Origin of the sequence: Epibacterium ulvae, from assembly GCF_900102795.1 — a bacterium.
Taxonomy (GTDB): domain Bacteria; phylum Pseudomonadota; class Alphaproteobacteria; order Rhodobacterales; family Rhodobacteraceae; genus Epibacterium; species Epibacterium ulvae.
On record NZ_FMWG01000001.1, the window covers coordinates 396,538 to 454,208 of the forward strand.

A 57,671-nucleotide genomic window follows, 5' to 3' on the forward strand; every position below is an offset into this window, starting at 1 on the left:
AACACCACGTAAACCAAAGGCCCCAAGCGGGGCAGCAGCGGCCTCGGCTGGGGCGTTGTCGGCGCTGGGTAATCTGGGTTATGGCCCCTCTGACGCTGCGGCTGCTGTGGCTGAGGCGGCAGGCAACAACCCGGAGGCGGGCGAGCCTGAACTGATCCGCGCAGCGCTGCGGCTTTTGGCTCCGAAAGGTTAGGTGGTGATGTCTGTAAGTGATATCCGGGGTGTTGCAAGATGATCGATGCAGATCCGACCTTGCGCCCAGACCCTTTGCCGGAAGATCAAGGCGGCGAAGATCGCGCCTTGCGCCCTCAGGGGCTTGGTGAATTCATCGGACAAGCCGAAGCGCGGGCCAACTTACGTGTGTTCATTGAAAGTGCGCGTCGGCGCGGCGAAGCCATGGATCACACGTTGTTTTATGGTCCACCCGGTTTGGGCAAGACGACATTGGCGCAGATTGTGGCGCGTGAGTTGGGGGTGAATTTCCGCATGACGTCTGGGCCGGTGCTGGCCAAGGCCGGGGATTTGGCGGCAATTCTGACCAACCTTGAAGCGCGGGATGTTCTCTTCATCGATGAAATCCATCGCCTGAACCCTGTTGTGGAAGAGGTGCTGTATCCGGCGATGGAGGATTTCGAACTTGATCTGGTGATTGGTGAAGGGCCCGCGGCACGCACGGTGCGTATCGAATTGCAGCCCTTTACGCTGGTGGGGGCAACCACACGGATGGGGCTGTTGACGACGCCGTTGCGGGATCGGTTTGGCATTCCAACGCGCTTACAGTTTTACACTGAGGATGAGTTGTTTGAAATTGTCAGCCGCAATGCGCGCAAACTTGGCACACCAGCAGATGACGCAGGCGCACGAGAGATCGCGCGGCGCGCGCGCGGCACGCCAAGGATCGCTGGACGGCTTTTGCGCCGCGTGGTGGACTTTGCGCTTGTCGAGGGCGATGGCCGGATTACTCAATCACTGGCGGACGGGGCCTTAACACGGTTGAGTGTTGATAATCTTGGCCTGGATGGTGCGGATCGGCGCTATTTGACGTTGATCGCTGAGAATTACGGCGGTGGCCCGGTGGGGATTGAGACGATGTCAGCGGCGTTGAGCGAAAGCCGTGATGCGTTGGAAGAGGTGATAGAGCCTTACTTGTTGCAGCAAGGATTGATCCAGCGGACCCCGCGGGGGCGCATGCTGGCCTCAAAGGCCTGGCGGCATTTGGGGTTGGCTCCGCCTAAGACGCAGAATGATTTGTTTTCATAACTTTTGAGGTATTTATGTCTGAACTGAAAGAGCTGTCGGATCTTTCGCAACAGGTTTCAGATTTGTATGCCGCGCGGTTTGGAATTGAGCGCGATGCGACCTGGCATTTGGCAAAGTTGACGGAAGAACTGGGCGAGCTGCAAGCGGCCTATCTGAAGATGGCTGGACAGGGGCGGACGACGTCTTGCCCAGCTGATCTGCGGCGCGCGATGGAAGATGAGGTGGCTGATATGTTTGCGCAGTTGCTGCTTTTTGCAGATTGGCAGGAGATCGATTTGAAAGAGGCGCTAAGGCGGAAATGGGCGCCATATCTTAAATAAAGGACGGTGGTACTCCCGCCCGTCGTTGATCATTTGAACAATGACCATCTCCCGTTGGGCGTGGCACTGCTGGCGCAGTGCTAGAGGAGGATAAAGCGCAACCGCGCCGCGCAAGCGGCGCTTGGCCCAACGCTGATGTGTCGCCCGGCGACAGCCGGGCGGCCAGAAGGGGCGGGAGCCCCGCCTTGCATGGAGACCGACAGACGCTTAGACACGCTGGTGAATGCCCTGAGGAATACACTCGGGACGCTAGCAAGACAGGAGCTATCGGCGTGACCTCACTTTATACACCCGAGCAAATCGAGCAGCTGTTTACTCATGTCGATGGGCGGTATGGCTTTGCACGTTGGGGGCGGCCGATTGCACCGATTGTTTTTGGGGTGGAAGACGACACGCTGCGCACGGTCAAAGGTGCGGTTGAGGCTGTGGCAACATTTGCAGGCCACCAGATGGCTGAGACGGATCCAGAACTGGGTGCGAACTTGATGTTCTTTTTCTTCCGGGAGTGGTCGGAGCTTCTGGATGTTCCAGATTTGGATCGTATGATCCCAGGCCTTGCCGATCTGGTGGGCCGTTTGTCTGAGGCGGATGCGAGCCAGTACCGGGCGTTCCGTTTTGACGACCAAGGGGGGATCCAGGCGGCTTTTGTCTTTTTACGCATGTCTGGAGAGTTGGCAAAGATACCGGCTGAAAGCTTGGCGCTGGCGCAGGCGGTTCAGGTTTTTCTCTTGTGGGGCGATCAGGCCTTTGCGCAGGCGTCGCCGCTTGCGGTCTTGCCAGAGAGTGGCGCAACCATTGTGCGCCCTGAAATTGCTGGTGTGATGGCTGCAGCTTACGATCGTATGATGCCGGTTGCTGCCACGGATGCGAGCCATGCTTTGCGCCTTTATGCGCGCTTGCAGGCATCCAATTTGACGCCAGCGCCACATGAGAGCTGATCGCCCGTGCGATGTTTTCTTGCGCTTCCAGTTGATATTGATACCGAAGAGGCACTGTCGACCTTACAGGACGAGCTGCAGGTCGGGCGTTTGGTGGATGCGCAAGGGTTTCACATTACCCTGGCCTTTCTGGATGAGCAGGCAGACAGCACCTTAGCCAGACTGCATGAAGAATTGTGCCTTCTTGATTTGTCATCTGTAGCACCTCAGATCGTGGGGCTTCAGGTGGACAGTGCTGCAACACCTCATCTGTTGTGGGCCAGTCTTGCAGAGACGGCGGATCTGCGCAGGATACAGCGCGCGGTGGCTGGGGCAGTGAAATCTGTTGATATTACGCTTCCACGGCGCAGGTTTCGACCGCATATCACCTTGTCCCGCTTTGGCCGACGTCTTCCTGCAGAGACCCATGCAAAGATTGCGCGGTTTTTGGGAAGATTCGCGACGTTTCAGCATGATCTTGCGCCGATTGACCGTCTGGTTCTGTACCGGTCAGATTTGACGCCCGATGGCGCGATCTATACGGAATTGGCGGATTATGCTTTGCAATCTCGACCTGACGAAGGCGTTTTGACATGACACACCATTTTCCAGTTCGCGTATATTACGAAGACACTGATATGGGCGGGATCGTCTATCATGCTAATTATCTGCGTTTTATCGAAAGGGCGCGCAGTGATTGGGTACGCAGTTTGGGCGTGGACCAAAATGCCATGCGGGAGATGGGGCTTGTTTATGTGGTGCGCCGGGTGGAGGCGGATTTTCTTGCCCCAGCGCAATTTGATGACGAACTTGAGGTGCAAACAGAGGTAGCTGAGGTCAGCTCTGCGCGTTTGACGCTGATTCAGGTGGTGCAAAAAGGCGGGCAGGATCTGTTTCGGGCTCGTGTGACGGTTGTCTGCATGAGTCTTGAAGGCAGCCGCCCACAGCGTTTACCGGCAGAGATTCGCGCATTGTTGTAACAATTGGCGTGTGCGGGGCGCTTTGCGACGCTGTGACCTTGGCAAGGCCCCAGACTCTGCTGTAGCGTTTTCTGAACGAAGGTCAAAAAATTGGCCCCAATCGATAGAGCAGGTCTATGGAACATTCTTTAGCACTAGCGCAGGAGATTGATTTCTCCATGTGGGGGCTTTTTGCGCGAGCCACCGTGACGGTGAAACTGGTTATGCTGATGCTTGTGGCGTCATCTGTCTGGTCCTGGGGGATCATAATTCAGAAACTGATCACCTATCGCAAAGCAAAATCTGAGGCTGCCACTTTTGATCGGTCCTTTTGGTCTGGTGAACCACTGGACGGTCTTTATGAACAACTGGGCGCGCAGCCGACTGGCCAGTCTGAGCGGATTTTTGCGGCTGGCATGACGGAATGGCGGCGCAGCCATCGTCAGGACGGCGGGCTGATAGCAGGTGCACAGGCCCGTATTGATCGATCTATGGATGTTGCCATTGCCAAGGAAAGCGAAGATCTGCAATCGGGGTTGTCAGTGCTCGCGACCGTCGGATCAAGCGCGCCCTTTATTGGCCTCTTTGGCACCGTCTGGGGCATCATGACAGCCTTTATCGAAATTGCAGAGCAGCAGAATACCAATCTTGCAGTGGTTGCACCGGGGATTGCTGAGGCGTTGATGGCTACAGGGCTTGGTCTGCTTGCAGCGATCCCTGCGGTGATTTTTTACAACAAGCTTAGTGCTGACAGTGACCGGATCATCGGAGGCTATGAGGCTTTTGCAGATGAGTTCGCGACCATTCTGAGCCGCCAGCTGGATAGTTAGGAGAGGCCATTATGGGCGCAGCGCTGCAAGGCAAAGAAGACGATGGACGCCGCCGGGGGCGCAAACGCCGCCGCGCCCGCGCGATGTCTGAAATCAACGTGACGCCTTTTGTGGATGTGATGTTGGTGCTGTTGATCATCTTTATGGTGGCGGCCCCTTTGTCTGTGGTCGGCGTACCCGTCGAGCTACCAAAAACCGCAGCGGGCGCTTTGCCGGGGGATGACGAAGAACCATTGACTGTGACGCTCACTGCGGCCGGAGAGGTGCAGATCCAGACCACGCCTGTTGCGCGCGATCAGCTTGTCGCGCGCTTGCAAGGCATTGCCGCTGAGCGCAGCTCTGATCAGGTGTTTTTGCGTGCGGATGGTGCAATTGCTTATCAGGATGTCATGCAGATCATGGGCGCTTTGAACGCAGGTGGGTTTGCCAATGTCGGGCTTGTTACAGATACAGGCGGCCCGGCGCTGGACGGATCCGTCAGCGTGGATCAGTAGCGGAGCGGTTGGGTGCAAACCGGAACCAAAATCTCTGTTGCAGGACACACGCTTTTAGCGGGATGGGTGGTTTTTGGCGCCTGGTTCCCGTCTGAGCCTTTGCCTGCTCAAGTGCAGGAGGTGAGCCTGATCAGCGCAGCGGAATTCGCGCGTTTGTCACAACAGGTCGCCGCGCCTGAACTGGCTGAACAGCCGGGGCCCACGCCTGAAAATGCGCCTGAACCAGAGGTTGCACCGCCGCCGCCGGAACCCGATTTTCAGCCAGAGCCAGAGCCAGAGCCAGAGCCAGAGCCAGAGCCAGAGCCAGAGCCAGAGCCGATTGTGGTACCGCCTGAGGTGGTCCGCCCGCCTGAGCGTCCGACGGTATTGCCGCAGGTGACAGAACCCGAAACTCAGCAAAAAACCGAACGCGTTGCGCCTGTGCCCGTTGCACCACCGGATCCTGAGGCCGTGGCAGGTGAAATTGAACAGCCAGCGATTGCACCTGATGAGACGGGCGATGCACCGGCCGAAGCACAAGAGGCAACAGCGCCGGAGGCAGCAAGTGATCGTATTGTGACCGAGGAAAACGAAGGCGAGGCGCAGGTTGCATCGACCGAAGTTACGCGATCGTTGCGTCCGCGCAGCCGTCCTGCACGCGCACCCGAACCTGCCCCTGAAGCTGAGCCCGCGCCGGAACCAGTTGAAACGGTAGAAGCCCCTGAGCCGGACACACAGCCAGCTGAATCTGCAGCCGTCGAGGATGCCCTTGCCGAAGCTTTGGCAGGAGGCGCTGATGTGGAAGCAGAAGTGCCGTCCGGGCCACCTTTGACGCTGGGCGAAAAAGACGCATTGCGTGTTGCCGTGTCGAGTTGCTGGAACGTGGGATCACTTTCCAGCGAGGCCTTGCGGACAACGGTAGAGGTTGCGGTCTCGCTGGCCCAAGATGGCAAACCAGACATTGGCAGTATTCGCATGATTGGCAGCACCGGTGGATCCGCCGCAGCCGCGAAACAAGCCTATGAAGCAGCCCGTCGCGCAATTATCCGCTGCGGAGCAAGAGGATTTCAGTTGCCGACCGAGAAATACGGCCAGTGGCGCGATATAGAAATGGTGTTCAACCCAGAAAGGATGCGAATCAGATGAGGCAAGTTCTGGCAGGTTTAATGGCTGGCCTTATGGTTCTGGGAACAGGATCTGTGGTTATGGCGCAATCAGGTCCGCTGCGGATCGAAATCACCGATGGGGTGATCGAGCCCTTACCGATTGCCGTGCCTAATTTTGTCCCTGATAGTCCTGCAGCAACTGAATTGGCAGTGAATATTGCCCGCGTTGTTGCAGAAGATCTGACCGGAACCGGGCTGTTTCGTGAAATCCCATCTTCAGCCTATATCTCTCAGGTGACGAATTTTGACGCCCCGGTTCAATACGCCGACTGGAAAGCGATCAACGCGCAGGCCCTGGTGACCGGGGCTGTTGGGGTCAATGGCAATCGGTTGACCGTGCGCTTTCTGGGGCACGATATTTTTGCCCAAGGTGATCTGGGCGAGGGGTTGCAGTTTTCCGGCACCACCGAGGGCTGGCGCCGAATGGCCCATAAGGTGGCGGATGCAATCTACAGCCGCATCACCGGGGAAAGCGGCTATTTTGACAGCCGCGTTGTTTATGTCAGCGAAAGCGGTGACAAGGCAAACCGGCGCAAGCGTCTGGCTGTGATGGATTATGATGGCGCGAATGTGCAATATCTCACGGATAGCGCGTCAATTGTACTGGCACCACGGTTTTCACCAACGGGTGATCGGGTGCTTTATACCAGCTATGAAACCGGGTTTCCCCAGATCCATGTTTTGGACATAGGTCAGGTGCAACGGCGCATTTTATCTTCAGATGATGGGATCATGAGCTTTGCGCCACGTTTTGCGCCGGATGGACGCACAGTGGTTTATTCGCAATCCCAAGGCGGCAATACGGATCTGTTCCGCATGGATATTTCTACGGGGCAACGGAACCGTTTGACCAGTGCGCCTTCCATTGAAACCGCCCCTTCTTTTTCACCTGATGGCAGCCAAATCGTTTTTGAGAGTGACAGATCCGGGTCACAACAGCTGTATGTGATGTCAGTCAATGGCGGCGAAGCCCGCCGGATTAGTTTTGGCAAGGAGGGGCGTTATGGCACCCCAGTCTGGTCACCTCGTGGCGATTTGATTGCCTTTACCAAGCAAAACAAAGGTCGCTTTCATATCGGTGTGATGCGCACAGATGGCAGCGAAGAGCGCCTGTTGACCTCGTCCTTTTTGGATGAGGGGCCGACCTGGTCTCCAAATGGGCGGGTGATCATGTTTGCGCGCCAATCTCAAGGCGCGGCGGGGCGGTCGACGCTGTATTCCGTGGATATCACGGGGCGCAATCTGAAACCCGTGCGCACACCGGACGGCGCATCAGATCCGGCGTGGTCTCCGTTGCAATAGGTGGTGACCACTTGGCTGAGACAGGAATACCTCAATAGCGCCCCGTTGTGGGCTGTGTTAATAAAGACGAAACAAGGCAGGATGAGGCAGGGATCATGATGGTCAAGACAAAGGCAATTTTTCTTATTGCGGCGCTCGGCTTGAGCGCATGTTCAAACGCAATTGGCTGGCGCGGTGATGATACTGCTGCGGGCGCTGGCGCAGGTGCGGGCCTTGGTGCAAATGGCGCTGGGCTTGGTGCGGGTGTTGCAGACCCACGTAGCCCAGCTTATTTCCAGCAGACTGTCGGCGATCGTGTGCTTTTTGCGGTGAATGATAAAACCTTGAATACCGAGGCGCGCACGACTTTGGCTGCGCAGGCGGTATGGCTGAGTGCAAACCCAGAATATGCTATCACAATTGAAGGTCATGCGGATGAGCAGGGCACCCGTGAATACAACTTGGCGCTTGGCGCGGAACGGGCAAATGCGGCACGTGACTATCTGATTTCAAATGGCGTTGCCGGAAATCGCATCAAAGTTGTGAGCTTTGGCAAAGAACGTCCCCTTGAAATTTGCTCGGATGAAAGCTGTTATGCGAAAAACCGTCGCGCGGTCTCGGTTATCGCAGGCGGCTTCACCAGCTGAGGAGTGCTGTCATGAGGATCTTTCGACTGTCTGCTGTGGTGCGTGCGGCGATGTTTTCATTGGCTGTGAGCCTGCCTGCATCTGCCCAAGATGCTGAAACACTTGCAGATATCCGTCAGGAATTGACGGTTTTGAACGTCGAGATCCAACGGCTCAAGCGAGAATTGTCAACCACTGGATCGCCTTCGGGGAACTTATCCGGCAGCAGTGTTCTGGACCGGGTGATTGCCATTGAAGGCCAATTGCAAGCTTTGACTGCCAAAACAGAGCAGCTTGATTTTCGGATCAATCAGATTGTCACAGATGGCACCAATCGCATTGGTGATCTGGAGTTCCGTCTGGTTGAACTGGAAGGCGGCGATATCTCGGCCCTTGGAGAAACATCAACCCTTGGCGGGGTCGATGAGGCTGCGGAGCAATCTGTGGCTGCCGCGGCAGCTCCTGCTGAAACCTCCGGTGAAACAGCACTTGAAGGGCTTGAACTGGCTGTTGGAGAGCGCGCGGATTTTGAAAGTGCGGAACAAGCCATGACAGATGGGGCCTTTTCCGAAGCGGCTGAAAAGCTGTCACTTTTTAATCAGACCTATCCGGGCAGTCCCTTGGCTGTACGTGCAGATCTGATGCGGGGACGCGCACTGGATGGGCTTGGCGATACGCGTGAAGCAGCCCGTGCTTATCTGGCGGCATTCAGTGGCAATTCCACAGGGCCGCAGGCGCCAGAGGCGCTGTTTGAACTGGGGGCCGCGCTTGGCCGTCTGGAGCAGCAAGAACAGGCCTGTATCACCTTGGCAGAGGTTGGGGTGCGCTTTCCGGGGCATTCTTTTGCTTCAACCGCGGCGTCTGAAAAGGCAAAGCTTGGGTGCCCTTGAGCACCGATCAAACAATCGGCGCGATCGACTTACAAAACCGCCTGATTTCGTGTTTGCGCACCTGTGACGCGTTGCAAGAGGCTGCGAATATCGGACTTGCGGTATCAGGTGGTGGCGATTCCATGGCGCTGATGCAGGCCGCTGCAAAGGCTTTTGCGGGATCGCGGCACAGGTTGTTTGTTGCGACAGTTGATCACCGATTGCGTGCAGGGGCTGCAGATGAGGCGGCTTTTGTCGGGCGCAGTGCTGCTGCTTTGGGGCTACCCCATGATACGCTGGTTTGGGAAGATTCGTCTGGACCGGGTAATCTGCAGGATCGCGCACGCCGCGCCCGTTACACTTTGCTGGCTGACTGGGCCAAGGCTAAAGACATCAGCTGTCTTGTGTTGGGACACACGGCAGACGATCAGGCTGAAACCGTTTTGATGCGACTGCGCCGGGAAGCGGGTGTAGATGGATTGTCGGGCATGGGTGAAACCCGCATGGAACAGGGCGTCATGTTGGTGCGCCCGTTTTTAACTTTGCGACGGTCTGAGTTGCGCCGTTTTCTGCAAAATCTGGATGTGGATTGGGTGGATGATCCGTCAAATGAGGATCTGGCGTTTGAGCGGATCCGTATGCGACGGGCGACAGCGCAGCTGGCAGAGCTGGGCGTGAGTGTTGAGAACCTTGCTCAAGTTGCGGAAAATATGTCACGCGTGCGTTCAGCGTTGCAATGGAGCACAGCTCGAGCGGCGCATGAGTGCGTATCGGTGCGGGCCGGTGCGGTCGTTTTTGAACAGAACAGCTATCAGAGATTACCTGATGAAATTGCGAATCGGTTGCTGAAAGGCGCACTAAAATGGCTGACAAGGCAGCCTTATGCGCCGCGACGGGCGGCAATGGATCGCGCTGTCGCAACTGCGCGTACTCATGGTACAACAACTTTGTGTGGGTGCCAGCTGCAGGTGTCAAAAGGTCGCGTCTGGATTTTCCGGGAATTTAATGCGGTTAACTCGCTAATATGTCGCCTGAATGAGTCTTGGGATGGACGTTGGGAGCTGTCTGGGCCTGTGGAAACAGGGCAAATTATCAAGGCTTTGGGGCCTCAAGGCCTGCAATACTGTGAAAACTGGCGGGATTTGGACTGTCCCGCAGCCGTTTTGCATTCTGTTGCAGCGGTTTGGAAGGGAGATGAAATGATGGCTTGCCCAAGTGCCGGTTTGGACAATGGATGGGCTGCCAGTCTCACTCCAAGTGAAGATGAGTTTTACCAATCGTTTTTATCGCATTGAACCTTGGCCAACTATCCCTATTTTAGAAGCAAAGCAGGCGCCCGTGTGAGGCGTCTTGAAGTTTAGGAGATTTTTCCTTTGGGCAATGCAAGAAATATCGCCTTCTGGGTTGTTTTGTTCCTGCTGATCCTCGCGCTGTTTAACTTGTTTGGCGGCGCAGGAAGCACGATGCAAAGCCGAGAGCGCACGTATTCGGATTTCGTCACCGCAGTTGAAGGGGGCTCGGTTGGCTCTGTTACGCTGGATGGCGAGCAGGTGCGCTACACCACTACAGATGGTCAGCAATTTGTGACAATCCGTCCAGGTGATGCAGAAGTGACTGCGATGTTGATCGCGAACAACATTCCGGTTCGCGCTGAAAAGCAACAGCAGTCTGGTTTGCAGTCTTTCCTGATTACACTTTTGCCATTCATTTTGCTGATTGGTGTCTGGGTTTATTTCATGAACCGGATGCAGGGCGGTGGCAAAGGCGGCGCGATGGGCTTTGGCAAATCTAAGGCAAAAATGCTGACAGAAAAACAGGGTCGCGTGACCTTTGATGATGTAGCGGGCATTGATGAAGCCAAGGAAGAGCTGGAAGAAATTGTTGAATTCCTGCGCAACCCGCAGAAATTCTCGCGCCTTGGCGGTAAAATCCCCAAGGGTGCTTTGCTTGTCGGTCCTCCGGGCACTGGTAAAACCTTGCTTGCACGGGCCATTGCAGGTGAAGCCGGTGTGCCATTCTTCACCATTTCCGGTTCTGATTTTGTTGAAATGTTTGTCGGTGTCGGCGCGAGCCGTGTGCGCGACATGTTTGAACAGGCGAAAAAGAACGCGCCATGTATTGTGTTTATCGATGAAATCGACGCCGTGGGTCGCCATCGTGGGGCAGGTTATGGCGGTGGCAATGATGAACGCGAGCAGACCTTGAACCAGTTGTTGGTTGAAATGGACGGGTTTGAAGCCAATGAAGGCGTGATCATTCTGGCCGCAACCAACCGCCGCGATGTACTGGACCCTGCTTTGCTGCGTCCGGGCCGCTTTGACCGTCAGGTTACCGTGGGCAACCCTGATATCAAAGGCCGTGAGAAGATCCTTGGCGTGCATGCGCGCAAAACACCTCTGGGGCCTGACGTAGATCTGCGCATTATCGCGCGGGGGACGCCGGGGTTCTCTGGGGCGGATCTGGCCAACCTTGTGAACGAGGCGGCCTTGATGGCGGCACGCGTTGGTCGTCGCTTTGTTACTATGGAAGATTTTGAATCGGCCAAAGACAAGGTGATGATGGGGGCCGAGCGTCGTTCGATGGTGCTGACGCCTGAACAAAAAGAGATGACGGCTTTCCATGAAGCGGGCCATGCTTTGGTTGGCTTGATGCTGCCCAAATGTGATCCTGTCTATAAAGCCACAATCATTCCGCGCGGTGGGGCTTTGGGCATGGTGATGAGCCTGCCAGAAATGGACCGCCTGAACTGGCACAAGGATGAGTGCGAGCAAAAGCTGGCCATGACGATGGCTGGTAAAGCGGCTGAGATTTATAAATATGGTCCCGACCATGTATCAAACGGCCCTGCCGGTGATATCCAGCAGGCCAGCCAATTGGCACGTGCCATGGTGTTGCGCTGGGGCATGTCGGATAAGATTGGTAACATCGATTATGCCGAAGCGCATGAAGGCTATTCTGGAAACACGGCTGGATTCTCAGTCTCAGCTAATACCAAAGAGCTGATCGAGGATGAGGTACGTCGCTTTATTCAGGATGGTTATGATCGTGCTTATGAGATTATCACGGAAAACCACGAGGAATTTGATCGCCTTGGCAATGGTTTGCTGGAATATGAAACCCTGACGGGTGAAGAGATCAAGCGTGTGATGCGCGGCGAAGATCCAAGCGCAGGTGATGATACGGATGATACACCAGAAGACGGTGGAACCTCGGTGACCGCGATCCCCAAAGCCAAGCCTAAGAAAGACGCAGGCGAGGGCGACATGGAGCCGGAACCGTCTAACTAATAGAGAGAGCGAACATCTTAGTTAAAATGAAGTCCCGCAAGATACGCTCTTGCGGGACTTTTTGTCGCTATGGTGAGCCAGACCGCAGCCCATTTCCCAATTTATTTTATGGTCCCGACCATTGCTTTATCTTCGATGAGCTTCCCATTTTTAATGGGAACCATCCGCACTTCGTTTCCAGAAATCTTTGTCAGCGTACACCGTTCTCTACCTTCGCTAATGCTAAGGCACAGCGTATCACCAGAGGATTTATAAGGTAGATCCACATCTGCTGCGCCTAAAAGCGCGGGGCGGCCTTCTTCAGTTACTACGCTAAGAGCAACAGTGCGTTTTGAGTTGAAATCAAAGATGGTTTTGCTGCCTGATAAGCTGGCTGGCGGGTTCACTTCTTCAACCGTAATCACCCGGCCGTGCAAGGTTCGTGCAAGTTTTCCATCATATTTAACAACATCGCGCAATGGTACGCCTTTTTTGTCCACGAAAACGGCATCCCAGATGTCAGGGTCGTTGTCTTGGGTTCGCATCACCAACTCATGATCGGTGATTTTGACGACATCCACACACTGCGCCCCGAGACTATCATCGAGGCATATTTGTTGCCCTTGAATCTTCCATTTTCCTGAACGATTTGAACCATGGCCGTTCCCTTCTTTCAGGACACCTCCATCAAGAAATCTAATAAAATTTCCTTTTGGCTCATTTACAAATGAGATACGTTTGCCGATGAGCTTTCTTTCCAATGCTTTGTCTTCCGGGATGGCAGTGCTGGCATTTGTATCAGCCTGCATGCATTGTACACATGCCATTAGTATTGCGGCGAAATGTATGAGTTTTTTCATGATTTTTTACATTCATTATTGATGTGATCATGCGAAACCACACGATCATACTAGATAAAAAATGCGGGTGTTCTAACGCCCGCACAGCGTAGTTCATATATTTTTGAATAGGTTAACCGTCAAGCGACGCTGATCTGACATTTGGTATGGCTCGGACGGATAGCCATCATCCTGTGGTGAGCCAACTTAGCCGCGGCGAAATGCTGAAATGGCTCAGAATATCTCACTCCAAAGGACGGCGATAAGCAGGATCGCTCTGCTTGAAACGTGTGGGGTTTTATGTAGTTACCCCCCTGTTTCCGATCCACGACGACCGAGCTGCTACAAAGACGTTTCGCGCATTGAATCAGTCGGAAATTGATACTGTTTTAGGGCCAAGTTGAGCCATGCTGCCCCTAGGCCAGTGCGGGAGGACGTGCTGGGCGCTGGTTAGGGATATATAAGGGTCCGGCGATGAGCTATAAAACGGATATCGAAATTGCCCGTGAGGCAAACAAGAAGCCGATTCAGGAAATTGGTGCAAAGTTAGGCATCGAAAGCAATGATCTGCTGCCCTATGGGCATGACAAAGCGAAGGTCAGTCAGGATTTCATAAATTCTGTTCAAGAGCGCGAGAATGGTAAGTTGATTCTTGTGACCGCGATTAATCCGACACCAGCGGGTGAAGGGAAGACCACAACTACGGTTGGTCTGGGTGATGGTCTGAATCGGATTGGTAAAAATGCCATGATTTGTATTCGTGAAGCCTCCTTGGGCCCAAACTTTGGTATGAAGGGCGGCGCAGCCGGGGGGGGGTACGCTCAGGTTGTTCCGATGGAGGAGATGAACCTGCATTTTACAGGGGATTTCCACGCAATCACATCAGCGCATTCTTTGCTGTCTGCAATGATCGACAACCATATCTATTGGGGCAATGAGCAGGATATAGATATCCGGCGTGTTGCATGGCGTCGCGTTGTTGACATGAATGATCGCGCGTTGCGCCAGATCACAGCCTCTCTTGGTGGCGTTGCCAATGGGTTTCCGCGTGAAACTGGCTTTGACATCACCGTGGCCTCTGAGGTGATGGCAATCTTGTGCCTTGCGACGGATCTGCAGGATCTTGAAAAGCGTCTTGGGGATATCATCGTTGCCTATCGTCGTGACAAAACCCCGGTCTATTGCCGCGATATCAAAGCAGAAGGCGCGATGACTGTGTTGTTGAAAGATGCGATGCAGCCCAACCTTGTACAAACGCTCGAAAACAACCCAGCCTTTGTGCATGGTGGTCCTTTTGCCAATATCGCGCATGGATGTAACTCTGTCATTGCGACTAAAACCGCGTTGAAGGTGGCAGACTATGTTGTGACCGAAGCAGGTTTCGGTGCGGATCTTGGTGCTGAGAAGTTTATGAACATCAAATGCCGCAAAGCTGGCATCGCGCCGGACGCGGTTGTGCTGGTTGCAACCGTGCGTGCGATGAAGATGAACGGCGGTGTTGCAAAAGCTGATCTTGGCGCTGAAAATGTGGATGCAGTGAATAATGGCTGCGCAAATCTTGGACGACATATCGAAAATGTGAAGTCCTTTGGCGTGCCTGTTGTTGTCGCCATCAACCATTTTGTCACCGATACTGAAGCCGAAATTCAGGCGGTCAAAGACTATGTGGCCACACATGGGGTTGAGGCTGTGTTGTCGCGCCATTGGGAATTGGGGTCTGAAGGATCTGCGGATTTGGCAGAAAAAGTTGTCGCATTGGCTGATTCAGGTGCTGCAACCTTTGCTCCGATCTATCCCGATGACATGCCGTTGTTTGAAAAGGTCGAAACCATCGCAAAACGCATCTATCGCGCGGATGAGGTGCTGGCAGACAAGAAAATCCGCAATCAACTGCGCGAATGGGAAGAGGCGGGATATGGCCACCTGCCTGTCTGTATGGCGAAGACACAGTATTCTTTTTCAACCGATCCGAACCTGCGTGGCGCGCCGACGGGGCATTCTGTTCCAGTGCGTGAAGTGCGTTTGTCTGCGGGGGCAGGATTTATCGTTGTGGTCTGCGGGGAAATCATGACCATGCCGGGGCTTCCGCGCACGCCTGCGTCAGAATCTATCCGGTTAAATGACGCAGGACAAATCGAAGGCTTGTTCTAAGACGCAATATGCGCTTTCTGCGGTCCAGGGCTTTCTTGGGCTGCAGGAGTTTTATGATGATCAATGCAAAACCACCAAAAGACTGTGAGTCAATGGCAGAACTGCGGGCGCAAATTGATAGGGTCGATCTTGAGCTTGTGGCTTTGTTCGCGGTGCGTGCGGGCTACATTGATCGGGCGATTGATCTGAAAACTGAAAATGGCTGGCCTGCGCGTATCCCAGAGCGTGTGGAAGAAGTGGTGATGAACGCGCGTAAAACCGCAGCAGACAAAGGATTGGATCCAGACCTGATTGAACAGCTCTGGCGGCAGTTGGTGGATTGGTCCATCGCGCGTGAAGCGCAGGTGATCCGAGAGAATTAAACGGAGCTAAAGGGGCTCCGCAGTAAAGGATGCAAAAGATGGCAGCAAATATTATCGACGGGAAGGCGTTTGCCGCAAAAGTCCGGGAACAGATCAAAGGTCACGTTGACCGGCTGAAAGAAGAGCACAACATTACCCCCGGTCTGGCGGTTGTGTTGGTTGGGGAAGACCCAGCATCAGAGGTTTATGTCGCAGCCAAGCACAAGCAGACGGTTGAGTCGGGCATGGCCTCTTTCGAACATAAACTGCCTGCAGATACCTCCGAGGAAGATCTTTTTGCACTGATTGACACGTTGAATGCAGACCCGAATGTGCATGGAATCCTCTGCCAGTTCCCCGTGCCTGATCATTTGGATGAGCGCCGAGTTGTTGCCCGTATCGACCCAACGAAGGATGTTGATGGGTTGAGCGTTGTGAATGCGGGGTTGCTGGCAAGTGGTGAAAAGGGGCTTGTGTCCTGTACTCCGCTGGGTTGTTTGATGCTACTGCGTGATCAGATCGAGAATATGTCTGGCAAGAACGCAGTGGTGATTGGTCGTTCAAACCTGTTTGGCAAACCTATGGGACAGCTGCTGTTGCAGCAAAATTGCACAGTGACGATTGCCCATTCTCGCACGCAGGATCTGGCCGACGTTTGCCGTCGTGCCGATATTCTTGTTGCTGCTGTGGGCCGGGCAGAAATGGTCAAAGGTGACTGGGTGAAACCTGGTGCCACTGTGATTGATGTGGGCATCACACGTATTCCGCATCCAGATAAGCCAGGTAAAACAAAGCTTCTGGGCGATGTTGACTTTGCCGAAGCCTCCGAGGTTGCAGGTGCCATCACCCCCGTTCCTGGTGGAGTCGGACCGATGACCATCGCCTGCCTGTTGGCCAATACTGTTACTGCGTGCTGTCGTGCCAATAACCTGTCCGAGCCCGAAGGCCTGACCGTTTAAGATCTGGCGCAACCGCGCCGCATGCAAATGCGGCGCTACGCCCAACGGGACGCGATTTGTTTGAAAACAAATTAAGGGCGGGCGGGAGCCCTGCGTTTGTTATGACCCACTCACATATGTTGAAAAACCCACCGGTGGTATGCCGGTGGGTTTTATGTTTCAGATTGGATTAGACCAGTGAGGTTTTCTCTCTGGCCTTAATCGATATCAGTCGATGATTGCGTTCAGCGTTGCTGATGGGCGCATCACTTTTGCTTTCAATTCAACGCTGGGGCGGTAGTAGCCGCCAATATCAGCCGCTGGGCCTTGTGCTGCTGCCAGCTCTGCCAAGATCGTGGCTTCACCCTCTGCCAAAGATTTTGCGATCGGGGCAAAATGCGCCGCCAGGTCAGCATCCCCACTCTGTGCCGCAAGCGCTTCTGCCCAGTAGCGCGCAAACCAATAGTGGCTATCACGGTTGTCAGGTTCACCTACCTTGCGGGACGGAGATTTATTGTTGTCCAGAATGCCTTGTGTGGCCACTTCGGCTGCTGCGCCCAGCACGCCTGCTTTGGCGTTGCCTTTCACATCGGCAAGGAAGTTAAGCGATTCACCCAATGCGCAGAATTCACCCATGGAATCCCAGCGAAGGTGGTTTTGCTCGACCAGCTGCTGCACATGTTTGGGCGCAGAGCCGCCAGCACCCGTTTCAAACAGACCACCACCCTGCATCAATTTCACGATCGACAGCATTTTCGCCGATGTGCCCAGTTCCAGAATGGGGAAGAGATCGGTCAGGTAATCGCGCAGCACGTTGCCGGTGATGGCAATGCTGTCGTTGCCAGCAGTGATGGTTTTCAGCGACTGTGCTGTTGCTTCACGTGGGGCCAGGATTTGGAACAGATCTGCCTTACCTGCCGCTTCAAGCGCAGGGGTTACGTATTTGATCAGCTCTGCATCATGGGCGCGGTTTGCGTCCAGCCAGAAAATTGCCTCAGAACCGGTCAGACGCTGACGGTCCATTGCCAGCTCAATCCAGTTTTCAATTGGCGCTTTCTTCACTGTGCAGGCGCGCCAGATGTCACCCGCGTCCACATCGTGCGCATGCAGCGTTTCGCCATTTGTCAGAACTACGCGAATGGTGCCGTCTGCAGGCGCTTCAAATGTGGTGGGATGCGAGCCGTATTCTTCGGCCTTTTGCGCCATCAGGCCAACGTTTGCAACAGAGCCTGCAGTGGTCACATCCAGAGCACCATTGGCTTTGAAGAAATTGATGGTTTCATCATAGACGGTTGCATAGCAACGATCGGGGATCACGCAGTTGGTGTCGCCTTTCTTGCCTTCGCCGTCCCAGCCTTTGCCACCCGCGCGGATGACCGCTGGCATAGAGGCGTCGATGATCACATCAGAAGGCACATGCAGGTTGGTGATGCCTTTGTCGCTGTCGACCATATACATCGCAGGGCGTTCTGCAGTGACGGCATCAATTGCGGCCATGATATCAGCGTTGTCTTTGACGCGGTCCAGCAGGTCACCCACGCCAGAATTCGGGTTTACGCCCAGAGCGGCCATGTCGTCGCCGAATTTTTCAAACACAGGCGCCAACCATGCTTTGACAGCGTGGCCAAAGATGATTGGGTCAGAAACCTTCATCATCGTGGCTTTCATGTGCAAGGAGAACATGGTGCCGTCTGCTTTGGTGTCTTCAATTGCGCCACTCAGGAATGCGCCCAAGGCTTTTGCGGACATAAAGGTTGCATCTGCGATGGTGCCTTCTGCGAGCGGCCATGCGTCTTTCAGAACGGTTACAGCCCCGTCTTTGGCGACAAATTCGATTTTCGCATCACCAGCCTGTGCAGCAGTAATGGTGGCGGCTTTCTCATTTGCATAGAAATCATTGCCGGGCATCGAGGAGACTTTGGTTTTGCTGTCCGCAGCCCACGCGCCCATGGAATGTGGATTTGCTTGCGCGTAGTTTTTCACTGCGCGGGCGGAGCGACGGTCAGAGTTGCCTTCGCGCAGAACCGGGTTCACCGCAGAGCCTTTGATCGCATCATATCGCGCGCGAACAGCCTTTTCGTCGTCTGTTTTTGGCTCTTCTGGGTAGGCGGGCAAGGCATAGCCTTGGCTTTGTAACTCTTCGATGGCGGCGACCAATTGTGGCACAGAGGCCGAGATGTTTGGCAGCTTGATTACATTGGCGTCAGGTGTTTTTACCAATTCGCCCAGCTCTGCCAGATCATCTGACTGGCGTTGATCTTCGGTCAACGCCTCAGGAAATGCGGAAATGATTCGGGCGGCAAGGGAAATGTCTTTGGTGCCAACACTGACGCCTGCGGCGCTGGCAAAGGAGCGAATGATTGGCAAGAAAGAGGCTGATGCCAATTCTGGCGCTTCGTCTACAATGGTATACAGAATGTCTGGGTTTGAGTTTTCTGTCATGTTCCATACCCTTTCAGCGATATCGGAGGCGTTAGCGAGGTAAGCGTGAAAGATCCACGCATCGTATAGATGATCAGCGGCGGTCCAGTATGCACCGAGTGCCGTTTGTCTGCCCCCATGTAAAACAGCAAAGGCTCTTGTGCAATTGGAAGCTGCAGCTTTCGACTGCATCGCACAATAGATGTGGCTTTCTATCCTTTCGGGTGAACGGATATGTTACAAAAGGTGGGGTAATTCCCGCTTGTTCTATACTTTTGTTGCACAGATATAATTAACTATGCTTTTGCGTTGTTGCGGCATTGAGTGCAGTTTTTCACCATTGCTAAAGAGACTTGTGACTTCAAAAAGATCGATAACATTTGTTGATTGATAGATGTCTGGGGGATGGGATGGAAAAGATGACAGTTGAGCCTCAGGGTATGTGTCCAACGCTTTTGATCTATGCACCTGTCCCGCTTTACCGATATGCCGGCGAGTTTTTTGTTGAAAGCCAAGCGATAAACGGTCTTCGTTTGTGGGCTCAGCATTTTCATCATGTCACAGTGATGATGCCGACTTTGGATCAACCACCGCCACCGGGATGGTTGCCCGCCTCTCAAAATCAGGACCAGTTGCGGGGCGTTGCGATTGAACCTTTGCCAATGGCGTATCGGCCAGATCAATTTTTGCGGACCTATAGATCTACGCGGGCGCGCATTCGCCAGCTGATCATACGGGCGGATGTTTTGAGCTTTGCTATTGGTGGTTTGTTTGGTGATTGGGGCGCTGTAAGTGCCTTTGAAGCAAAGAAACAAAAGCGTGCTTTTGCGGTCTGGACGGATCGCGTCGAATCTGAGGTTGTACGTACCCAGACAGAGGGGGGGCGCTGGATTGATCGGATGCGGGCATGGATGACACATCGACCAATGGCCCTGCTTGAAAAACATGTTCTGGGTATGGCGGACCTTGGTTTGTTACATGGTCAGGAAACCTATGAAGCCTATCGCTCGTTTTGTTCAAATCCACAGCTTGTGCATGATATCCACATCCGGGCAGAGGACCATATTTCAGGTTCGCAGCTGAGCAAAAAAATCGACAAAGTCGCAGAGGGTCCATTAAATATTATCTATGCCGGGCGCGCGGATGCCATGAAGGGGCCGATTGATTGGATTGCTGTGCTAGAACGTCTTAAGGTTTTGGGCGTTGATTTCCGGGCAACCTGGCTTGGCGATGGAGTCGAGTTAACACAGATGCGGCGGCGAGTTGCGCGGTCTCATCTTGAAGATCGTGTGTTTTTGCCGGGACTTCTGTCACAGCACGATCAAGTGCTTGAGCAACTGCGTGCGGCGCAGGTATTTATGTTTTGCCATAAAACCCCCGAAAGCCCTCGGTGCCTGATCGAGAGCCTTTGCGCTGGGACACCAATTGTGGGCTATCATGGTGCTTTCGCGCAAGATCTGATTTCTCGCAATGCAGGGGGGATTTTGGTGCCGCGCGGGGATACAGAGGCGCTGGCGCAGGAAATAGCGGATCTTGCGCAAAACCGTCAGAGGCTTTCTCAACTGATCGGTCAAGCCCGCCGAGATGGGTTGCCGTTTACAGATGAGAAAGTATTTGCGCACCGGTCCCGCATTATAAAACGCTTCCTAGCACCGGGCAGCGCCACGTCAGCTCAGGTGATTGATGTGCCGCGTCTTCCTGCTGCAAAAAAACCTAAGAGATGTACGTTAGAGCGGCGCCCGCTGATCTAGATAGGCTAGGCGAATTATTCGCGTATCTCATCCGGGGCAACGCCCCATAGTTGGTGTTTTTGAACCCAGCCTTTGTAGCCGTCCGCTGAGATTTTACACCAGTCCCTGCTGCATTCTCCAAGACGGGCAACAACGCCAAGTTCAAATGCGGCGGTGACTTGGGACTGTGGGTCTGGACGTGCATGAACCTGCAAAAGGTCTTCTTCGATTAGAACTGTGCGTGCCCCTGAAAGCAGGGCATAATGCACCCAGCCGCCAGCGCCATCCCGGTCCTGCACACGGCGCCAATGACCGTATTCTGCGGTGATTTCCAGTGGCATGCCGCGGCGTTTGAAGACCCAGTCTACGCGGTGCGTCAGTGAGGGACCACGGCGCACGTTGCTTTCAGTAGCTTTCATTGAGACAAAACGCGGGAGCGGTAAGTTTGTTACGGGGCCGCGTTTGTCAGCTGCGATTGCAGTGCCGCCTGTCAGGACAGCAAGACCTATTAGCACCGTTGCGCGCAAGCAATAAGTCGAAAATTTCACGTGCCTGTTCACTCTTATTGGTGTTTTGATTCTGCTCTTTTGCGAAACCTTAGCGCAAATTGCCAGCCTTGCCATCCGGGAACCTTCTCAGTTCTCTGCACTGCTGCTGACTTGCACAAAAGCTGTGCTCAAAACGACTTGGGTTCTTGTGCCCGCTTGCGTCCTCGTTCACGATGCCATGGAAGGTTGAGACTGCAAAGCGGAGGGGGGCGCAGATGCCAAGAGAACGTCTGAGTGTTGTTGTAACGCGACGGTTGCCGGAACCTGTGGAAACCCGGTTGTGCGAATTGTTTGACGTCAAACTGCGCGATGAGGATCGCCCTATGTCGCGCTCTGAACTGGCGCAGGCTTTGCAAGAGGCGGATGTCTTGGTTCCGACCGTGACCGATACAATAGATGCCGCCCTGTTGGGGCAAGCTGGTGAACAGCTGAAACTTATCGCCAATTATGGCGCAGGCGTTGATCACATTGACGTCGCCACCGCGCGCGAGCGTGGCGTATTGGTTTCAAACACACCAGGTGTGCTGACAGATGACACGGCTGATATGGCTATGGCCTTGATCATGGCGGTTGTTCGTCGGGTGCCCGAAGGGCTTGCCATGATGCAAAAAGGAGAATGGGAAGGCTGGGCCCCAACCGCACTGATGGGCGGGCGCCTTGCTGGGCGCCGTATTGGGATTCTCGGCATGGGTGGTATTGGTCAGGCTGTGGCGCGTCGCGCGGCAGCTTTTGGGATGCAAGTTCACTATCACAATCGACGTCGTTTGCATGCTGAAGCTGAAAAGCAGCTTGAGGCCACCTATTGGGAAAGTCTTGATCAGATGGTGGCTCGTATGGATGTGATTTCCGTCAATTGCCCGTCTACACCTTCGACATTTCATTTGATGAACGCACGCCGCTTGAAGCTGATGAAACCGGATGCGGTGCTGGTCAATACTTCACGTGGGGAAGTGGTGGATGAAAACGCGCTGACGCGTATGCTGCGTGCAGGTGAAATCGCTGGGGCCGGGCTGGATGTTTATGAGAATGGCAGCGCGGTGAACCCACGCTTGCGTGAATTGTCTAATGTCGTCCTTTTGCCGCATATGGGCTCGGCCACCGTGGAGGGGCGGATTGAGATGGGCGAGAAAGTTTTGTTAAATATCAAAACGTTTGAAGATGGACATCGGCCACCAGATCAGGTGGTACCATCAATGCTGTAGGCTGAATTTACGGCCGGAAAAAAGGAGTGTATTTCATGAAAGTTATAGTTTCGGCAGGGGTGTCCTGTGCATTGCTTGTGGGTGCAGCTTATGCCCAAGAGGCAGCAGATGCGGTTGCGCCGGAAGAGGCCACTCAAGGAGAAGCGCAGGCTTTGACTGAGGCTGCATTATTTGCACAAGCCAAGAAGGCGGCTGGCAAAGTTGTTGAATCCACAGATTGGATGATCGCTGCTGCCAACCCGCTTGCAGTTGAAGCCGGGGCAGCTGTGCTTGACGCTGGTGGAACCGCAGCGGATGCGATGGTGGCGGTACAGACTGTACTGGGCCTCGTCGAGCCGCAATCTTCGGGTCTGGGCGGCGGCGCCTTTCTTGTTTGGTACGACGCTGAAGCGGGAGAGCTGACCACGCTTGATGCGCGCGAAACTGCACCTTTGGCTGCGACGCCGTCTCTATTTCAGGATGAAGCAGGCGAACCTTTGAAGTTCTTTGATGCTGTTGTGGGTGGTCTTTCGGTGGGAACACCGGGAACGCCAGCTTTGCTGGAAGAGGCGCACCGCCGCTGGGGGCGTGCCAATTGGGGATCCTTGTTTGAGGCAGGGATCACGCTTGCCGATAAAGGGTTTGCGGTTTCCCCGCGCATGGCGCAATCGATCGCCCGCGATGCAGACCGGTTGAGCCGGTTCCCCGAAACAGCAGCTTATTTTGTGCCAAATGGTGCGCCTTTGGCTGAGGGGCAAATCGTGCAAAACAAAGCTTATGCAAATGTGTTGCGTGCATTGGCGGCAGAAGGTGCAGATGCGTTTTATACCGGTGCAATCGCTGCGGACATCGTGAAAACAGTTCAGACCGCTGAGGGCAATCCGGGTGTTCTGTCTGAAACCGATCTGGCGCTTTATACAGTTAAGGAACGTCCAGCCGTTTGTGCGACCTACCGCGCGTATGAAGCCTGCGGCATGGGGCCGCCATCCTCGGGTGCGCTTACAGTGGGTCAGATTCTCGGTCTGCTGGGGCAATATGATCTGGCTGCCCTTGGTGCCGAGAAACCCGAAAGCTGGCGTTTGATCGGGGATGCGTCGCGCCTCGCCTTTGCGGATCGGGGGCGTTACATGGCGGATAGTGATTTTGTGCCAATGCCAACGCAGGGCCTGGTGGATAATAGCTATCTGGCTGAGCGTGCGAAACTGCTAGCGAGCGAAACCGCGCTTGAGAGTGCAGATCCCGGCACCCCAGTCTTTGATCATGCAGGGCTTGCACCACGCTGGGCGGATGATCAATCGATTGAGTTTCCATCAACATCACATATTTCAATTGTAGACCAATACGGCAACGTCTTGTCGATGACGACCACCATCGAAAACGGATTTGGCTCGCGCCTGATGACAAATGGTTTCTTGCTGAACAATGAGCTGACAGATTTCTCATTCCGTACGCACAAAGACGGAGTGCCAATCGCAAATCGTCTGGAACCCGGCAAGCGCCCGCGCTCTTCGATGGCGCCGACGATCGTGATGCAAGATGGTAAGCCCGTGTTGGCGATTGGTTCACCTGGTGGCAGTCGCATCATTGGATATGTTGCCAAAACCATCATCGCTTGGGCGGATTGGGGTATGACGGTGCAAGAAGCGATTGAGCTGCCGCATCTTGTGAACCGCTTTGGGACATATGATCTGGAAGAGGGCACAAAGGCTACAGATTTTGAGCAGGGCCTGACCGATCTTGGATATGAGGTTAATGTGCGCGGGCTAAATTCCGGCCTTCATGCAATTGAAATCGGAGAGACGTTGAAAGGTGGTGCAGACCCACGGCGGGAAGGCATCGCAATCGGCGGATAATTTCCGCAAATATCAGAGCCACCTTAGTTTTCCTAAGGTGACTGCCAAATAGAGACACCGGCGTCAGATATTTAAGGCGTCGGTGTCTTTTATTTTGTGGATGTTTTGAGGTGTGACAATTATTTGCGCAGAGCGCCGTGGGCGTCGGTTTTGTCGTTTTTTAGGTCGGATGGATTTCGCGGATAGTCCCGTATTTTTGCCTATACTACGCTAGGATTCTTTAATGGACGTGGAGCGCGGCAATATGAAAACTGAAGTCAAAGCGCTGGTTGTGGGTGGCGGTGCCATCGGTGCCTCGATTGCGTATCATCTGGCAAAAGCGGGCTGGGATGATGTGATGCTGATCGAACGCGATGAGTTGACCTCAGGCTCTACATGGCATGCGGCGGGCCTGCTGCCCCTGTTCAATATGTCTTATGCGACGACGCATATTCATAAATACTCGGTTGATTTCTATAAAACGCTTGAAGCGGAAACGGGTCTGAACGCTGGTTTTGCGGTTGTTGGCAATCTGCGCATGGCGCAGACACAAGAGCGTATGGATGAATATATGCTGTATGCGTCCACTGCGGAAACATGTGGTGTGAACTATGAATGGCTTACCCCGGATCAGATCAAAGAGCGCTGGCCTTTGATCAAGACTGAGGATCTGAAAGGCGCGATCTATCACACCGAGGATGGTTATATTAATCCAGCTGATGTGACGCAGGCGATGGCCAAAGGCGCACGCCAGCGCGGTGTTGATATCGTGCGCAAACTTCAGGCGGACGCTTTCCATTGGACTGGTAGCCATTGGGAAGTGACTTGCACCAAGATGATTGAAAAAGGCGGCAATCTTGTTCCTTCGGAAGAGCAGGTGGTGATTACGGCTGAACATGTGGTGACGGCGTCCGGCAATCATGCACAGCGCACGGCCAAGATGTTGGGGATTAAAATTCCGGCGGTTCCAGTCGAACACCAGTTTATCGTGACAGATGTAGATCCTGCTCTGCAGGCCTATCGCGAAGCTGGTAATCCAGAGCATCCGGTTATTCGCGATGCAGATGCGCAGTCGTATGTGCGCGAAGAACGCGGTGGCTGGATTCTGGGGGTCTATGAGAAAAACGCACCGGCCTGTTTTGAACATGGCGTGCCTGACAGTTTCCGCGCCGATCTCTTCCCGTTGGATCTGGAGCGGATCGAAGATCAGTATATGGCGATGATCCATCGTATGCCGTCATCCGAGGAATGCGGGCTGAAGGACGATTTTAACGGTCCGATTTGCTATACACCCGATGGCAATCCGCTGGTTGGCCCAGCACCGGGGCTGCGCAATATGTGGCTGGCAGAGGGCTTCTCGTTTGGGATCACGGCGGCGGGTGGCACGGGGTATTATCTGGCCCAGATGATGGTGAATGGCGAAGCCGAAATCGATATGGCGAGCCTTGACCCAAAGCGCTATTCCTCAAACTGGATGACAACCGAATTTGCAGCACGCAAAAATGAAGAGTGCTACGACCACGTTTATATCCTGCATCACCCGGACGAAGAACGCCCCGCTGCACGCCCGTTGCGCACCTCGCCTGCATATGATCGTCAAAAGGCGCGCGGTGCGCAATTTGGTTGGGTTAATGGATGGGAGCGTCCAAATTATTACGGCCCTCTTGATGCACCGGCACATTTTGATGAAGAAAGCCGCTCGTTCCGTCGTGGAAAGTGGTGGCAACACGCTGTTGATGAAGCCAAGGCAATCCGCGAAGGCGTAGGTTTGGTCGATGCAACGGCCTTTACCAAACATGTGGTAAAAGGGCCTGGTGCGACGCAGTTCCTGGATTGGTTTACCTGCAATAAACTGCCTAAAGTGGGCCGGATTAACCTGACTTACGCACTGACCTCAGCAGGGACAACCCGTACAGAATATACCATCGTGCGCAATGGCGAGAATTCTTATTACCTTGTCTCTGCTGGCGCATGGACTGAATATGATGCGGATTATCTGCGCAAAGCGGCTGAAGATAAGATGGAAGAGTTCGGCTATATTGAAATTCAGGATGTGACCACACAGTGGGGTGTTTTTGCCATCGCAGGCCCCAAAGCGCGGGATGTGTTGAAAGAAGTGATCGTAGATGCAGATCCTGAGACAGCCTTGTCGAACAAGCGTTTCCCGTGGCTGTCCGCGCGACAGATTGAGCTGGGCATGTGCCCGGTGAATGCGATCCGTGTCGCCTATACCGGTGAACTTGGCTGGGAGCTGCACCACCCGATTGAAATGCAGAATTACCTGTTTGATTTGTTAGAAAAGGCAGGCGAGGCGCACGGGATGAAGCTGGTCGGTGCTCGGGCACAAAACTGGCTGCGTCAGGAAAAATCCTATCGTGCATTTGGCACGGAACTGGGTCGCGATGCGACGCCGCAAGAAGCCGATCTGCCGCGCTTTATTGACCTGTCGAAAGAGTTCCATGGCAAAGGTGCTATGGTAGAAACTGGTGTGCGCTTTAAGTGTGTGACAGTTCTGATCGATGGGCCAACTGACGCGGATCCATGGGGGCGTGAGGTGCTTTACGCTGAGGATGGTGTCACACGTGTCGGCCGGTTGACGTCAGGTGGTTATTCTGTCGCCTTCGAGAAATCTATTGGCATGGGATATGTGCGACCTGAGGATGCGATCGAAGGGACAAAGCTCAAAGTAAAGATGCAGGATCAGCTGTGGGATGCAGTTGTTACCTGTGACAGCCCTTATGATCCGAAAAATGAAACTATTCGCCAAAATGGCTGAGCAATTCAAATTGAGAGTGTGACCCAAACCCCGGCTCATAGTCGGGGTTTTTGATATTCGGTGTTCTCCCGCCCGTCACCATTCGTATCAGAGATCCGAAAGGTTCCCGTTGGGCTCAGCAGGCCGCGCCTTTGGCGCGGCCTGCTGAGCCCCTGTGGCGACGGACATAGTCCGGCGCAAAGCCTCTTTTGTTGAAGACCTGACAAAGCGCGGATCACTTGAAGAGGGATCAAAACCTTGCAGGTGATAGTGCGGCCAATAACTTTGGATCAAATCCAGTCTCTTCACCTGTAATGATGTCAGAAATCAGTTTGGCAGAGGCTGGAGCGGTCTGGAAACCGTATCCGCCTTGCCCGGCATACCATATGAAATGCGGATCACTTGGATCTGCTCCGAACACAGGGTTGCCATCGGGAGCAAAAGATCGGAGTCCGGCCCAGCTTGTTTCCAAGCGTGTGACTGTAAATTCCACGGCCTCTTCAAAACGAGCGAGCCCTTCTGCCAGTATCATATCATCTGCCCAGGCGTCATGCGGTTTGGTTGGATCGGCGTCAGCAGGGGAGACCAACAGCTTACCTGATTGTGGTTTTGTATACCATGCTTCCCCTGCCGCCATGATCATTGGCCAGGTCATTGGATCATGGCCTTGTGGGGCGGGCAGCTGTGCCATCGAACGTCTTTTCGCGACGAGGCCAACAGGCCTGCATCCGGCGCGTTCTGCGATTTCGTCAGCCCAGGCACCTGCTGCATTGATGATATAACGGGCGTAGATTTCTAGTGTGCCCGCGGTCACGCGCCATCCTTGTGAGTGTCTTTCGATACTTTCAACCCCACAGCGACAGTGGATTTCGCCACCGTGATTTCGTAGATCACGTGCCCAGTCCTGCATAAGGCGATCTGTATCCAAGTCTGCGGCTTCTGGATGGTATGCTGCACGGTGCAGATAGGTTGGGTTCAAAACAGGGACAAGATCGCGGGCTTCATTGGCGGAAATCTCTGCACACTGTAAATTGATGCAATCGCGTTCAAACAAGGCGTTGTCAGCCGCTGGTGCTATCAAAAGGAACCCACGTGGGCTGAGATATCCCCCTGTCTGTAGTGGGGTAGCGCTGGCTCTGCTGAGTTCGACAATCGGAGCCGGGCCATAGTTTTCTTCAAACATCGCTGCGGATCGCCCTGAGGTGTGATAGCCCAGTGTGTCTTCTTGTTCGAGCAGAACCACAGATCCATGCTTTGCGAGATGGGCGCCTGCACCAAGCCCGGCAACGCCACCCCCAACAACAAGAAAATCAATCATTCCGTTGTTTCTTCTAGCCGGTCTGTTGCGGGCGCAGGACGCGGGCTGAGCGCTGCCAACTCCTCATAGAGCGCGGGCGTCAGGGCATAGTGGGCAGCTTTTAGCGAAGGGCGCAGTTGTTCCTCGGAACGGGCTGATAAGATGGGAGTCGGGTTGCTCTCATGCGCGGCAGCCCAGGCAACAGCGAGCGTTGCTGGATTGACTCCTTCGCGCTCTGCAACCTTGGTAAGGTTTTTCGCACAGTCGTACATCCAGCTTTGACCGTAGCGCGCCGCATAGCGTTTGTCTTCAGTCAAGCGCCCGCTCTCACCTTTGGCGTATTTGCCGGTTAGCAGGCCTCCACCCAGAGGCGAATAAGGAATAGGTGTAATATCCAGATCTTTGCACATGGGCAGGATTTCAACCTCGGCCTGCCGTTTAACCAACGAGTACATTGGCTGCAGCACATCAATTTTTAGATCTAACTCCGAGGCTGCCCAAGCGGCTTTTACCACCTGCCAAGCCGCAAAGTTAGATAGGCCTACATAGCGAATGCGATTTTTCAGTTTTTGCTCTGCAAACCAACCCAGAGTGGCGCGCAGATCAGTGTCTGGATCAAATTGATGCAGATACAAAAGATCAACACTGTCTTGATTGAGGCGCTGGCGGCTGGTCTCAAACTGCGCGTCAAGATTTGCGGGCCCGGCTCCGCCGCTATAGCCTACTTTGGTTGCAAGCAGTATATCCTCACGGCAGGAGGCGATCATCTCACCCAAGAGCGTTTCGCTTTGGCCATCAGTGTACAGCCAAGCCGTGTCAAAGTGGCGAAGACCTGCCGTACGGCAGGCTTCAAACATTTCGCGCGATGCGGTGGCATCCGCGCGGCCGCCAAATTGCATCGTTCCAAAAACATATTGCCCGTGCGATGCGCCGGATGGTGTTGTTAATACCGCAGTCATCAGGCTGCTCCTTTTAGCATAAGTTCGCTTAAGGCCTAGAGAGTGCCTATGTGTGGGGCAAGTAATTTGACGGTCACGGTACAATATACTCCAAAGACGGATATCTTGGCAGTGTGGCTGAGGCCGGTCAAAGATCTGATGTTTCCTAAGAAATTTGACGAATAAAGCAGGCTGCCCACATTTCGCATGTCAGAGATTCGGACATATTTGGGTCATAAAGCGGTGATTCCCTGCGTACGGCAAGAGAACGAGAGGCTATATTAAGCTTTGAAGGGGCTTTGTTCATGCTTTGCGGGAGGATATTTACCTCTTGGAAAGTTATTATTTAACAGGTGATTGAATAAATTTTTTCACTAAGTGTGCAGTTTATGCGTGCAGAACCCCTTATTTTTGCGATTATCACTTAGAGATTAACCTGGGGGGGTTAGTGATTTGTTACGTCTGCCACATTCTGTCCGCACAGCGGCCACATCAATGCAAATTGAGGCCTCATTCCAGCCACACCACTGAAGGAATTTATGAACGTGGGAAGTTGGAGTGGACTATGAGACAACTTTTAGCGGCAGTTGCTGCATGCCTTATGTTAGGCAGTGCTGGTAACGTTACCGCCCAGGACCGCGTGGGCACCCAAAGTAAAGTCACCGGATGGGAAGCCGTGGGGCGGCTGAACATCGCAGGTCGCAACATGTGCACAGGTGCTTTGATTGCGCCCAACCTTGTGTTGACAGCTGCGCATTGCCTTTATGATCCGTCAAATGGCCGCGCGGTCGATCCAACAACGATCCGGTTTGAGGCGGGTTTGGACGGTCGTTATGCGAAAGCCGCGCGAGGGGTTGCGAAGGCTGTGCTTCATCCGCAGTATCGCTACCGTCCACCGGGAAAGGCACAGATTGGTCACGACTTGGCAGTGCTGCGTCTGGACCGCCCGATCAGCTCGGAGTTTATCCAGCCTTTTGCAACGTCGTCGCAGGCGAACCGCGGGGATGCTGTGGGCGTGATGTCCTATAATTATGTTGAGCGTAATCGCCCCAATTGGGAGCAACCGTGCCATGTTATCGCACGCAAAGCGCAAACCCTAGTGATGAATTGCACAGTAGATTTTGGTGCGTCTGGCGCGCCAGTGTTTGAAGTGCGTCCAGGACGTGCACCGCGACTGATTTCAGTTATTTCGGCGAAAGCCGCCATGGGCAATCAACGTGTGTCGATCGGCACGGCCCTGGACAAAAATTTGTGGGAGCTGGTACGCCGCGCTGGATAAAATCCAACCACACATTCGATCAATCCCAGAAAACCCTGCGCCAGAATGGCTGCGGGTTTTTGGCGTTTAAGGGAAAAGCGGTGTGTTGTTCTTACATTTCATAAGAAACGACTGACTTAAGCCTACACTGTAGGGCACAAAATACTATGGCTCGCGTAGCGCGTCTTTGGATTTGTAGAGCGGTTTCAGAAGGTATTGCAGGATCGTTTTGCTGCCCGTCTGCAATTCTGCTGTTGCGCGCATGCCTGGGCGGATCTGTATTGCGTGCTGACGTTCTGTAAAGCTGCTGCGGTCCACACGCACGGTAACGCGATAAAACGGTTCGGCGCGTGGATTGCGATCGTCTTCAAAGGTGTCTGCGGACACAAAATCTACCTTACCGCGCAAGGATCCGTAGATCGTATAGTCATAGGCCGAGAGCTTTACTGTGGCGTCTTGTCCGGGTTGCACGCTCGCGATGTTCTCAGGTTTCACGCGTGCCTCTACGAAAAGCTCTTCCCCCAAAGGAATGATTTCAAAGATTTCTTCACCGGGGCGGATGACGCCGCCAATTGTGGTGACGGCCATATTGTTGACAATCCCTTGCATCGGCGAGGTGATGATGGTCCGGTCCAACTGGTCACGTGCAATGCGCAGCTCCTGACGACGCGATGTTAGCTCCTGAAGAGTGAGCGAATACTCTTCGGCGAGTTGAAGCTCGTTCTGGGTGCCAATCTCAGTGAATTTGGCCTGTGCGTCTGTTACGGCTTTTTGCGCGTTGTTCACCTCTAGCAAAGCAACGATGTTCTGTTTGTGCAGTCGCTCAAGGTTTTTTAATTCGCTGATCAATTGGTCAAGGATCTGTTTTGAGCTTTCCCGGCGACTTTGAAAATCCGTTTGGCGGGCTTTGATCAAAGCCTGTTCTGAGGCAAGAATGTGGGGTGAGCGCGCTTTCAGCTCTGCGTTGACGTCAAATTCAAAACCACCTGAAACCTCTGCTTCAAGACGGTATTGTTTGATTTCAAGCGCATCGATCTGATCCTGCAGATCGTCCACTTTTGTTTGAAACCTAGTGTCTTGTAGCTTTGCCAGAATTTGACCGGCTTGAACAACATCCCCTTGGCGGACTTGTAGTTCTGCAAGAATACCGCCTTCAAGGTTTTGCACGATCTGCGCGCGTGAGGACGAGACGACTTCGCCGTCGGCTCGCACGATTTCATCTACCCACGCAAAGGTTGCCCAGCCCAGAAAAACCAAAAGGGCTGCGCCCACGATATAGATGATACGGCTAGAGAATTGTGCTGCTTGGGCCATATCCTGTTGGGGGGCGTTCATTTCTTTTCACCAGATGACGCAAGGTGCGCAAGCACCTGATCCCGTGGCCCATCAACCACCATACGGCCTGCCTGCAGGATTAAGGTACGATTTGTCAGCTGCAGGATTGGCATACGGTGGGTCGCAATTACGGCGGTACGACCTTGTAACCAGGTGTCCAAACGGCTCACCAATGTGCGTTCGAGGGTTTGGTCAAGCGAGGCAGTCGGCTCGTCCAACAATACAATTGATGGGTTTTGCAGCCACAGACGGGCCCAGCCGATAGATTGACGTTGACCAATAGACAAGCCACCACCGCTGTCGCCGATCACCAGATCCAGACCTTTGTGGTGATTGCGCACATAAGCACCCAGACCGGCAAAATCGAGTGCTGCCATCAGGCGATCGTCATTGCGCTCTAGCAAGTTCATGTTGAGGTTCTCGCGCAAAGTGCCTGCAAAGAGACGGATATCCTGACTGAGATAGCCAATATGACGGCGCAAATCGCGAGGATCAATTTGGTTCATATCGGTGCCATCAATCATGACGCGACCCTGATCAGGCGCATAGAGCCCGGTGAGCAGTTTGAGCAGCGTTGATTTGCCTGAACCATTCACACCAAGGATTGCGACCCGTTGACCAGGAGTGATCGCGACTGCGGGCACATCGACGGTGGGAGACCCATCGTCATCATAGCGGAAGACCACTTCGCGCAGCTCAAATCGTCCCTCAAAGGATTCACGACGCAGGTAACTGCGATCATCTTCTTTTTCCTGGGCAGCTGTTGCGATTGCTTCTAGTCCTTCCAGCGCTCCTTTGACGTTGCTCCACCGTGCAAGCGTGCCTGCAAACTGTGTGAGTGGCGCAAGGGTGCGGCTGGTTAAGATACCAGTGGCAATGATGGTTCCAACAGTGAATTCGCCCTTGAAGACCATAAATGTCCCAAAAACAACGGCAGAAATATAGGTGAATTGCTGGATGCCTTGTGACCAGTAGGTAAGCGCGCTGGACAGGCGACGTTGTTCGGCTGCGGAGTATGAGGACAATGTGTTCAGCTCATCCCAAAGCCGTAGAACACGATCTTCGCCCCGCTGGGTTTTCAGCGTATCAAGCTCGGTCACCACCTCGTGCAACAGGCGGCCGGCTTTTGCGTTTGCGCCTTGTGTCTGACGGGTAAGCGCGATCATTTTGCGCTGCATGAAATAGGCCGGTGCCAGCATCAAGATTGCGCCTAGCATCAGCACCCAGACAATTGGGCCAGCGATTGAGGCGACCAAAAGCAGGAAGATTGCGATGAACGGGATATCCGCAAGCGTCGAAATCGTGGACGAGGTAAAGAATTCCCGGACGGAGCCGAAATCGCGCATGGCCGCGAACAGGCCTGAGGGGGGCAGGGGTTTCTTGTCAGAGCGCATGCCAATCAGGCGGCGCATCAGGTTGCGCTGCACAGAGAGTTCTATCTGACGGCCCGCAGTATCGGTCAAACGCGCCCGCGCCAGCTTCAGGATACCTTCCAGACCGATGGCCAGAAATGCTCCTACAGCAAGCACCCAAAGTGTTGCTTGCGATTGGTGCGGGACAACACGGTCGTACACTTGAAGCGAGAATAAGGCGACAGAGACCGCAAGGATATTGGCCACAAGTGAGCCAAGCATAATTTCGCTCACCTGACGGCGGTATTTGCGGAATTCACCCCAGAACCAATGCTTGCCCCCCAACAGGGGCGTATGGCGCGCGGCCATTTGATCCAAGGACGGGCTTGCACCAAGAGTCGCACCTGTAAAGAACGGCTGGAAATCTGAGACAGGGACTTCGGCGCGGTGCTCCGGGCAGGTCAGATCAAAGATGCTGAGCGTGTCGTTGTCTTGTGCCAGCACCAGAACGCACTGGCCATTGTTCATCATCGCGATGGCAGGCCAGACATCTGGGGTCAGCGAAACGTTTGACGTGATTGTAGGGTTAAGCCCCGCAGTTTCCACAGCTCGCGCCATGGTTTCAAAGGTCACGTCGCCGGGGTTATTGCTCCAGAGAAAATCGGTGACGTCGCTGATTGGGGTTTCTACCCCGTTCATCGCATTGAGTGTCGAAACCAATGTTGCCCGGTGCTGAATGCGCGATGAAGCGCCTTCAACCAGCGCATGTACTTCAGATGCACTGTCGTCACCGCCTTCTAGACGGATTGTTTCGATCTCTACCTCACCTGACAGAACTGTTGCTTGTGAAGCGTCTGTACTGTCATCGATTGGTGCAGCATCGTTTGAAACAGCCCGCAGTTGTGGCTGTTTGCGTCTGCTCGTCTGGTCATCCGTGGTCTGGATACCATCGTTCGGGGTGTGCTCGCTCAAATTCTGTCCCCGTCTGCCAGGAGTCCTTGATCACGTGCCATTTCTATCTGGATCTGGATCACTTCATATTTTGCTTCAATACGGGCCAGCTCGCGGCGGGTATATTCTTCATAGATGTTCACAACATCCAGAACCGTCCGTTGACCAGCTTCAAACTGTGCTTTGAACAGCTTGTATGTCTCATAGCTGGTACGGGCAAGGCGCGTTGTTTCTTCTTCCTGCCGCCGGAAGGAGGTAAGCCGTTGCAGATGGCGACTGTAGGCGCGGCGCGAGTCCTCTTCAGCCTCGGAAATCTGGCGGCGTGCGATTTCTTTTGTCGCTTCGATAGCCTTGATTGCAGAAGGGGTACCAAGGCCAAGAGGCTGTCCCAGACCTGCCGTAAGACCTGCGCCAGAGCTTACACCAGAACCACCTGTCGTGAGGTTGCCGCTCGCTGAGATTTGCGGCAGCAGGCTGGCTCGTTCAACTTCGGCGCGAGCAATGCTGCGGTTGGCTTCTGATTGCGCCAGAAGCACACGCATGAAACCGGCCGCTTCGGGGGGCGTGCCAATCACCAATTTTTGCGGTTGAACGTGAAAATCCTGCCCTGTGAGCGCATAAAGTTCGGCCCGCGCAGTTGACGCGCGTTCCGATGCCGTAGACGCACCTGAGCGAATTCCTGCGATTTTGCTTTGCACGACACGGAGATCTGAATGGTCAGAAACACCGCCATTCACACGGCCTTGCACAACCCGTTCAAACTCTCCCATCTGGCGGAGGGCTTTTTCACCAAAACGGGCTTGTTCTTCGCCCAACTGGCTTTGGATGTAAAGGTTCAAGGCGGTTTCAACGCGGGTGTTTTGATCGATTGACAGGTTGACCGCTGCCACTTCAACATCTGCCGCAGCGAACTCACGCTCGAACTTGCGACGTCCGTTGTCAAACAACACTTGTTCAATCAAAAGGCCTGCCACCATATCGCCGAGATCTGTCAGACTCACGGTAGGACCAAGCGTTGGGAGCCAGTTTTTTGATTGCGCCTCTGCGCGCAGTTTCGCGCTAATCAGTTCAGCCTCAGCAGAACGCGCGGATGCTGTCAGCGCGGTTTGCGCAACTGTGTTGTAGATACTGGTATCTTCAAGCAGCGAGCGTCGTGCTTTTAATTGCTCAATCAAATCCGATTTTTGTTTCTGGCCAGATTGGTCAAAATTCGTAACGGAATCGACGTTAAAATCCGGTTCCTTCGCTGTCATGAAGGGCAGTTGTTCGACACAGCCAGCCAATATGCACTGCGAGATGAGAGCGCCAATTGCAAATCGTTTCATCCGACCTCCTTGCCCGTGTGGGCATTGCGCGCCCGGCAGATGTGGTCAGCCTGCCGGGCGCGGAGTTTAGATAACGACGTTGACGTTTTCTTCGACGATCAGGGTCGCGCCATCAGTGCCCACTGTGTAGACATTGAAGGTCTCGCCATTGATGTCGCGCTGTTCGGTGAGTGTTGCCCCTGTGACAGTGACCGTGTCGTCATTGCTGCCTTGGACAACCAAAGTATCTGTATCGCCAGACAGAGCGCGAATGTCGGCTTCGGTGATGGTCAGGTTTGCGTTGTCGCTTTCATCGAGGTTGAGGCTCTCAATATCAAACGCATCAAGACCTGTGTTGGTCAAAAGATCCCGGCCAGATACCGCATCCTCTAGGACCACAACGCTAGAGGCTGTGTTATTTGCGTCATCCGTGCCAGTTACCACAAGAACGGAACCATCGGAGATATCGCCAAGGTTATCAACACGGAAGGTTGTCGTGGTTGAAGTCTCACCTGTGATTGCATCGGTGGATGTGCTGCTGCCAAAGCTGCCATCAACAGCGGTGAGGCTGCCATTGTCCGCCAGAGTACTTACGCTGAGGCCAGAGAGTTCTTCTGCAAAAATGAGATCTTGAACAGAGCCGTTAACGCGTAAGGAGCTTTCGAAACTTGGCGCGCCTTCGGTATCGACCGCAAAGCTTTCGGTGATGCTGTCGGTGTTGCCTGCGGCATCGGTTGCGGTAATGGTTGCAATCGATGTGTAAGTGCCTTCTGGGAAGGTGTTTGCTGGAACGGCGACGCTCCATGCTCCGCTTGCATTTACAGTTGCGTTAAACTGTTGACCTGGCAGGCTATCAAAAGTGACGACGACTGAAGAGCCTGCTTCCACAGTTCCAGTCAGGGTGACTTCTGCTTCGCGTTCTGCTTCGTTGATGATGTCATCTGCAGTCTGATCGTCTTCTACAGTCAGTTCATTGACCAGACGGTCCACTCGGACATCATGTGTGACGGTATCGCCAACGTTGCCTGCCGCATCAACGATTGAGATCGTCGCGGTAACATCGGTTTCCCCTGCAGGAATCAGCGATGCTGCATAATCGATCGACCAAGTGCCATCATCCGCAACAAGTGCCGTTTGTGTCGTGCCCAACGCGACAACGGTTACTGTTGCGCCAGCTTCGCCTGTACCGGATAGGGTCACGCCATCGGCCGCCTCAGCAGCATTGATAACATCGTCCGTTTCTACGGTGCCTACAGTGGCGACAGGTGCGACTGTATCAACTTCAAAGGTGTGTGTGGTGGTAGAGCTGTTGCCATTTGAATCTGTCGCAGTGACGGTTGCAGTGGCTTCATATTCACCGGCAGTAAACAGGGCTGCGCCAAATGCGGCGGACCATGTGCCGTCTGCTCCGACTGTGGTTGAAACCGTTTCGCCAAGCAGTTCTACTGAGAGGGTTGCCCCAGCTTCGCCTGTGCCTGAGATTGTAACACCGTCAGAAACTTCTGCAGCGTTGGCAAAATCATCGCCTTCCACCGCGTTAAACTCTGTAACTGGCGCATCGGTGTCGACGACCAGCGTTTCGCTGATTGTTGTGGTGTTGCCAAAAGAGTCGCTGCTGGAGATCGAAACAGCGGTTTCATAAGTCCCGGTCTCAATCTCAGAAGATGTGAATGTCACGCTCCACGTGCCATCTTCGGCGACCGTTGTTTCACGCGTGGTGCCGTTGATCAGAACCGAGACAGTTGCGCCAGCTTCGCCCGTACCTGCAATAACCGTACCGCTTTCGTGTTCGGACGCATTGATGATCTCACCAACAGACTCAGTACCAGCGGTCACTTCTACAGGAGGAGGTGTGGTATCAATATTGACGGACGGGCCGTCCAACTCATGGTTGACCCCGTCCGGGTCATCGACAGTGACAGTCACTTCATAGCTGCCGTCGGCTGGGAGATCACCCGGTTGGAAAGAGACACCCCAGATGCCATCGTCATCAATAACAGTTGTTTGTTCAACGCCACCGATGTTGACGAGTACTTCAGAGCCAGGCGCGCCGGTTCCTGTGATTTCAACGGCTTCTGTTGTGTTTCCTGATACGTTTACAATTGCATCTGGATCATCAACGGTTGGGACGGTGGTATTGCCGCCATCGCCACTGTCGCTGCTTGACCCATCGCCACCGCCGCTACCAGCTGCGAGCGCGCCTGCACCAATCACGCCTGCGGCCGCAGCTGCGGTGCCAAGCCCGCCCAAACCACCAAGCAATGGAGCCACAAGAGGAGCGACCACAGGTTCGATGCGATCTAAGCCAAGGAACGTGAGGTCATCATAAGCGCTCCACTTCCCAGATAGATCCAATGTTTCGTAAGTGGGAAACAGCATGCCTTCCGCGCGGTCTTCCAGAAGAACTTCGATGAATTCCCCGTCTTCGCTGAGGAACAGGTTTTTTTGACCCGTGATGCCTTGCGCAAAGTAATTGTCCAGAACCAGCGTTTGCCCATCCACTGTCACAATTTGGAGGTCGTTGCCGATGCGTTGGTAGCTTTGAACATCCTGAGTGCGGAGATTGAGAGAGATGTCTTTCGCACTTGTCGCATCGACAAGCGGAGCCCCTTCAGCAAACTCACCATGTTGTTTCGTACCCGATAGATCACGGGTTATATATGCAACCGTACTCATTTTTTTACCACTCGATAAAGGGTACTCTGATGCCCGCCATGAAAACGGATCGCAGTGTTAGCCCTGTGTTCGCCTAATTTTGCTGCAGCTTTATGATTGGCCGCTTTTGGAGCATATTGTGGCAAATTTTAGTCACATGTCTAGCCAAGCTAAGGCAGGCAGGTGTGTTAAAGTACATTAACCGTGTCTATTCTGCAGCAATCTTGCCCAGAGACTGTGTATAACTCAGGAAGCCGTGAGCGTTATGGGCTTCAATCCAATGTTATCAATGGTACGCCTCATTGAGAAACGCTGTAACTTTAGCAAAATACCAAGCGTTTATTGCGAATCGTAGTGGCGGCATCTGCTTGATACGACCTCGGTGCATCACACTATTTCGTTGCCATACGCACAGGCTCTCTCGATCATGTGAGAAGAGATTTATGTTCAAATTTAGCGAATTTAAATAAAAATAAACTTGTTCCAGATAGCCTGAGAACCACATCTGTAGTAAGATAGAAAAAAAGCAGAGTATCCAATGTGGACATCGTTCCACAGGTGAAGACCCCATCTCGCGGGGCGACCTCAGCGCGTGCCACCTAAGCTGGCGCGGAGCAGATATCAGAATTTAAGAACGACGCGGACACCTCATAGCCCACGTGCAGGGCGCTATTGTCTGCGTGCAATGTAAAACCCCAGGAGGACGGGCACACAAAAGATCAGGAGGCTTGATCATATGTCGAATATCGCTGAACTTTTTGCCGAGCAGTACGGTCAAACTAAAGAGCAGGAGATGTCCTTGCAGGACTATTTGTCTGCCTGTCGGGATGATCCAAGCATGTACGCCAATGTGGCGGAGCGAATGCTTAAGGCAATTGGAGACGAGGAGCTGGTTGATACGTCCAAGGACGCAAGGTTAGGCCCGATTTTTCAGAACCGAACGATTAAGCGATACAACGCCTTTAAAGATTTCTACGGCATGGAGGACACGATTGAACGTATCGTGGGATATTTCCGCCATGCCGCCCAGGGGTTGGAGGAACGTAAGCAGATCCTCTATCTTCTTGGACCTGTAGGCGGGGGGAAGTCATCTCTTGCAGAACGCCTCAAACGACTGATCGAAGACCAGCCAATTTATGTGCTCAAAGCTGGTGATCAGGTTTCTCCGATTTTTGAAAGCCCACTTGGCCTGTTTGATCCCATCAAGATGGGCCGGACGCTTGAGAAAGAGTTTGGCATACTGCCGCATCGCTTGCCTGGGTTGATGTCACCTTGGGCGGTTGAACGTCTTGATGAATTTGAGGGTGACATCAATAAATTCTCAGTCGTACGTCTCTATCCCTCCCGTTTGCGCCGTATCTGCGTGGCCAAGGTAGAGCCGGGAGACGAGAATAATCAGGATATTTCAACGCTTGTTGGTAAGGTTGATATCCGTCAGCTTGAACATTTTAGTCAAGACAATCCAGATGCTTACAGTTTCTCGGGTGGTTTGAACCGCGCGACCCAAGGTGTCTTGGAATTTGTGGAGATGTTTAAGGCCCCCATCAAGATGCTCCATCCGTTGCTGACGGCAACGCAGGAAGGCAACTATATGGGCACCGAAAGTTTTGGCGCGATTCCCTTTTCAGGTTTGATCCTTGCGCACTCAAACGAAAGCGAATGGCAAACGTTCAAGAACAACAAAAACAATGAAGCGTTCATTGATCGGGTGTCCATCGTGAAGGTGCCCTACTGCCTGCGTGTCAGCGACGAGGCGGAAATTTACCACAAGCTGATCGAAGGCAGTGAGCTGCGGGATGCGCCTTGCGCGCCCGAGACGTTGAAAATCCTCAGCCGGTTCTCTGTGCTGACACGTCTGAAGCCACATGAAAATTCAAACCTTTACAGCAAAATGCGTGTCTATGACGGGGAAAGCCTGAAAGATACGGATCCGAAGGCCAAGACGGTTCAGGAATATCAGGACCGTGCAGGTGTGGATGAGGGGATGAACGGGGTTTCAACCCGGTTTGCTTTCAAGGTTCTGAGCTCGGTTTTCAACTTTGATACGGATGAAGTCGCCGCGGATCCCGTGCATTTGATGTATGTCCTAGAGCAAATGATCAAGCGCGAGCAGTTCCCGCAGGAGGTTGAACAGAAATACCTTGAGTTCATCAAAACCGAGCTGGCGCCACGTTATGAGGAGTTCATCGGCAATGAGATCCAGAAAGCCTATCTGGAAAGCTATACAGAATATGGCCAGAACGTCTTTGATCGTTATATCGCCCATGCGGATGCATGGATTGAAGAGCAAGATTATAAAGACCCAGATACCGGCCAGCTATATGATCGCGAAATCCTAGATGCAGAGCTGAGCAAGATTGAAAAGCCTTGTGGCATCGCCAATCCCAAAGATTTCCGCAACGAGGTGGTTAAATTCTCTTTGCGCCACCGCGCCAATACGGGATCAAACCCGGCCTGGAATTCGTATGAAAAGCTGCGCGATGTGATTGAAAAGCACATGTTCAGTCAGGTTGAAGAGCTTTTGCCTGTGATCTCCTTTGGCAGCAAGAAAGACAGTAAAACCGAAAGCAAACATCAGGAGTTTGTCGAACGGATGCGCAGCCACGGATATACAGATCGCCAAGTTCGGCGTCTGGTGGAATGGTATATGCGCGTCAATAAAGCGGGATAAGGTGGGGGTCGCCAATGCATCATTTCATTGACCGGCGCGCCAATCCGAAAGGCAAAAGTCTGGGAAACCGGCAACGGTTCCTAAGACGCGCGCGCGAAAATATCAAAGAACGGGTTGATAAATCCGTTCGCGATAAGTCGATACAGGGTGGTGTAGATGCCACCCGCGGTGGGGAAAAGGTAACGATCCCTTCGAAAGGCCTCAAAGAGCCGCGCCTCTATCATGATTCCAAGGGCGGAAAACGGCAATACGTCCTGCCTGGCAATAAAGAGTTTGTGGTCGGAGATGAAATCAAACGCCCCGGTGGGGATAGCGGAGAAGGAGGCCGCAAAGGATCTGACGATGGAGAAGGAAACGATGAGTTCTCCTTTACCCTGACGCAGGATGAGTATCTGGAAATCCTGTTTGATGGCCTGGAACTGCCTGACCTTGTGGAAAAGGCCACAGTTGAGACGGAAACGATTGGTACGCGCCGGGCGGGGCTGACAACTGCAGGCACGCCAAACAACCTTAATCTTGTACGTACAATGAGAAATTCGTTGGGGCGACGTATTGCATTGCAACGCCCGTCTATGGGGAAACAGCGAGAGCTTGAAGCGCAGATCGCGGATTTGGAAGCGCAGGAACCCCGGAATGTCTCACAGCAGGAATTGTTGGAAAGCCTTCAAAAGCAATTGGACACGCTTAAGCGCAAGCGCCGGGTTGTAGGGTATATTGACCCGCTTGATCTGCGCTATGATACCTATGTTCCCGAGAAAATCCGCAACTCTCGCGCTGTTGTTTTTTGCCTGATGGATGTTTCCGGTTCGATGCAGGAACGGGAAAAGGAGTTGGCCAAACGGTTCTTCCTGTTGCTTCATTTGTTTTTGGAGCGTTGCTATGAGCATACAGAGCTGGTTTTTGTGCGTCACACGCATCACGCACAAGAAGTGGACGAAGAGACCTTCTTTTATGCGCGCGAGACCGGGGGGACCATCGTTTCAACGGCTCTGGAGAAGATGAAAGAAATTATCGAGGAACGCTATCCGCCGGATGAATGGAACATCTATGGGGCGCAGGCCTCAGATGGTGAGAACTTTGGCAATGATTCACTGCGCTGTAAAAACCTGTTGTTGCAGCATCTTTTGCCGATTTGTCAGTATTACGCTTATGTTGAAATCGTTGAGGAACGTGCCGAGCATTTGCTGTTGAATCCAGATGCGGGTGAAGATCTGTGGCAAAACTATCGTGAAGTCAAAGCGCAAGCTGCGCATTTTGAAATGCAGCGGGTGGCCTTTGCAGAACATATCTATCCGATTTTCCGTGAGTTCTTTTTACCCAAGGTTAAAGGAGGTTTGAATGTTGGATAAAACCGATCAGGAACCTTTGTTTGATGGGCCAGAATGGACGTTTCCACTGTTGGAAAAGGCTCGGGATGCGATTGAAAAAATCGCGCTTGGCGACTTGGGGTTGGATGTTTACCCCAATCAGATAGAGATTATCTCGGCCGAACAAATGCTGGATGCTTATTCCTGCGTCGGCCTGCCGCTGATGTATCAGCATTGGTCTTTTGGTAAACATTTCGCACGAGATGAAGCGCTCTATCGCACCGGACGGCAGGGGCTGGCCTATGAAATCGTGATCAATTCCAATCCTTGCATCAGCTATAATATGGAAGAAAACACCATGGCGATGCAGGCCTTGGTGATGGCGCATGCCGCGTTTGGGCACAATCATTTCTTTAAAAACAACTATCTGTTCCGGCAGTGGACCGACGCAGAGGGCATTCATGATTATCTGGCCTTTGCCAAAAACTATATTGCAGCCTGTGAAGAGCGTCATGGCATTGATGCGGTTGAGGAAATTCTGGATGCGGCCCATGCGTTACAGTCGCAAGGCGTGTTTCGGTATGGCCGCCCGCCAAAACCAACAGCTGAAGAGCTGATGGCGATGTCAAAACTGCGTGAGGGTTACGAGAGTGCTCAAAGCGTGTTGGACATCTGGACTGACGCGATTATGGGAGATGACAAGAGCGGACAGAGTGACGGCGGTGCCTATGGGCAACGGCGCAAAGATATGAATATGCCGCAAGAGAACATTCTGTATTTCCTAGAAAAACATAGCCCCGTGCTGGAAACGTGGCAGCGTGAGATTTTGCGGATTGTGCGAACGCTTGCGCAGTATTTTTATCCGCAGAAACAAACCAAGGTGATGAACGAAGGTTGTGCGACCTTTGTGCATTACTACATCATAAACGAGCTGCATGATCAGGGCTTGATTACCCAAGGGGCCTTTATGGAGATCATGCACAGCCATACGAATGTTGTTTTGCAGCCAGAATTTGATGATCCACGGTTTTCTGGTATCAATCCGTACGCGCTGGGCTTTGCAATGATGCAGGACATTCGTCGTATTTGTGAAACCCCAACAGACGAAGATCGTGAATGGTTTCCAGAATTTGCCGGGGATCCTGATTGGCGCAAAGTCTTGCGGGATGCTTGGGCGAATTATCGGGACGAAAGTTTTATACAGCAGTTCCTGTCGCCTCATTTGATCCGCAAATTCAAACTGTTTGCGCTCAGCGATGAGGAAGATCAGGCAAACCTCATGGTGAGCTCGATCCACAATCGTGCAGGCTATAAGGCGATCCGTCGAGGGCTCGCGCATCAATATGATCTGGCCTATCAGGAACCGGATATACAGGTTGCAGATGCAGATTTGAAAGGTGATCGTGAGTTAAAGCTTATTCATACCGTGCGCGATGGCATTCACCTGCATGACGCTGACAAAGAAGAAGTGCTGATTCATCTGCGCAGATTGTGGGGATATGAGGTTCGCTTGGACGCGGTTGAGGTGCAAAGCAACATCTAGGAGAAAAGCAAAAACGCAGACCCGATTGAGTCTGCGTTTTGTTGTCATTAGAATTCTACAACCGCTCTGATGGATTTTCCTTCATGCATTAGATCAAAGCCTTCATTGATTTGATCCAGGGAAAGTTTGTGAGTGATCATGGGGTCAATCTCGATTTTTCCATCCATGTACCAGTCGACAATTTTTGGCACATCGGTGCGACCAGAGGCTCCGCCAAAGGCAGTACCGCGCCAGCTGCGCCCTGTGACCAGTTGGAAGGGACGGGTTGAGATTTCTGCACCTGCGGGGGCTACGCCAATGATAATGGATTCACCCCAGCCCTTATGTGCTGCTTCCAGTGCGGTGCGCATCACATTTACATTGCCCGTCGCATCAAAGGTATAATCGGCCCCACCGCCTGTGAGCTCTACCAAATGAGCCACAAGGTCGCCTTCGACATCAGCGGGGTTCACAAAGTCAGTCATTCCAAATTTGGTGGCCATCTCAACTTTGCTTGGGTTGAGGTCGACACCGACGATTTGATCCGCACCTGCCAAACGCAGTCCTTGAATGACGTTCAGGCCGATCCCGCCGAGGCCAAAAACGATGCCGGTGGAGCCGATCTCAACCTTGGCCGTGTTGATGACAGCACCAATGCCGGTGGTGACACCGCAACCGATGTAGCAGATTTTATCAAATGGTGCGTCTGAACGAACCTTTGCAAGTGCAATTTCAGGGACAACTGTGTGGTTCGCGAAAGTAGAACACCCCATGTAGTGATGGATCGGAGTGCCGTCCAACATGGAGAACCGGGTCGAGCCATCCGGTAACAAGCCTTGGCCTTGCGTTTCGCGGATAGACTGGCAAAGGTTAGTCTTTGGATTGAGGCAATATTCGCACTCCCGACATTCGGGTGTATATAACGGGATAACATGATCCCCAACCTCTAGGCTGGTGACGCCTTCACCGACTTCGATAACAACGCCTGCGCCTTCGTGGCCTAAAATGGCTGGAAAGATCCCTTCGGGATCATCGCCTGAGCGTGTAAACTCATCCGTATGGCAAAGGCCTGTGGCTTTGATTTCAACCAGAACCTCGCCCGCACGTGGGCCCTCCAAATTGACTTCCATAACCTCCAAAGGTTTACCGGCTGCTACGGCAACTGCGGCACGGGTGCGCATCATGATGACCTCCATCGTGTATTGGCGTGGCGCGCCCCGTTGATTGGTTTGCGCACAAATGTAACGTCGAACTTGGTCATATTGCCGTGGATTGCAAGCGCCGCCCAGAACTTCTTGTTCAAAAGTATCAGTTTTTCTTGACCTTCTAGTTACTGGAAGGCTCAAAGAAGGAAGAAAGAAAATCAGATGAGCCAGAAATAGATGACTTCCACATTGCAACTTTCTTTCGCGCTGGATGGGGTGAGCTGCGGCGGGTGCGTTGGGCGCGCGCAGCGCGCCATAGAGACTGTTCCGGGAGTGAGAGGAGCGCACGTCAATCTCGCCAATGCGCGGGCCGACGTGACCGCTGATCTTGGGCTTTCAGTGGCTGAACTGACGCACGTGCTTGCAAAGGCAGGGTATCCGGCAAGAGAGAGGCAGGTTGTGCTGCAACTGGAGGGATTGTCTTGTGGCAGCTGTATTGCGCGGGTGGAAGCCGCATTGCTGGCAGTGCCCGGGGTTCTTTCGGCACACGCCTCTCTCACAGATGGTCGGGCGCGGTTGCAGGTCTTGGATGGCGACGGTGATGATCAGGCGCTTCTGAACGCGAGCAGTCAGGCAGGATATCAGGCTATCGTGATAAACGGTGGTGATCGTGATGTAGAAACGCCAAAAGAAAGATCTGCGCGGGAACAGCGGGATTTGCGCAAACGCACCTTTTGGGCCGCTCTTCTTACGCTTCCTGTGTTTGGTCTGGAGATGGGAGGGCATCTGCTCCCATCGTTCCATCACTGGGTGATGGCAACGATCGGTCAGACGGTCAGTTGGACGCTACAAGCCATCCTTGTTTCCATGTTGTTGTTCGGTCCGGGGCGCCAGTTTCTGACGATTGGTTTTTCCGCTTTGTGGCGACGGGCGCCGGACATGAACTCGCTCGTAGCGCTGGGTACTACAGCTGCGTTTTCCTATTCTATGGTGGCCTGTTTCCTGCCGGAGGCGCTGCCTGTTGATGCGGTTGCCGTCTATTTTGAATCTGCGGCCGTTATTGTGACTCTTATCTTGGTGGGACGCCTGCTTGAAGCGCGGGCAAAAGGGCAGACGGGGGCCGCCATTCAGGCGCTTGCTGGCTTGCAGCCCGCGACGGCGCATCGTTTGCCCGCTTTGGGAGAGCTGGCCCAAGAAGTGCCGGTTGCGGATATTCGATCAGGTGATCTTATTCGGCTGCGGCCGGGAGAGCGTGTGGCTGTTGATGGTGTTGTGGTGCAAGGGCAGGGACCTCTTGATGAGGCGATGCTGTCTGGTGAGCCCATTCCTGTTTTCAAGTCCAACGGGGACAGGGTCTCTGCAGGCACGGTGAATGGCGCTTCTCCGCTCGTGATCCAAACCACAGATGTTGGCCAACATACGCGTCTTTCGCAGATCATTGCGATGGTTGAGCGGGCTCAGGCTGTGAAATTGCCAGTGCAGGCCTTGGTCGACCGGATTACATTGTGGTTTGTACCTGCGATTTTAGGGGTCGCCGTGATCACTTTTTTGATCTGGCTGTCATTTGGCGGCAGTGTGAGCGCGGCATTGGTTGCTTCTGTTTCGGTTCTGATCATTGCTTGCCCCTGCGCGATGGGATTGGCCACACCTACGTCTATTATGGTGGGGCTTGGTCGTGCGGCAGAACAAAGTATTTTATTTCGAAAAGGGACCGCGCTGCAAAGTTTGGAAGGTGTTCAGCTTGTGGCTTTTGATAAAACGGGCACGTTGACCGAAGGCAAACCTGCGCTGATTGAGGCGCATTGCGCACCGAACGTGGATAAAGAGCGGTTGCTAAGCCAGGTTGCAGCGCTGGAGGCACAGTCTGAACACCCGATTGGAAAGGCCTTGGTTCGGGCTGCGCCATCTGATGGGATAAACGTCGAGGCTGTGGATGTCTCGCCGGGGCAGGGTATTTCAGGTCTTGTGGCAGGGGAGCGGCTGGCGGTTGGAACTTTTGACTATATCGCTACCAGCGTAGATATTCCTGAATCTTGGCAGCGCGCTGCACGTGAGGCTTCTGCTAAGGGTGCTACTCCGGTTTTTGTGGCGCGCGATGGGGCTGCAGCGGCGGTGCTGATGATGCTGGACCAGTTAAAACCAGAGGCTGCGTCTGCGATTTCGGCACTTAAGCAACAGGGGATGAAAGTTGCGATGATTTCAGGCGATACAGTTGGAGCCGCATCTCACATTGCTGCGCGTCTTGGTATCGATATCGTATTTGGTGCATGCCTGCCCGAGCAAAAGCTTGAACGATTGGCAGAGTTGAAGGCTGTTCATGGTGCCGTGGCTTTTGTCGGGGATGGTATCAATGATGTGCCGGCCTTGGCCGCTGCAGATTGTGGGATCGCTTTGGGTACTGGAACCGATGTGGCGATGGAAGCAGGAGAGGTGGTGCTTTCTGCAGGGACGCCCCAAGGTGTTGTCTCAGCCCTACAGATGAGCCGTGCAATCATGAGGAATATCCGGCAAAATTTGGTCTGGGCTTTTGGGTACAATGTGCTGATGGTTCCAGTTGCTGCTGGCATTTTGGTCCCCTTTGGGGGGCCGATGTTGTCTCCGATGCTAGCAGCGGGAGCGATGGCTGGTTCTAGTGTTTTGGTACTTGCAAACGCCTTGCGCTTGCGCCGCGGGTTCGGGAGCATACATGATACCTTAAGCGGGCAACAAAACAAAAGTTTAGCAGTCAGCGGCTAGGAGGAATGAATGAATATCGGAGATGTGGCGGAGAGGTCAGGTTTACCTGCAAAAACGATCCGCTATTACGAAGATATCGGATTGATCCGTCCGCATCGAAGCGCCAATGGTTACCGTTGTTTTGTCGAAAGTGACCTGCACAAGTTGGCATTTCTTGCCCGTGCGCGCGCGCTTGGTTTTTCAATTGAAGATTGCCGTACCTTGGTTGGGCTTTATGAAGACGAGAGTCGGGCCAGTGCTGATGTAAAAGATTTGGCGCAACAGCATCTTCGAAAAATAGATGCAAAAATTTCTGATCTTGAAGCGATGCGAAACACTCTTAGTGAACTTGTGGAGTGTTGTGCTGGGGACGATCGTCCCGATTGTCCCATTTTGCGTGGTTTGGCCACGTAAGCGGGTTTTGGTTGAAGCTTATTGTCAGCGCATGATCTAAAGCCTAGTACCTAGCTTGCGGGCATATGAAAGCATCTGCTTGGCAACGGTGCCTTCACACGCTCGGTGTGTGTTCTATGAGAATTTCTCGCTGTTGAGATCGTGAATGGAACATTATGCTTCCTTATTGCGGGGTATGCACGTGCAGGCCTTTGTATTTTCTTAAGATAGCCGGACGTGTCATCACACCTCATTTATTATAGCCGTTTCTTTGGTTAAAAAGGTGCAATGAGACTAACAAAGACGTGTTATGGTATCGTGCGATTGTTTTTCGATGGACCTTTGGTCGCATTAAGCAACTTTAGGTGGTATAAGTATTGATTTTTTGAATTCTTGTGACATTATCGTGATAATGGCTTTAGAAATTTAAAAGGCGTTCATAATGGCAGTTTTGTTGAGGATTCGGCACTTTGGGGCCTTCGGTGTCTATCATAGTGATGGCCAAGGTATCCCGTTGGGCGCTAAGCATCAGGCGTTGCTAGCACTTTTGAGCACGGCAGAAGGCGGCATACGCACGCGTGCATTTTTGGAAAACACACTTTGGTGTCTCTCTCAGCCTGAGCAAGCAAAGGCGAGCCTACGGACGGCTCTTTCGACCCTGAAACGGCACCTTGGCGTTGAAGCTTCGGATGTGCTCACCGCGAACCGAGAGCGTGTGACGCTGAGAATGGATCTTGTTGAAATTGATGAGGATGCCGCCAAGGGCGAGTTCATGGAAGGGTTTGAGCTGGCGCATGAGGAAGAATTTGCAGCTTGGCTTGTTAAGATGCGCCAGCACCGCGGCGGCGTACCTGTTCGTGCGATTGAGCGGCTGAACAGCGCGTCACACCTCGTGAAAATGGGAAGCGACGCGATTTTGCCAACCGTAACCGTGATGCCTTTACGTTTGCGTGAAATGGCAGAAGTTTCATCTCCTCTTCCTGATGTCTTAGGAGAAGAGTTGACCCGCGCGCTGGGGCGTAGTCGCGCGTTTTGCGTTACCTCTTTTTTGGCTGCACGGCAGTTTGATGCTGTGACGAGCACACCTGCAGTGGTGAGCGCAGCCACTGGCGCGACATTTATCGTGAGCGGCAGTGTGTCAATTAGCGAGGGGCAGTTTACCCTGGACCTGGATTTAAACGATGCAGTGAGAGATAAGCTGATTTGGTCGCGGCGATACGAGGGGGATATTGCTGATTTACTAAAGGGGAGTACGGATCTGCTGCATCGGATGAGCCGTGATGTCTCCCGTAGTATGACCGGTGAGGCATTGGAGCAGAGCTCAATTAAACCGCTGGCGGATTTGGAAAATCACACGTTGCTTATGGCGTCGATTGCTTTGATGCAAAACGGCCAGCGTGCTCTTTTTGAACGCGCCCGAGATGTCTTAAGTGTTTTGGCAGATCGGGAGTATGGCCACCCAATTGTACAGTGCTGGCAGGGGATTTGGCACGTTTTGCGTGTAGAGCATGGGATTTCGGAAAACAGAGATGCCGATATCGATGCTGCGCGTGTCTATGCGGATGGTGCGCTGGCGTCAGAACCCATGTTGTCACTTGCGCATACTTTGAACGCAATGATTGATGCCCAGCTTGCGTTTAATTTCGAAGCAGCTTTGGCGTCGTTGTCTTTGGCGTTGGAAGATAATCCCAGTGAAGCTTTGGCACTTGTAATGAAAGCACAAGTGTTTGCATATCTCGACCAGTCTGCGGATGCGGTACAGCTTGCGACTGCTGCGCGTCAGTTAATGCCTCTTGGGCCTCAAAAGTTTTATTTCGAAGTTATTTCCGCCATCGCACATCTGGCTGACGGTAATTTTGCCAAAGCAGTTGAGTTTGGTGAGCTTGCACTTGCCAGTAATCCAGGCTTTCCTCAGACTTTACGGCTTCTTGGTGTCGTCAATAGAGCACAGAGAAATGGTAGCAGTGGTCGTGATGCCATCCAAGCGCTTCTTGCAGAGGTACCCGGGTTTGCAATGCGACCCAGCCTTCGCTTTGTTGACGCAAAGGTTGGTGCTGTATATGCAACTGGAACGCGCTGATTTTGTATATATTTCACATTTCATTTCGCAAAAAGCCCGCCATATTGGCGGGCTTTTCTTTGGATCGTTTCTGCTTTCTTATTGTGGGATGTCGCCTTCCAGACCTTCCACGTAGAAGGTCATACCGGCAAGGGTGCCATCATCTGCGGTTTCGCCATCAGCCAACCAAGGTGTGCCATCTTGTTTGTTCAGTGGGCCGGTAAAGCTGTGATATTCTCCTGAAGCCAGTTTTTCTTTCAGTGCCAACGCTTCTGCTTTGACATCAGCCGGAACCGCGTCAGAGATCTCGCCGATCCCAACCATGCCGGCGCCGATGCCATCCCATGTGTCTTTGCTGCTCCATGTACCATCAATCACGGCTTGGGTACGTGCGATGTAATAAGGTGCCCAATCATCAATGATGGATGAGACGCGTGGGAAGGGGGCATATTCAGACATGTCTGATGCCTGACCAAAGGTGATGACATCGCCTGCTGCTTTTGCAGCTGCTTGTGGGGCGGTGGAGTCTGTATGTTGCAAAATGACATCCGCGCCTTGTTCGATCAGAACTTTGGCTGCATCTGCTTCTTTTGCTGGGTCAAACCAAGTGAACGCCCAGACGATTTTGAATTCCACGTCAGGGTTTACTTTTTTTGCGTGGATATATGCAGAGTTGATACCACGGATCACTTCGGGGATTGGGAAAGACCCGATATATCCAATGACATTTGATTTGGTCATATGGCCAGCAATGGTGCCCTGAACCGCGCGGCCTTCGTAAAACCGAGCGGAGTAAGTCGAGACGTTGTCAGAGCGTTTATAGCCCGTCGCGTGTTCGAATTTCACGTTGGGAAATTTCTTGGCGACGTTGATGGTTGGGTCCATGTAGCCAAAGGAGGTGGTGAAGATCAGATCTGCACCTTCCAATGCCATCTGGGTCATGACGCGTTCAGAATCTGGGCCTTCTGCGACGTTTTCCACAAAGACGGTTTCGACCTGATCGCCAAACTCTGCGACAACGGCTTTGCGACCTTGGTCGTGTTCATAGGTCCAACCACCGTCACCAACGGGGCCAACATAGACAAAACCAACTTTGGTTTTATCTGCGGCAACGCCAGCTGTTGCCAGACCAAGCGCCATTGCGGCAGAGGTCAGAAGAGTCGTGAGTTTCATATAAGGACACTCCATGTTGTGTTGTGCTCATTGAAATGAGCGGTTTTTGTTGTTTCAGCGAGACGCGTGGAAAATCCGTCCCAAAGCGGCCGGAGCGCTGCTTTTGTCGGCGGACAAGATAACCAAGACGACGATTGTAATGATGTAGGGTGACATTGCCAGATACTCGACCGGGATAGCAACGCCTGCGGCTTGCAGATTGAGCTGTACAACGGTGAGGCCGCCAAAAAGATAGGCACCAAGCAGGGCACGCCAGGGTTTCCAGCTTGCAAACACCACGAGAGCCAAGGCAATCCAGCCAACCCCGGCCGTCATGCCCTCGGTCCATTGTGGTACGCGGATCAGGCTAATATAAGCTCCGCCCAGACCAGCGCATGCGCCCCCAAACAGGATGGCGAGAATGCGAATGCGGACTACCTTATATCCCAGCGCGTGCGCTGCGTCGTGGTTTTCACCCACGGCGCGCAAAATAAGCCCAACCCGTGTAAACTTTAACATAGCCCAGACCGCTGCTGTCAGTGCGATGCCGAAATAGAGAATGATATCGTGAGAAAACAGGATTGGCCCCACAATGGGGAGATCTGATAAGAGCGGCAGATACAGTTGCCCCATTTCAGGTGGGCGAATGCCCACGTAAGATTGTCCCAGAAGGGCGGAGAGGCCAAGCCCAAATAAGGTCAACGCGAGACCTGAAGCCACCTGATTGGCCAATGCGATCTGCGTGAGCACGACAAACAACAGCGAGAGCGCGGCCCCTGCAAAAGCTGCGGCGACAAAGCCGACGAGTGGTGATCCTGTTTCAACTGCGGTGGCAAAACCGGCAATAGCGCCAATGATCATCATGCCTTCGACACCAAGGTTTAAAACACCAGCTTTTTCGACAACCAGCTCTCCGATGGCGGCAAGCAGGATCGGGGTCGCAGCGACCATCAAAGACGCGATGAGCAGAACGGGGTTGATTGCAGAGAGGTCCATTATGCAGTCTCCGGTGCGCCAAGGCGTATGCGAAAGTTGGTGAGGAGATCAAAGGCCAGAAGGAAGAATAAAAGCATTCCCTGAAAGACCTGAATGGCTGAAGAGGGCAGGCCAAGATTAGATTGTGCAATGTCCCCGCCAATGTAGGTCAACGCCATAAGGCCACCGGCGAGTAAAATACCGACGGGGTGCAGGCGTCCCAAAAAGGCAACGATGATTGCGGTAAATCCATAGCCCACATTAAAATCAATGCTGACCTGACCGGCCGGACCTGAGACTTCAAAGAGCCCGGCGAGACCGGCCAGCGCACCAGATGTGCCAAGGCAAAAAAGGATCAGTCGTGTTGGATTAACCCCCGCGAAACGCGCAGCGCGGGGTGCCTCTCCGGTGAGGCGGATGTGAAAGCCCAGCATATGACGGTTCAGGAGTACATAGGCAAAAATGACTGCGATAAAGGCGGCAACTACACCCAGGTGCAGGCCGCTGTTTGCAATAAGCTCTGCGTTGTGGGCGCTTTCATACTGTTGTAAGTTGCGGCTTCCCGGAAACCCGTAACCTTCTGGGTTTTTCAGCAATCCGAGCGACATAGAGGCCAACAGCTGTTCGGCCACATAGACGAGCATCAGTGAAACAAGGATTTCATTGGTGCCAAAACGGGTCTTTAAAATCGCGGGGATCATGGCCCAAAGCCATCCGCCAAATGCGCCAGCCAAGATCATGAGTGGAAAAACATACCAGCCTTCAATGGGATAGAAGGCAAGGCCGACTCCGGCACCGGTGAGTGCCCCCATGATATATTGCCCCTCTGCCCCAATGTTCCATATCCCGGCTTTAAAGCCCAAAGATAATCCAATCGCGATGAGAACCAGAGGCGCGCCTTTGATCAAAAGCTGCGGTCGATAGTAAAAGGAAAACTCTCCAAATAAAGGTTCCCAAAAGATGGTGCGAATGGCTTCTATGGGTGGTTTTCCAAGGGCCGCAAAAAGCAGCCCTCCGGCGATCATCGTCGCCAGAACTGCCACCAAAGGTGTTGCAAGGGACCAAGCTTGTGACGGCTGCGGGCGTTTTTCAAGCCGGATCATAGGCGCAGGTTCCCTGTGTAAGTTTGGTCATGGTGTTTTGACGGAAAGGTTCTGATGTCTGGTTTGCAAAGGGCGTGGCTAAACATGGGCAACCTCCATGCCATGCGCTCCACCCATCATTAGGCCGATTTCTTCGACAGTCAGCCCTGTGGTTTCACGTGGAGGGCTAAGCCGCCCTTCGTTCAGGGCCGCAAAAATATCTGAAATTTCCATTAGCTCATCCAGATCCTGGCTGATGCAGAGGATGGCGGCGCCCTCAGCGGCCAGATCCAGTAGTGATTGCCGGATTGCGGCAGCCGCGGCAGCGTCCACACCCCAGGTGGGCTGGTTTACGACAAGCACCTTAGGGTTTTGAAGCACTTCGCGGCCGATAACAAATTTTTGCAAATTGCCACCAGACAGCGCGCGCGCAGCGTTTTCGGTTCCAGGGGTGCGCACATCAAAGGCTTCGATAATGCGGGCTGCGAATCCGCGTGCAGCCCCCCACTTCAGGAAGCCGCCCTGAGCAAGCTTTTCACGCACTGCGCCGGTGAGCATTGCATTTTCTGTCAGGCTCATATCAGGAGCGGCTGCATGGCCCAAGCGTTCTTCGGGCGCAGACAGGAGGCCAAGACCGCGACGTTGGTTGGGGCCCAAATGTCCAATAGAATGTCCGTTTAGCTGGACGCTTGCAGGGGAGGTGCTTAGTTCACCAGACAGTACCGAGAGCAGTTCATCCTGTCCGTTGCCTGCCACCCCCCCAATACCTAGGATTTCCCCTTGTCGCAGGGTTAAGGAGATGTCTCTCAATGTGGTGCCAAATTCACTGGGCGCGGAAACAGTGAGATTTTGCACCTCAAGTGCGCTATCACCAAAACTGCGTGTGCTCCGGGCCGGTGTTTTTAGTGCGCTGCCCACCATCATTTCTGCCATATCGCGGGCTGAGGTGTCAGAAGGAATACAAGACCCGACGTTTTTGCCGAGTCTCAGAATGGTGGCAGCATCACAAAGGCTGCGGATCTCTTCAAGTTTGTGGCTAATGTAAAGGATCGAGGTGCCCTCAGAGCGCAGCTTGCGCAAGGTTTCAAAGAGAATACCAACCTCTTGCGGTGTCAAAACACTGGTGGGCTCATCCATGATCAGTAGTTTTGGATCTTGCAAAAGACAGCGGATGATCTCAACCCGCTGGCGTTCACCTGCTGAAAGATCCCCAACACGGCGGCTTGGATCAAGGGGCAGGCCATAGGTTTGCGACACATCCCGAATTCGACGTGCAAGGTCGCGCATCTTAGGCGGGTTTTCCATACCAAGAGCGATGTTTTCGGCTACATTTAGCGCATCAAAGAGCGAAAAATGCTGAAACACCATTGCGATCCCGTCAGCGCGGGCCTGGCGTGGTTCAGCTGGCGCAAACGCGGCACCATTCAGTTTCATCTCTCCGCTGTCGGGTTTGACAAGACCATAGATCATTTTGACAAGAGTTGACTTACCCGCGCCATTCTCTCCAAGGAGCGCATGGACTTCGCCGGGTTGAATGGTCAGCGAGACCTGGTCATTAGCAATCACACCCGGGTAGGCTTTGGTCACGCCCGAAAGGCTTAGCAAAGGGTCTGTCACGCGCGATATTCCTTGTTCCATTCGGCGGCTGCCTGAGCGGGTCGCAAAAGTTCGGCCGCGACACCTACGGCGATCATCTGAGGGTGCTTGCCCAGACTTGGATCTCCGATTGGACAGGTGATCCTGTTCGGTGCCTCAGCGCTATGCCCTAATTGCACAAGCTGACGACGGAACCGGGCCCACTTGGTGGATGATCCGATGACACCTGCAAAAGAAAATTCTTGTGCAAGCAAGGCGTTGCATAGCGCTAGATCCAGTTTATGGGAATAGGTGAGTATAACATGTGCCGTATTTTCTGGCGCATAGTGTACCACTCTAACCGGATCATCTGCGGGGAGCACCGTGATATTGCTGGGGTAAGTCTTGGGGAAACGCGATGTACTGGTGTCGACCCATGTGATGTCAAGATCCGGGAGAGGTGCAAGGATCGAGACGATTGCACGGCCGACATGGCCCGCCCCCCAGACCCAGACAGGTCGGCTTGGTTTGTGTACGGGTTCGATAAACCAGCCATCAATAAGTTCACTGTCAGGGCGTTGGCCTTGATTACGTGCGCTTGCCAAAATGCGTTTCACGGCGAAGGGAGGCGTTTTTTCTGCGGTCGCATGGATGGGTCGGGCGATGATATCACTGGTGAGTGTTGCGCAGCGTGCAGCATCATAAAGTTCGCTGATCAAAGTCACAGACCCACCACAACACTGACCCAGATCTGGCCCCAACGCATGGGTGCTGCTTTCAGTATATTGTGTTTGGGTACGCGCTGTTTTGGCGGCGTGGTATTCTAAAGTGCCGCCGCCAATTGTCCCAGATTGTCCGCCTGCCCAGACCAGCATTGCGGCGCCCACTTCGCGCGGTGAAGAGCCGCGCACAGCGGCAATTGCAACGCGGGTTACCTGCCCGTGTTCAGCAACGGCTTTTTTTAAAGCTTCTCGATCAAAACCTGTCATATTTTACACCTCGCGGAGGCGCTGACAGGCAGACCACAGTTCTTCGGGCGTGGCTGGCGCATTGAGTGCAGGGTAGGCATTGCCTGCCTGCGCAACGGCATCGCTGAGCGCAAGATAGACTGAAATGCCAAGCATGAAAGGAGGTTCGCCCACCGCTTTTGAGCGATAGATCGTGCGAGCAGGGTTGGCTTGATCCCAAAGTGCTACATTGAAAATATCGGGCGCATCTGAACAGGCAGGGATTTTATAGGTTGAGGGCGCATGCGTGCGAAGGTGGCCTTTGTCGTCCCAAACCAGTTCCTCTGTCGTGAGCCAGCCTGCGCCTTGGACATATCCGCCTTCAACCTGACCGATATCCAATGCAGGATTGAGGGAGCTGCCAGCATCATGCAACAGATCTGCACGTAGAATACGATTTTCACCGGTGCGCAGATCCACAACCACTTCACTAAGCGCAGCGCCATAGGCAAAATAATAAAACGGCCGTCCTTGCCCCTTGATCCGGTCCCACTTTAGATCAGGTGTCTTGTAAAACCCCGTTGCGGACAGGCTGACGCGGGCCTCGTAACACTGTTTTGCAGCCTCTGCGAAAGAGAGGCGTTTGTCACCGATCAGTACATGATTGTCCGCAAAAGTGACTTCATCAGAGCCAGTGCATGGTGGTTGGCTTGTCAAATGGGCGACCATACGCGCGCGGATTTGATCGCAGGCATCCATAACAGCCATGCCATTTAAGTCAGATCCCGAAGAAGCTGCAGTGGCGGATGTATTGGGGACTTTTGCCGTGTCGGTAGCGGTGATTTTTACACGATCCATAGATACACCAAAACGACTTGCCGCCACTTGTGCGACTTTCTGGAACAAGCCCTGGCCCATCTCAGTGCCGCCATGGTTCAGATGAATGGAGCCATCATTGTAGACATGGACCAAAGCTCCCGCTTGGTTCAGGTGTGTCAGGGTAAACGAGATGCCAAACTTAACGGGTGAGAACCCAAGTCCTCGTTTCAGGTGAGTTTGGCTTGCGTTCCACGACTCAATCTCTGCATGGCGCGTTTTGTAATCGGCGTCTATGAGCAGTTTTTCCGTGATCCCATGCAGCTCGAAATCCGTGACCGGCATGCCATATGGCGTCGTAACCGGTGCAGCCGAGGGGGCGGGGTAATAGTTGCGTTGGCGTACTGTGACGGGATCCAGGTCAAGGTGGTGTGCGATATGATCCATAACCCGTTCAATGCCAACCATACCTTGTGGGCCACCAAATCCCCGAAACGCCGTAGCGCTTTGCAGGTTGGTTTTTAGCCGATGGCTTTCAATACGGATATTGGGCAGGTGGTAGGCATTATCCGAATGCAACATGGCGCGATCTGCCACCGGCAACGATAGATCCTGCGCCCAGCCACAATTCACGTGATGCAGAAAAGAAAGCCCCTGCACGCGACCGGTGTCATCAAATCCAACCTCATATGTGATGCGAAAAGCATGACGCTTGCCGGTGATGATCATGTCATCGTCGCGGTCATAACGCATTTTACAGGGATGATCTGTCAACCGTGCCGCTACCGCACATGCGACCGCAAGGGCGTTTCCCTGGCTTTCCTTTCCGCCAAAGCCACCCCCCATGCGTCTGGTTTCCACACGGACACTGTGCATAGGCAGGCCGATGGCTTCTGCGACTTTGTGCTGTATTTCAGTGGGATGCTGGGTTGAGGAATGGATGTGAAATCCGCCGTCCTCTTGTGGAAGCGCAAGCGCAGCCTGACCTTCAAGATAAAAATGTTCTTGTCCGCCAATTTCAAAACAGGCGCTGACGTGATGCGGCGCGTGCGAGATCGCGGTTTCCGCATCGCCCGATGACCAGATCCGCGGGCCCTCTTCAAAACGGCTGTTTGCTGCGAGTGCCTGATCTACTGTCAGAATGGGCGGGGTATCTTGGTAGGTGATCTTTGCTTTACGGGCTGCAATCCGTGCAGCGCGATGGCTGCGTGCCACAACCAAAAATATGGGCTGGCCCAAATAGTGGATTTCACCGTCAGACAGCATAGGTTCGTCATGAATGGAAGCTGATACATCATTGCTAAAGGGCAGATCTTTTGCTTCCACTACTGCGATAACATCTGGACTGCGCCGAACTGTATCTAGGTCTTTCGAACTGATGTGCCCACGTGCGATTTCAGCCAGACCAAAGGCGAGATGTAGGCAGTCGCGTGGTGTGGGGATGTCATCGACATATCGGGCGGCCCCCGTCACATGCAGTTTTGCGGCATCATGGGGCAGGGGTTTGGTAACGCTCATG

Annotated in this window: 45 protein-coding genes (2 of these 45 only partly in view); 28 read left to right on the forward strand and 17 right to left on the reverse strand. The window is 53.5% G+C overall.

Annotated elements, in window-relative coordinates:
• The 14 genes from ruvA to ftsH form a co-directional block, all read left to right on the forward strand.
• Positions 1-193, forward strand: partial view of a Holliday junction branch migration protein RuvA gene (ruvA, locus tag BLP79_RS01930; RefSeq protein ID WP_090215332.1) — the 3' end only. 497 nt of this gene lie to the left of the window's left edge; only the last 193 of its 690 coding nucleotides appear in the window; its start codon lies off the left edge, out of view; the stop codon is at positions 191-193.
• A gap of 38 nt (positions 194-231) precedes the next feature.
• Entirely contained in the window at positions 232-1,260 is a 1,029-nt protein-coding gene (gene ruvB / locus BLP79_RS01935) for a Holliday junction branch migration DNA helicase RuvB (protein WP_090215335.1), read from the forward strand.
• Positions 1,261-1,274: 14 nt separating this feature from the next.
• The gene (locus BLP79_RS01940) at positions 1,275-1,580 is read left to right on the forward strand and encodes a nucleoside triphosphate pyrophosphohydrolase family protein (RefSeq protein ID WP_090215339.1); all 306 of its coding nucleotides are present in this window, start codon (positions 1,275-1,277) and stop codon (positions 1,578-1,580) included.
• A 272-nt stretch (positions 1,581-1,852) separates the two neighbouring features.
• Complete coding sequence (locus tag BLP79_RS01945) at positions 1,853-2,518, forward strand: hypothetical protein (RefSeq protein WP_090215343.1); 666 nt, start codon at positions 1,853-1,855, stop codon at positions 2,516-2,518.
• A 6-nt stretch (positions 2,519-2,524) separates the two neighbouring features.
• The gene (gene thpR, locus BLP79_RS01950; RefSeq protein WP_090215346.1) at positions 2,525-3,094 is read left to right on the forward strand and encodes an RNA 2',3'-cyclic phosphodiesterase; all 570 of its coding nucleotides are present in this window, start codon (positions 2,525-2,527) and stop codon (positions 3,092-3,094) included.
• Positions 3,091-3,477, forward strand: a complete 387-nt coding sequence (gene ybgC / locus BLP79_RS01955; RefSeq protein WP_090215349.1) for a tol-pal system-associated acyl-CoA thioesterase — start codon at positions 3,091-3,093, stop codon at positions 3,475-3,477. Before thpR ends, ybgC begins: the two co-directional genes overlap by 4 nt.
• A 116-nt stretch (positions 3,478-3,593) precedes the next feature.
• A complete protein-coding gene (gene tolQ, locus BLP79_RS01960; RefSeq protein ID WP_090215351.1) occupies positions 3,594-4,286 on the forward strand; it encodes a protein TolQ in 693 nt (230 codons plus the stop codon).
• 11 nt (positions 4,287-4,297) lie between these two features.
• Positions 4,298-4,780 carry an ExbD/TolR family protein gene (locus BLP79_RS01965; RefSeq protein ID WP_090215354.1) on the forward strand — a complete coding sequence of 161 codons (483 nt, stop codon included), beginning with the start codon at positions 4,298-4,300 and terminating at the stop codon, positions 4,778-4,780.
• 12 nt (positions 4,781-4,792) lie between these two features.
• Complete coding sequence (locus tag BLP79_RS01970; RefSeq protein WP_090215356.1) at positions 4,793-5,905, forward strand: energy transducer TonB; 1,113 nt, start codon at positions 4,793-4,795, stop codon at positions 5,903-5,905.
• Positions 5,902-7,227 (forward strand): Tol-Pal system beta propeller repeat protein TolB, encoded by a 1,326-nt coding sequence (gene tolB, locus BLP79_RS01975; protein WP_090215360.1) that lies wholly within the window; start codon positions 5,902-5,904, stop codon positions 7,225-7,227. The genes BLP79_RS01970 and tolB overlap by 4 nt, the downstream gene beginning before the upstream one ends.
• A gap of 95 nt (positions 7,228-7,322) precedes the next feature.
• Positions 7,323-7,853 (forward strand): peptidoglycan-associated lipoprotein Pal, encoded by a 531-nt coding sequence (pal, locus tag BLP79_RS01980; RefSeq protein WP_090215720.1) that lies wholly within the window; start codon positions 7,323-7,325, stop codon positions 7,851-7,853.
• Positions 7,854-7,864: 11 nt separating this feature from the next.
• A complete protein-coding gene (locus BLP79_RS01985; RefSeq protein WP_170830437.1) occupies positions 7,865-8,722 on the forward strand; it encodes a tol-pal system YbgF family protein in 858 nt (285 codons plus the stop codon).
• Positions 8,719-9,996 (forward strand): tRNA lysidine(34) synthetase TilS, encoded by a 1,278-nt coding sequence (gene tilS / locus BLP79_RS01990; RefSeq protein WP_139163156.1) that lies wholly within the window; start codon positions 8,719-8,721, stop codon positions 9,994-9,996. Before BLP79_RS01985 ends, tilS begins: the two co-directional genes overlap by 4 nt.
• A gap of 78 nt (positions 9,997-10,074) precedes the next feature.
• Positions 10,075-11,988, forward strand: coding sequence for an ATP-dependent zinc metalloprotease FtsH (gene ftsH, locus BLP79_RS01995; RefSeq protein WP_090215366.1), 1,914 nt, complete (start codon positions 10,075-10,077; stop codon positions 11,986-11,988).
• A 101-nt stretch (positions 11,989-12,089) separates the two neighbouring features.
• Here ftsH and BLP79_RS02000 read toward each other — a convergent pair whose 3' ends face one another.
• Positions 12,090-12,776: a hypothetical protein gene (locus BLP79_RS02000; RefSeq protein WP_090215368.1), complete on the reverse strand. Its 687-nt coding sequence runs from the start codon at positions 12,774-12,776 to the stop codon at positions 12,090-12,092.
• A gap of 504 nt (positions 12,777-13,280) precedes the next feature.
• On the opposite strand from BLP79_RS02000, the gene BLP79_RS02005 reads away from it, so the two are divergent.
• The 3 genes from BLP79_RS02005 to folD are packed head-to-tail and all read left to right on the forward strand — an operon-like array spanning position 13,281 to position 16,257.
• Entirely contained in the window at positions 13,281-14,957 is a 1,677-nt protein-coding gene (locus BLP79_RS02005) for a formate--tetrahydrofolate ligase (protein ID WP_090215370.1), read from the forward strand.
• 56 nt (positions 14,958-15,013) lie between these two features.
• On the forward strand, positions 15,014-15,319 hold the full coding sequence (locus tag BLP79_RS02010; protein WP_090215726.1) for a chorismate mutase: 306 nt from the start codon (positions 15,014-15,016) through the stop codon (positions 15,317-15,319).
• Positions 15,320-15,357: 38 nt separating this feature from the next.
• Positions 15,358-16,257, forward strand: a complete 900-nt coding sequence (gene folD, locus BLP79_RS02015; protein WP_090215372.1) for a bifunctional methylenetetrahydrofolate dehydrogenase/methenyltetrahydrofolate cyclohydrolase FolD — start codon at positions 15,358-15,360, stop codon at positions 16,255-16,257.
• 207 nt (positions 16,258-16,464) lie between these two features.
• Here folD and BLP79_RS02020 read toward each other — a convergent pair whose 3' ends face one another.
• Positions 16,465-18,678, reverse strand: coding sequence for an NADP-dependent isocitrate dehydrogenase (locus BLP79_RS02020; protein ID WP_090215375.1), 2,214 nt, complete (start codon positions 18,676-18,678; stop codon positions 16,465-16,467).
• A 398-nt stretch (positions 18,679-19,076) separates the two neighbouring features.
• Between BLP79_RS02020 and BLP79_RS02025 the strand changes: the two genes are divergently transcribed.
• Positions 19,077-20,408 carry a glycosyltransferase gene (locus tag BLP79_RS02025; protein ID WP_232716328.1) on the forward strand — a complete coding sequence of 444 codons (1,332 nt, stop codon included), beginning with the start codon at positions 19,077-19,079 and terminating at the stop codon, positions 20,406-20,408.
• A gap of 14 nt (positions 20,409-20,422) precedes the next feature.
• Here the strand turns inward: BLP79_RS02025 and BLP79_RS02030 are convergent, their stop codons facing one another.
• A complete protein-coding gene (locus BLP79_RS02030) occupies positions 20,423-20,902 on the reverse strand; it encodes an SH3 domain-containing protein (protein ID WP_232716367.1) in 480 nt (159 codons plus the stop codon).
• Between the two features lie 248 nt (positions 20,903-21,150).
• On the opposite strand from BLP79_RS02030, the gene BLP79_RS02035 reads away from it, so the two are divergent.
• The 3 genes from BLP79_RS02035 to BLP79_RS02045 all read left to right on the forward strand — a co-directional run bounded on the left by BLP79_RS02035 (position 21,151) and on the right by BLP79_RS02045 (position 26,724).
• Positions 21,151-22,137 (forward strand): 2-hydroxyacid dehydrogenase, encoded by a 987-nt coding sequence (locus BLP79_RS02035; protein WP_090215381.1) that lies wholly within the window; start codon positions 21,151-21,153, stop codon positions 22,135-22,137.
• 35 nt (positions 22,138-22,172) lie between these two features.
• On the forward strand, positions 22,173-23,969 hold the full coding sequence (gene ggt, locus BLP79_RS02040) for a gamma-glutamyltransferase (RefSeq protein WP_090215384.1): 1,797 nt from the start codon (positions 22,173-22,175) through the stop codon (positions 23,967-23,969).
• A gap of 244 nt (positions 23,970-24,213) precedes the next feature.
• Entirely contained in the window at positions 24,214-26,724 is a 2,511-nt protein-coding gene (locus BLP79_RS02045) for a GcvT family protein (protein ID WP_090215730.1), read from the forward strand.
• Positions 26,725-26,953: 229 nt separating this feature from the next.
• Here BLP79_RS02045 and BLP79_RS02050 read toward each other — a convergent pair whose 3' ends face one another.
• Both BLP79_RS02050 and BLP79_RS02055 read right to left on the reverse strand, forming a co-directional pair.
• The gene (locus BLP79_RS02050) at positions 26,954-28,021 is read right to left on the reverse strand and encodes an NAD(P)/FAD-dependent oxidoreductase (protein WP_090215388.1); all 1,068 of its coding nucleotides are present in this window, start codon (positions 28,019-28,021) and stop codon (positions 26,954-26,956) included.
• Complete coding sequence (locus BLP79_RS02055; RefSeq protein WP_090215391.1) at positions 28,018-28,959, reverse strand: aldo/keto reductase; 942 nt, start codon at positions 28,957-28,959, stop codon at positions 28,018-28,020. Before BLP79_RS02055 ends, BLP79_RS02050 begins: the two co-directional genes overlap by 4 nt.
• A 544-nt stretch (positions 28,960-29,503) precedes the next feature.
• Between BLP79_RS02055 and BLP79_RS02060 the strand changes: the two genes are divergently transcribed.
• Positions 29,504-30,217 carry a trypsin-like serine peptidase gene (locus BLP79_RS02060; protein WP_090215393.1) on the forward strand — a complete coding sequence of 238 codons (714 nt, stop codon included), beginning with the start codon at positions 29,504-29,506 and terminating at the stop codon, positions 30,215-30,217.
• Between the two features lie 144 nt (positions 30,218-30,361).
• On the opposite strand, the gene BLP79_RS02065 is transcribed toward BLP79_RS02060, so the two are convergent.
• The 4 genes from BLP79_RS02065 to BLP79_RS02080 form a co-directional block, all read right to left on the reverse strand.
• The gene (locus BLP79_RS02065) at positions 30,362-31,531 is read right to left on the reverse strand and encodes an HlyD family type I secretion periplasmic adaptor subunit (protein WP_090215396.1); all 1,170 of its coding nucleotides are present in this window, start codon (positions 31,529-31,531) and stop codon (positions 30,362-30,364) included.
• Positions 31,528-33,717, reverse strand: a complete 2,190-nt coding sequence (locus BLP79_RS02070) for an ATP-binding cassette domain-containing protein (RefSeq protein ID WP_232716365.1) — start codon at positions 33,715-33,717, stop codon at positions 31,528-31,530. The genes BLP79_RS02065 and BLP79_RS02070 overlap by 4 nt, the downstream gene beginning before the upstream one ends.
• A 134-nt stretch (positions 33,718-33,851) precedes the next feature.
• Positions 33,852-35,159, reverse strand: a complete 1,308-nt coding sequence (locus BLP79_RS02075) for a TolC family protein (RefSeq protein ID WP_090215399.1) — start codon at positions 35,157-35,159, stop codon at positions 33,852-33,854.
• Between the two features lie 66 nt (positions 35,160-35,225).
• Positions 35,226-37,814: an Ig-like domain-containing protein gene (locus tag BLP79_RS02080; RefSeq protein WP_090215402.1), complete on the reverse strand. Its 2,589-nt coding sequence runs from the start codon at positions 37,812-37,814 to the stop codon at positions 35,226-35,228.
• A 715-nt stretch (positions 37,815-38,529) separates the two neighbouring features.
• On the opposite strand from BLP79_RS02080, the gene BLP79_RS02085 reads away from it, so the two are divergent.
• Genes BLP79_RS02085 through BLP79_RS02095 form a run of 3 tightly spaced genes read left to right on the forward strand, consistent with a single transcriptional unit; the run spans position 38,530 to position 43,314 of the window.
• Positions 38,530-40,464 carry a PrkA family serine protein kinase gene (locus tag BLP79_RS02085; protein ID WP_090215404.1) on the forward strand — a complete coding sequence of 645 codons (1,935 nt, stop codon included), beginning with the start codon at positions 38,530-38,532 and terminating at the stop codon, positions 40,462-40,464.
• A 14-nt stretch (positions 40,465-40,478) separates the two neighbouring features.
• Complete coding sequence (locus BLP79_RS02090) at positions 40,479-41,813, forward strand: YeaH/YhbH family protein (protein ID WP_090215407.1); 1,335 nt, start codon at positions 40,479-40,481, stop codon at positions 41,811-41,813.
• Positions 41,803-43,314, forward strand: coding sequence for a SpoVR family protein (locus BLP79_RS02095; protein ID WP_090215411.1), 1,512 nt, complete (start codon positions 41,803-41,805; stop codon positions 43,312-43,314). Before BLP79_RS02090 ends, BLP79_RS02095 begins: the two co-directional genes overlap by 11 nt.
• A gap of 47 nt (positions 43,315-43,361) precedes the next feature.
• On the opposite strand, the gene BLP79_RS02100 is transcribed toward BLP79_RS02095, so the two are convergent.
• Entirely contained in the window at positions 43,362-44,474 is a 1,113-nt protein-coding gene (locus tag BLP79_RS02100; RefSeq protein ID WP_090215738.1) for an S-(hydroxymethyl)glutathione dehydrogenase/class III alcohol dehydrogenase, read from the reverse strand.
• A 201-nt stretch (positions 44,475-44,675) separates the two neighbouring features.
• Between BLP79_RS02100 and BLP79_RS02105 the strand changes: the two genes are divergently transcribed.
• From BLP79_RS02105 to BLP79_RS02115, 3 genes are all read left to right on the forward strand, one after another.
• On the forward strand, positions 44,676-47,174 hold the full coding sequence (locus BLP79_RS02105) for a heavy metal translocating P-type ATPase (protein WP_090215414.1): 2,499 nt from the start codon (positions 44,676-44,678) through the stop codon (positions 47,172-47,174).
• A gap of 9 nt (positions 47,175-47,183) precedes the next feature.
• Positions 47,184-47,567 (forward strand): Cu(I)-responsive transcriptional regulator, encoded by a 384-nt coding sequence (gene cueR / locus BLP79_RS02110; RefSeq protein WP_090215416.1) that lies wholly within the window; start codon positions 47,184-47,186, stop codon positions 47,565-47,567.
• Positions 47,568-47,988: 421 nt separating this feature from the next.
• A complete protein-coding gene (locus tag BLP79_RS02115) occupies positions 47,989-49,626 on the forward strand; it encodes an AfsR/SARP family transcriptional regulator (RefSeq protein ID WP_090215419.1) in 1,638 nt (545 codons plus the stop codon).
• A 78-nt stretch (positions 49,627-49,704) separates the two neighbouring features.
• Here the strand turns inward: BLP79_RS02115 and BLP79_RS02120 are convergent, their stop codons facing one another.
• The 7 genes from BLP79_RS02120 to xdhA form a co-directional block, all read right to left on the reverse strand.
• Positions 49,705-50,778 carry a BMP family ABC transporter substrate-binding protein gene (locus BLP79_RS02120; protein ID WP_090215422.1) on the reverse strand — a complete coding sequence of 358 codons (1,074 nt, stop codon included), beginning with the start codon at positions 50,776-50,778 and terminating at the stop codon, positions 49,705-49,707.
• Positions 50,779-50,832: 54 nt separating this feature from the next.
• Positions 50,833-51,753, reverse strand: coding sequence for an ABC transporter permease (locus BLP79_RS02125; RefSeq protein WP_090215426.1), 921 nt, complete (start codon positions 51,751-51,753; stop codon positions 50,833-50,835).
• Complete coding sequence (locus tag BLP79_RS02130) at positions 51,753-52,835, reverse strand: ABC transporter permease (protein WP_090215430.1); 1,083 nt, start codon at positions 52,833-52,835, stop codon at positions 51,753-51,755. Before BLP79_RS02130 ends, BLP79_RS02125 begins: the two co-directional genes overlap by 1 nt.
• A 78-nt stretch (positions 52,836-52,913) precedes the next feature.
• A complete protein-coding gene (locus BLP79_RS02135; RefSeq protein WP_090215741.1) occupies positions 52,914-54,431 on the reverse strand; it encodes an ABC transporter ATP-binding protein in 1,518 nt (505 codons plus the stop codon).
• Complete coding sequence (gene xdhC, locus BLP79_RS02140) at positions 54,428-55,378, reverse strand: xanthine dehydrogenase accessory protein XdhC (RefSeq protein WP_090215433.1); 951 nt, start codon at positions 55,376-55,378, stop codon at positions 54,428-54,430. The genes BLP79_RS02135 and xdhC overlap by 4 nt, the downstream gene beginning before the upstream one ends.
• Before the next feature lie 3 nt (positions 55,379-55,381).
• Positions 55,382-57,670, reverse strand: coding sequence for a xanthine dehydrogenase molybdopterin binding subunit (xdhB, locus tag BLP79_RS02145; protein ID WP_090215436.1), 2,289 nt, complete (start codon positions 57,668-57,670; stop codon positions 55,382-55,384).
• Positions 57,667-57,671, reverse strand: the 3' end of a protein-coding gene (gene xdhA, locus BLP79_RS02150; protein ID WP_090215438.1) for a xanthine dehydrogenase small subunit. It continues 1,360 nt past the right edge of the window; 5 of the gene's 1,365 nt are visible here — the last part of the coding sequence; its start codon lies off the right edge, out of view; its stop codon occupies positions 57,667-57,669. Before xdhA ends, xdhB begins: the two co-directional genes overlap by 4 nt.

Bases quoted from the DNA above. Each gene is read 5' to 3' on its own strand.
- BLP79_RS02095 (WP_090215411.1), top strand. From the start codon at position 41,803: ATGTTGGATAAAACCGATCAGGAACCTTTGTTTGATGGGCCAGAATGG.
- ybgC (WP_090215349.1), top strand. From the start codon at position 3,091: ATGACACACCATTTTCCAGTTCGCGTATATTACGAAGACACTGATATG.
- ggt (WP_090215384.1), top strand. From the start codon at position 22,173: ATGAAAGTTATAGTTTCGGCAGGGGTGTCCTGTGCATTGCTTGTGGGT.
- tolB (WP_090215360.1), top strand. From the start codon at position 5,902: ATGAGGCAAGTTCTGGCAGGTTTAATGGCTGGCCTTATGGTTCTGGGA.
- BLP79_RS02115 (WP_090215419.1), top strand. From the start codon at position 47,989: ATGGCAGTTTTGTTGAGGATTCGGCACTTTGGGGCCTTCGGTGTCTAT.
- BLP79_RS02005 (WP_090215370.1), top strand. From the start codon at position 13,281: ATGAGCTATAAAACGGATATCGAAATTGCCCGTGAGGCAAACAAGAAG.
- BLP79_RS02025 (WP_232716328.1), top strand. From the start codon at position 19,077: ATGACAGTTGAGCCTCAGGGTATGTGTCCAACGCTTTTGATCTATGCA.
- BLP79_RS02080 (WP_090215402.1), bottom strand. From the start codon at position 37,814: ATGAGTACGGTTGCATATATAACCCGTGATCTATCGGGTACGAAACAA.
- xdhB (WP_090215436.1), bottom strand. From the start codon at position 57,670: ATGAGCGTTACCAAACCCCTGCCCCATGATGCCGCAAAACTGCATGTG.
- xdhC (WP_090215433.1), bottom strand. From the start codon at position 55,378: ATGACAGGTTTTGATCGAGAAGCTTTAAAAAAAGCCGTTGCTGAACAC.
- BLP79_RS02100 (WP_090215738.1), bottom strand. From the start codon at position 44,474: ATGCGCACCCGTGCCGCAGTTGCCGTAGCAGCCGGTAAACCTTTGGAG.
- pal (WP_090215720.1), top strand. From the start codon at position 7,323: ATGATGGTCAAGACAAAGGCAATTTTTCTTATTGCGGCGCTCGGCTTG.
- BLP79_RS02090 (WP_090215407.1), top strand. From the start codon at position 40,479: ATGCATCATTTCATTGACCGGCGCGCCAATCCGAAAGGCAAAAGTCTG.
- BLP79_RS02130 (WP_090215430.1), bottom strand. From the start codon at position 52,835: ATGATCCGGCTTGAAAAACGCCCGCAGCCGTCACAAGCTTGGTCCCTT.
- BLP79_RS02000 (WP_090215368.1), bottom strand. From the start codon at position 12,776: ATGCAGGCTGATACAAATGCCAGCACTGCCATCCCGGAAGACAAAGCA.
- BLP79_RS02035 (WP_090215381.1), top strand. From the start codon at position 21,151: ATGCCAAGAGAACGTCTGAGTGTTGTTGTAACGCGACGGTTGCCGGAA.
- cueR (WP_090215416.1), top strand. From the start codon at position 47,184: ATGAATATCGGAGATGTGGCGGAGAGGTCAGGTTTACCTGCAAAAACG.
- BLP79_RS02065 (WP_090215396.1), bottom strand. From the start codon at position 31,531: ATGAACGCCCCCCAACAGGATATGGCCCAAGCAGCACAATTCTCTAGC.
- BLP79_RS02060 (WP_090215393.1), top strand. From the start codon at position 29,504: ATGAGACAACTTTTAGCGGCAGTTGCTGCATGCCTTATGTTAGGCAGT.
- tolQ (WP_090215351.1), top strand. From the start codon at position 3,594: ATGGAACATTCTTTAGCACTAGCGCAGGAGATTGATTTCTCCATGTGG.
- BLP79_RS01985 (WP_170830437.1), top strand. From the start codon at position 7,865: ATGAGGATCTTTCGACTGTCTGCTGTGGTGCGTGCGGCGATGTTTTCA.
- BLP79_RS02050 (WP_090215388.1), bottom strand. From the start codon at position 28,021: ATGATTGATTTTCTTGTTGTTGGGGGTGGCGTTGCCGGGCTTGGTGCA.
- BLP79_RS02045 (WP_090215730.1), top strand. From the start codon at position 24,214: ATGAAAACTGAAGTCAAAGCGCTGGTTGTGGGTGGCGGTGCCATCGGT.
- BLP79_RS01965 (WP_090215354.1), top strand. From the start codon at position 4,298: ATGGGCGCAGCGCTGCAAGGCAAAGAAGACGATGGACGCCGCCGGGGG.
- BLP79_RS01940 (WP_090215339.1), top strand. From the start codon at position 1,275: ATGTCTGAACTGAAAGAGCTGTCGGATCTTTCGCAACAGGTTTCAGAT.
- ruvB (WP_090215335.1), top strand. From the start codon at position 232: ATGATCGATGCAGATCCGACCTTGCGCCCAGACCCTTTGCCGGAAGAT.
- BLP79_RS02075 (WP_090215399.1), bottom strand. From the start codon at position 35,159: ATGAAACGATTTGCAATTGGCGCTCTCATCTCGCAGTGCATATTGGCT.
- folD (WP_090215372.1), top strand. From the start codon at position 15,358: ATGGCAGCAAATATTATCGACGGGAAGGCGTTTGCCGCAAAAGTCCGG.
- BLP79_RS02010 (WP_090215726.1), top strand. From the start codon at position 15,014: ATGATCAATGCAAAACCACCAAAAGACTGTGAGTCAATGGCAGAACTG.
- BLP79_RS02055 (WP_090215391.1), bottom strand. From the start codon at position 28,959: ATGACTGCGGTATTAACAACACCATCCGGCGCATCGCACGGGCAATAT.
- BLP79_RS02105 (WP_090215414.1), top strand. From the start codon at position 44,676: ATGACTTCCACATTGCAACTTTCTTTCGCGCTGGATGGGGTGAGCTGC.
- BLP79_RS02020 (WP_090215375.1), bottom strand. From the start codon at position 18,678: ATGACAGAAAACTCAAACCCAGACATTCTGTATACCATTGTAGACGAA.
- BLP79_RS02085 (WP_090215404.1), top strand. From the start codon at position 38,530: ATGTCGAATATCGCTGAACTTTTTGCCGAGCAGTACGGTCAAACTAAA.
- BLP79_RS02120 (WP_090215422.1), bottom strand. From the start codon at position 50,778: ATGAAACTCACGACTCTTCTGACCTCTGCCGCAATGGCGCTTGGTCTG.
- BLP79_RS02125 (WP_090215426.1), bottom strand. From the start codon at position 51,753: ATGGACCTCTCTGCAATCAACCCCGTTCTGCTCATCGCGTCTTTGATG.